Genomic DNA, 57,671 nt, shown 5'->3' with positions numbered 1-57,671 from the left:
TCAGGGCCGCATGGATCTTAGAAAATGTATTCACTAACCATCAGCAAAGGTTTCTGCCTTATGCGCTTTATTTTTTAGAGAAATTTCCACAACAAAACAATTTGTCGGCATTGAGGCATTATGTCAAAATTATGGCCTTTATGACCAGGAAAAATGCCTCAGTGGAAATTAAGAAAATCCTTGTCGAATATGATACCAACCATTTGGTAGAAGTTGTTTTTGCCTGGTTAATTGATGAGCAGATTCCGGTGGCTGTAAAATCACATTGTTTAAATATTTTGGCCAATTTAAATGCCAGGCACAACTGGATTAGAGAAGAATTGTTGCAAACGATGGATTTTCTGGTAGATAAAGAAAGCATAGGTTTTTTTGCAAAGGTTAAACAGATCAGGAAACAGTTGGCAGTTCGCAGTTAACAGTTGGCAATTCACAGTTTGAAGTTTTCAGTTAGCATAGCGTCAAATCTTTTATTAGAGTTCGAATTTCTCTCTCTTTCAGCTTTAGTCTTTCAGCTTTTAGCTATTTTTACCAAATGAGTACAACATACAATATCATTTCAAAAGTTATAAAAGAACGTCGCAGTATTTTTCCTGCCAGCTATATTAAAAAAGAAATTCCGGTAGAGGTGATCAATCAGATTTTAGAAACTGCCAATTATGCCCCAACACATAAATTAACCCAGCCCTGGCGTTTTGTCGTGATCAGAAAAGCGGGATTGACAAAACTTGGTGAAGAACTGGGTAAATTATATAAGGAATTGGTTAGTCCGCAACAGTTTTTACAGAAAAAGTACGACAGCTTTGCCGAAAAAACGAGTCAGGCCGATTGCATTATTGCCATCATTATGCAGGTGAGTGGTAAAATACCCGAATGGGAAGAGCTGGCGGCCGTTTCGTGCGCTGTTCAAAATATGGCTTTAACTGCAGAAAGTTTGCAAGTTGGTGCTTATTGGAGCTCTCCACCTTTAATTGATAATTTAGGTGATTTTTTAAGTCTGGGCAAAAATGAAAAGTGCATCGGCTTATTTTACATGGGCTATCATAACGAAAAACCCTGGGCGCCAAACAGAACTTCGATGGAAGAAAAGGTGAGGTGGATTGAAGGTTAGTTCAGTAGTTCATTGGTCAATGGTTGGTTAGTCAATAGTTCATGGTTTGAGTGCCGTTTTCGTCATCATTTAACATCATCTAATATTATGCTAAGTCCGTTGGACAACTATTTCGAAAAAAAAGATGAACCTCTTAAAAGCTGTCTGCAATATTTAAGGTCGTTATTAATGGGCTATGCTGATATTACTGAACATTGGAAATACGGGATGCCTTTTTATTACCATAAAGGAAAAATGTTCTGTTATATTTGGACACACAAAAAGTTCCATCAGCCTTACATTGGTTTGGTTGATGGAAATAAAATTGAACACGAAGATTTGTTGCGGGAGAAAAGAGCCAGAATGAAAATTTTATTGATCAACCACCTCGAAGATATTCCCAAAAAGAAAATCGAATCTATTTTAAAACAGGCCTTTGTCTTAAGGAAATAGTCTATCTTCCCTTTAATCATCCGTTTTACACTTCCATTACCATATGTCTGCATTAAAATCTAAACTTTATCAGCTTTGCTTAACTTTTATTCAAAACAGGATAGAAAATATTGAATATTCGCTGCAACAGGCCAGGCAAGCTTCGAATGATGATACAAAAAGCAGTGCAGGCGATAAATACGAAACTACGCGCGAAATGATGCAGCAGGAGATGGACCGTAACAGTAAATTACTGTACGAAGCCGGACAACAGAAAATTGCATTACAGCAGATCGAAAATGTAGAATCAGATCGCCTGGTTAAAAACGGAAGTTTGGTTTTAACCTCAGAAGGTAATTTTTATATCAGCATCAGTGCAGGAGAACTTAATATCGATGGACAAAAATTCTTTGCCGTATCACAGGCTTCCCCAATCGGGCGGTTTTTGATTGGAAAAGCAATAAATGAAAGCTTTAAGTTTAACGGTAAGGAATATTTAGTGGAAGGCATATTATAAAAAGTCGTCATCTCGACTGGAGCATAGCGGAATGGAGAGATCCATTTAGGAAGATTTCTCGACTTCGTTGCACTGCGCTCGAAATGACGACAATTTATTATAGCGATCTTCTTAAACTTCGCGAGCTATTTAATTCCCATTCTCTGTGCAAAAGCTGGTACCAAATAAGTCTTTAAATCCGAATAAGGAATAAATACTACAATCTGCCCTTGTGCATAACTCGCTACTTCATATGGGTTGTACATAAAAGCAATTCCGTTCGAATTGAAATAAAAGTTTTTGTTCGGTTTTATAAAGTCATCAAAAAGAACAGTGCTCAATGCATCTTTAGCTTTAATGTTATATTCTTTGCGGAGATTACGTTCTAAAATGCCTTGTAAGGTATTCGAATCTATTTTGATGATATCGCTCAGCACCAACTGTTTTTTGTTTTTTACATCTAAACAGAACATTATGCTGCTGTAATTGCCATGCGCACCACCGGTGTAAGCATCAGCAAGGAAATCGATCACGACATAGCCATTATCATTAAAATTAACCGATTGCTGACTGTTATTGGTGTAGTTCATCCATGCCTGGAAATCGTCGCCACGGCTATTTTTTGATTGCTCGGTAACCTGTGCCTTATAATCTTTAAAATAAGCGGTGGCTATGTTTTTAAAGCCAATAGAACGGTCGACAGTAGATTTTACACCCGATATTTTTTTAAGCTCCGAGTTTAGCCAGTTGCCGTATTCATCATTATTTTTGCTTTCCAGGTATTCAAAACTGATTTCAGCAGCAGGCGATTTTGGTTGATCCGCAAATGCCTTAATTGAGTCTTTGTAAATCCCTGCGCTGAACGGATAGCTGCCCTCAGGATATTTTTCTGTTAAAGCAATCGGAAATTTTTTGGTTTTATCGCCACTTTCCCAATTGCCATTAAAGCCATTTCCATTCCATTTTAAGGCCAAATGCGGCGATTTGAAGTCCTGGGTGAAGTATGATTCATAAAAACTATATTCAGTAAGGATAATGCTGTCTTTCCCGATTAAAGTATCGGTTGATAGATTAAGCCAGGAGCCGTCATAGTAATAGGTGCCACTTATGTCATTATCAACCTTTTGCAAATGCATTACTACTTTTTTGCCTGCAATGGTACCTTCCAATCTCTTGTAAAAACTTTCTGTAAGTTCGGCCCTTGCATTCACTGTACTATCATTTGTAGTTTCAGTGGTATTGGCTCCATTTTTAGGGTTATTACAAGCAGATATGATCAGTAATCCGGAAAGGAAACAAAGCAGATAATATTTCATAGAGATGCTATAAGGTTTTAATGTTGCAAGTTTTAATACTGAAATGTTGTACTTAACCTTTCAATATTCAACCCCTTTAAGTTTTAAACCTCTTTACTAAGATTTTGTTTTATTAAAACTCTTGTTAATGCTGTAATATAAATTTTTTGCAGTATATCTTCCCGGATCAATTATTCTCCTAATGGTGTAAAGTGGATAATTTTCATCCCGTGCTGTTGAAAGTATAAATGCTGCTTTAAAACCATGTTCTTTTAGCTTGCGTAAAGTTGAAGCCTTAAAAACACCATAGGGATAAGCAAAATACTCCACTTTTTTCCCTGTAATTTCTTCCAGTTTTTTAGTTGGTGCATCAATTTGGGTTGTCCAGTCCCCGTCGGTAAACTGAGCAAAATTTTTATGGTCGTAGGTATGGCTGGCAATCGTATTTCCCTCGTCGGATAATTGTTTTATCTGTTCTTTGGTCATGTAATTAATCCGCCCTTTTCTGCCGATCGATACCGTCATAATAAAATAAACGCCTTTAAAGCCATGTTTTTTCAACGTTGTATTTCCAATAGTGAATTGATCTTGGTCTGTATCATCGAAAGTAATCATGATTGGTTTTTCGGGCAACTTGGCGCCATAAACCAAATAATTGTATAGCTGATCGGGTAAAATAGAATGGTAACCGCTATCCGCCAGCATTTTCATGTGTTCTTTAAATTTATCAGGCGCTATAATATCATCATGTGCCCTTTTGCTATCGCTGGCAATATTATTCCTGATCTGGTGATAACACAAAACTGGTACCTCCCTACGGGCCAGAATAGTTTTAGCATCGGCAGGTTTGGTATTGGCCGAATCTATTTTAACTTCCACAGTAGAAGCTTTTGCAGCAGTTTTTCCTTTTGAAGCATCAGATGATTGGCACGAAGCTAAAAATAATGTAGAAGCAGCACCTAAGAGCAGAAAATTCTTCATATTCATTTAGTAACGTTGTACGTCCAATTAAAAGCTGTTTTTAATGCTGTTGCTTAAAGTTTTAGGCGACCAATAACCACTGGCAATAATCCGGCGGATCGTAAACAATGGGTCTTTTTCATCACGTTTGGTCGATAATTGATAAGCCATTCTAAAACCGCGTTTTTTAAGCTCCGGAATACCTTCTGCATTCCATAAACCAAAAGGATAGGCAAATTCCGTCATTTTTTTACCTGTAATTTCTTCCAGTTTTTTGGTTGGTTTATCTAATTGCTCTTCCCAATCTTTACCTGCATATTTTTTAAAGTTTTTATGATCGTAAGTGTGGCTGCCGATAACATTTCCTTCGTCAGAAAGTTGTTTAATCTGCTCTTTGCTCATGTAATCTACAAATTTGCCTTTTTTACCGATCGAAACGGTCATGATGAAATAGACCGCTTTGTAACCCAGTTTATCTAAAGTAGGGCGCACAATGGTAAACTGATCCAGGTCAGTATCGTCAAAAGTTAGCATAATGGGCTTGCTCGGTAGTGCAGCACCAGTGTTCAGGTAAGCATAAAGCTGATCTGGTAAAATGGTATGGTAGCCACTATCGGCCAGCATTTTCATCTGGTCTTTGAAATTCTGGATTTCTACAATATAATCTTTACCTACCTTTCCATCGGTCGGTTTCCAGTTTCTTACCTGGTGATAACATAAAATAGGTACCTGTTTTCTCGCTAAAATGGTTTTGGCATCAGCAACTTTTATTTTCGAAACGTCAACCGGTGTTCCCGTACTTGCAGCAGTTTTGGAAGATGGTGTGGTAGAATCTTTAGCCGTGGCGTTTTCTGTTTGAGATTTAGATTGGCAGCTGGCAAATAAGATTGCTCCGGCCGTTATTAGGGTTAAAAAGCTGTATTTCATTATGAGGATATATAGTTACAAAACTATAAATTCCGTCAATTATTTAGTCATCAAAATAAATTGTGTTAATAATTAATTTCAGTTGCATAAAATTGAGCTAACTATCGCTTTTATTACACATTGAAGCCTGCTTAATATACTTTAATTAAATAATTTAGCAGCTCAAACAAATTTTGATGAATAAACTTTATAAACTCCTGTTGTGTGCGCAGTTTTTATCCTTAACTGTAGCCGCACAAAACAAAACATTTACCTTAACCGAAAATATTCAGCCACAGCCGAAGGCAAATTATCAGCTTGCATCGCGTTTTTCGCCAAATAAGTTGAAGAAAATGGTTTATTCTACTGCAGTAGATCCGCATTGGCTAAAATTGAGCAACCGCTTCTGGTACACTTTCGAAAGCCCGAAAGGGAAATTTTGGTACCTGGTAGATCCTGCATCGAAAAGCAAAAAGCTGATGTTTGATAATGCTAAGCTGGCCGCAGATATTACCCTGATTGTCCGCGATCCATTCGATGCCGAACATTTACCACTCGAAAACCTAAAATTTGCAGCCGACGAAAAAAGTATTTCTTTCGAAATCAAAAGCACGATTGATGAACTAAAAAAAGACAGAAAAGATAAAAAAGCTGCAGATTCCATGCAGAAGAAAATATTTTCTTTCAAATACGAACTGGCCAGTGCGAAATTAACTGAGGTAGCGAACTTCAGTAAACCAAAGCCAAAACCATCATGGGGATCGGTAGCACCCGATTCGTCGGCCATTATCTTCTCCCGTAATTACAACCTGTATTGGATGGATAAAGACAACTACAAAAAAGCTGTTAAAAATGAAGATGACAGCACGATTGTAGAACATCAGCTCACTAAAGACGGTGTTAAATTCTATTCGTATGGAAGCGATGGCGATGGCGAGAACAATGTAGAGAACGAAAAAAACAATAAGAAGCGCCGTGGTGCTTATGTGCTTTGGTCACCGAATTCGAAATATTTTGTATTGGATAGAACCGATTCGCGTAAGGTTAAAGACCTTTGGGTAATTAACAGTGTTACACCAGGCCGCCCAACGTTAGAAACCTATAAATATCAGATGCCGGGAGAGGCTGAAGCCCCTCAGGATGAAGTTTTGCTGTTCGATTTTGCTGCAAAATCTTATAAAAAATTGAGTGTTGCTGCATTTAAAGATCAAAGTGTTTCGGTTTGGAGCAAACCATCATTAAATAAAGACCGTGATAACGAATTCCGGCCGTCTATTTGGTTGGGTAACGATAGCAGGTTCTATTTTTCACGCACCAGTCGCGATTTAAAACGGATCGACATCGGTACGGTTGATATTGCTACCGGGAAAGTTACACCTTTAATCGACGAACGTTTTAATACTTATGTTGAAGTTAACCGTCCGGGTTTGGTAAATGATGGTAAGGAACTGATTCATTGGAGTGAGCGCGATGGTTGGGCGCATTTTTATCTTTTCGACGGAAATGGGAAGCTGAAAAACCAGATTACCAAAGGTGCTTTCCACTGCGAGAGTATCGTAAATATCGACGAGAAAAAACGTATCCTTTATTTTACGGCTAATGGCAGGGAAGGTAAAGAAGACCCTTATTACTTACATTTATACAGTATCAATTTTGATGGTTCGAACATGAAACTGCTAAATGCAGGAGATTTTGACCATGTGGCGAATATGAATGATAACAATACTTTCTTTGTTGATAATTATTCGAGGGTAAACACTGCACCAAAAGCAACGCTTTATGACGGAACGGGAAAAAAAGTGATGGATCTTGAAACTACTGATCTTTCATTATTAATAGCAGCAGGTTACAAATTCCCTGAACCTTTCAAAGTTAAAGCAGATGATGGAATTACCGATCTGTACGGCGTAATGTATAAACCTTTTGATTTCGATCCGAATAAAAAGTATCCGGTTATCGAATATGTTTATCCAGGCCCACAAACAGAAGCTGTAAACAAAGCTTTTAGCAAAAGCATGGACCGTACCGAGCGTTTAGCTCAATTTGGTTATATCGTAATTACGGTAGGTAACCGCGGCGGAAACCCTTCGCGGTCTAAATGGTATCATACTTACGGTTATGGTAATCTGCGCGATTATGGTTTGGCGGATAAAAAAACAGCTATTGAGCAATTGGCAGCCAAATACGCTTATATCGACGAATCTAAAGTGGGCATTACAGGTCACTCTGGCGGTGGATTTATGTCAACCGCTGCTATGTTGGTGTATCCTGATTTCTTTAAAGCTGCGGTTTCGAACGCAGGAAACCACGATAATAGTATTTACAACCGCTGGTGGAGCGAAAAACACCATGGGGTAAAAGAAACCATTTCGTTAAAAGGCGATACCTCATTTAAATACAGCATTGATAAAAACCCTGATCTTGCCAAAAACTTAAAAGGGCACTTGTTGTTGATGCACGGTGATGTAGATAATAATGTGCATCCGGCAAACTCTATCCGTGTGGCCAATGCGTTAATGAAAGCTGGCAAACGTTTCGATTTCCTGATTATTCCAGGTCAGCGTCATGGTTTTGGAGATATGACAGAGTATGCTTTCTGGAAACTGGCCGATCATTTTAACAAATATTTAATCGGCGATTTTTCTGAACCGAGTGATGTTGATTTAGTAGAAATGGACAGAGACATCGAGCAGAACGGAAAATAAAGACTTTTTGTTAATGGCTCGTGATCACATGAATCATTTTAAAAATCTAATAGTGGCCTGTGGAAACGCAGGCCATTTTTTATAATGATAAGTCGACATCGCTTCTTGCCATGGTTTGTGTCCTCACAAGCCATTTTATATTTTTTTGGAAAGCAAGCTCCGGTAGTTCTTCGGTTGTTTCAGCCCTGCTATTGCCTATAGTCCCGATCTGAATTTTTCTTAATACAATACTGGTTTAAAACGGGCGCTATCTGTTGAAGAGCCAAAACAGGCACCCTGCAATCTCAAAAATGGAATACTGTCTTTGCTACATAGCCCCGGTTGAAGCGTTTACCCTGCAGCAACGAGGTACGAGGCAGCGAAGCGTATAAGCGTAAAACGGGAGAAGCTAGATGTTTTGCACAGGTGTTGCGCTCCAAAAAACCGTTACAGTTGAGACTAACCTTCATTAGGCGTGGCAATCTACCCAGTTAATGTTTGTTTTAGTGTTATATAGCTTTTTGGAAAGCAAGCTCCGGTAGTTCTTCGGTTATTTCAGCCCTGCTATTGCCTATAGTCCCGATTTGAATTTTTCTTAAATACAATATCGGTTTAAATCGGGAGCTATTCGGCGCTATCAGGTTTGGTTAACTTAGGGCTGTGTTCCAGATTTAAACCGTTCTATTGCAAATTTTTTCCCTTTTCGCCATGGCTTGTGTCCTCACGAGCCATTTTATTGTTATTTACAGGTAAGGCTTGCACAGAATTTATCGGTGTACATCTGCGGTTAATAATAACTTGTTCAATATGAGTCAAATAAAAAAAGCCCCGAAATTTTCGGGGCTTCTGATCTGTTAAGGTAATCCGTTAATGTTTTTATTTGTAAAGGTAATTTACTGCAATCACATCATTTGCATTGAAAGTACGGTTACCACCATTAGAGCAGGCCAACATAAATGAGCCTGAATCAGGAGTTGAAGGCGTTCCTGGGATTCTAATTGCGCCCACATTCGATGCGCCTTCGTTACCTGCGCCACTTGCGCCACAGCTAAAGGCACGGTTCATATAATCCGTATGGCGGAAACCGATACAATGGCCAACTTCATGCTGGATCACAGAAGCGAGGTATAATAAATTAGGATTGGTACCATAAGCCGCTGCGTTGGTGTTCATTTTGATCTGGTTAAAAGGCTGACCTGAAGAAGTAGGGAAGCCCGCAGAGCCTAATGTAATAAAGCCACCACTTGGACCTTCGTTAAAACCCACAACATTAATGTTTCCGGTTGTACCAGCACTTGCCCTTTGGAAAGTAATACGTAAACCCAATGAGTTGTATCTCGAAATCATGGTGTTTACAGCATCGCTATATACCTGAGGTAAATTGGTTACCGACACTGTAATTACACGTGGTAATGATTTAACAATGTTTGTGGTTCGGTACTGTTCAGTTTCGGCAATGTTTAAATTTGCACCAGATGAAGGTTCAGCTAAATTGTCATCAGTTAAAAGAATATCTCCCTCTACCAGATAACCTTCATCTATCTTACGGATATTGTCGGTACTGAAGCCTAAGGATTTGATCTGTGATAACTTGTCTGCTGAAATATCAGTTTTGCTTTCTACTGCGTTTTCTGTATTATTACTCTTACATGAGTATAGATTGGTGAGTAGAAGGCATGCTGCTGCAATCGATAAAAATTTTGTTCTTTTCATCTTAGTTAGAATTAAATTAGTTTAGGTTGAATAAGTTAGTTAATAAAATTTGTGGATTACCTTATAAATCCTAATTTAGGGAAGATAAACGATGTAAACAAAATTTTATAATAAAATAATTTTTGAAAGTCAATACTGTATTTTTAGTTATATGTTTTTGTCTGTCTGTGTTTGGTTTAAACGCACAAGTACAACCTGCTGGAATAGAAAAATATTTTGAAAAATATATTTCCAAAACTGGCAATTCGGAAAAATTAAGTGCCGATCAGCCAATTTTGGTTAGATTCAGCCACAATTTAACATCAGCCGAAATTCAACTGTTGAAGCCCAAAAAAAGGCTTTCAGGCGATTATTTTATCGTCGAAAAATCAAACATTTTTAGCTTTTCTAACAGTATAGTTTCTCAGGAACCAGCCAATGGACTTTGGAAGGTTAGCGATAGATTGATGAAGGCACTAAATAAAAGCACCAAAAAGAATGATTCTATCTTGGTACGGCTTGCTTTCAAAAATATAAATTCATTGCCAAAGGCTGCTGCAGGCCTAAAGATAAAATTAACCGATAACGTAAATAATATTTGTATAGTTTACCTATCGCCAACCGATTTAACGCTGTTGTTAGAACTCGATGATGTTTTATATGCCGATGTTTTGCCGGTGGCTAAAGAGGAGGTGGTAATTAATGGACTCGACCTCGGTTTAAACCAAATTTCCAATGCCCATAGTCTTTTTCCAGGTATTGATGGTGCGGGTATACATGTTTCCTTTAAAGAAGGGATGTACGATGCAACCGATCTTGATCTGCTAGGGAAAACTTTACCTGGTGCTAATATTAACAAAACACCAACTACTCACGCTACCATTATGGCTACTTTGGCATTAGGGAACGGCAATTCCTTTATCCGTGGCTTAGGTGCCGCACCTAAATCCAAATTGGCATATTCTGATTTTTCTAACCTAATGCCAGATTTGGTTACTGATTTAAACCGGCTTCAGATTAAAGTTCAAAACCATTCGTACGGTACTGATATAGACAATGACTACGGAATGGAAGCAGCTGCGTACGATAAGCAGATCTACGAAACCGATACTTTGATCCATGTTTTTTCTGCCGGAAATAAAGGAACTACAACACCATCAGTTGGTTTTTATCAAGGGGTAACCGCCAGAGCCAATTTAACAGGCAATTTTAAGCAGGCTAAAAATTTATTGGTGATAGGAGGGATTAACAGGGAAAATATTGCTGAAAATCAGAGCAGCAAAGGTCCTGCCTATGATGGACGCGTAAAACCGGAACTTGTTGCCTTAGGCGAAGACGGAACATCCGGCGCTGCTGCAATTACCAGTGGATCAATCGCTTTGTTAGAGCAGTTCTATCAGCAGAAATATAAAAAAGCGCCTTCTGCTTCATTAATTAGAGCAACAGTAATTAATTCGGCTGATGATTTAGGAGCACCGCAGGTAGATTTTTTATATGGCTATGGAAAATTGAATGTAGCCCGATCGTTAAAAACTTTAGATGAAAATAGGGCGTCTTTGTACGAAGTGGCCAAAAATCAGGATTTGCTTATTCCTTTGGCAATTCCGGCTAATGTAGCTGAAGTGAAACTAACCATTACCTGGAACGATCCTCCTGCTGTTGTAAATGCAGCACAAAGTTTAGTTAATGGATTGGATTTAAGTCTCGAAAATCCTGTTGGAAATTTAACCTTGCCCTGGGTGTTAAGCAGCTTTCCTCATTTAGATTCCCTCTCAAAGCCGGCAGTGCGTAAAGCCGACGTTATCAATACTGTTCAGCAGGTTAGCCTCGATAATCCCACGGCCGGTGCTTATAATATTCATGTTAAGGGTAACAGGATCACACAGGGTGATAACCAGCGCTTTGCGATGGCTTATCGTTATACATTCAAAAACACTTTTTCCTTCATCAGTCCTGAAAAAAACGAATACTTTTTTGCCAATGAAGATAACTACATCCGGTGGGAGAATACCTACACCAGTAAAACCGGAAACTTATCGGTGAGCTATGATGAAGGGACTACATGGAAATCAATTGCTTCGGGGATCGATTTAAGTAAAGGTTTTTACAATTGGAATGCTCCAGATCTGTTTGCTAAAGCAATGATAAAAATGGAAGTGGAAGGCAATATAATATTGAGCCAATCTTTTATTATTTCGAGTCCAAGGGTGTTAAAGGTTGGCTATGCATGCAAAGATGGAATTGCGCTGAACTGGAATCCGCAACCTGGGGCAAAAGATTACACGCTATATAATGTAGTAGATAATATCCTCTCTCCAGTGTTAACCCTTGCTGATACCATAGTTAGGCTTGATGCAAGCAAGATTAATAGCAAATATTTTGCTGTGGCGGCAAATGGCACAGGTTTTACAGGTCTGAAAAGTTATACCATCGATTATACACAACAAGGGATTGCCTGTTATGTAAGGAATTTATCGGCATCTGTAAATGAGGATAAAGTAAAACTGGATCTCAGTATTGGAAGTACCTTGGATTTAAAGAATATCATTTGGGAAAAACAGACCGGGCCAAATACTTTTAGTGTTTTACAGCAGACCAAACCAATTTCAAATCAACTCGATTATACAATTATTGATGAAAAGCCAAAAGCTGGAATCCAGTTTTACCGCATTACTTTCGAAACTGTTAACGGCCAGGTGCAGAGCGATCTGGTTTCGGCAGTGTTTCTTAAGGACAATGAATTTTCTTTCTTTCCCAATCCGGTAGCAGATTATTTAACCATTCTGAGCGGATCATTCGAAGATTATAGCCTGTCTATCTTTAACATCTTAGGACAGAAGGTTTTTGAGGAAAAGGCCACAAGTTCTAACAAATTTGCCCTTAATTCATTATCAACAGGCGTTTATGTAGGTGTGATCAATAAAAATGGCCAACAGTTAAAGAAATTTAAGCTGATTAAGCAATAATTTTTCCTTATTCAGATCTCTCCTCCAAAGGAGTTCCTTCGGAACACAGCGGTTGAGATGACGATACGTTTCATAAATACCTGTAAGAATTTGCCATTTTCTTCGTATTTTTCAGCAAATGTGGTTAATTATTTGAAAATAGTCCTTTATAAATGAAAAAATACCTATTACTTTTCAGTTGCGCAGTCCTATTCTTTGGCTCCTGTAAGCAAGATGCAAAAAGCACTGGCGCTGGTGCCGATTCTTTAGCCATTAAAGCCATTAACGATTCGAGTTTAACTCAATATTTATCGGTAATTGCGGCTGATAGTTTAGAAGGGCGAAAACCTTTTACCAATGGAGAAACCAAAACCATTAATTATCTAAAAACCCAGTTCGAAAAACTAGGCCTGCAGCCAGGCAATGGAGATAGTTTCTTTCAGGAGGTACCCATGGTAGAAATTAAATCTGTGCCGGAAGATAAAATGGTTCTCAAAGGAAAAACAGGATCCTTAACACTCAATTATTTAACCGATTTTGTGGCTGGTACGCGCCGTGTGCAAGATGAAGTAAGTATAAGTAACTCACCGCTTGTTTTTGCGGGGTATGGCATTGTTGCGCCCGAGTATGGTTGGAACGACTACGCCAATCTGGATGTAAAGGGAAAAACTGTAGTGGTATTGATCAATGACCCTGGTTTTGCCGATTCTACCTTGTTTAAAGGTAAAAATATGACTTATTACGGCAGATGGACCTATAAGTTTGAAGAAGCAGCAAGACAGGGGGCTACCGGGATTATTATTATTCATGATACCGAGCCAGCAGCTTACCCCTGGACAGTGGTGCGCAGTGGCTGGTCGAAATCTAAACTTACCCTGCATAGCGAAGATAATGGAATGAGCAGGGCTGTAGTAGAGGGCTGGATTACTTTAGATAAGGCAAAACAACTATTTGCGCTGGATGGTAAATCATTCGATCAATTGGCTTTAAGCGCTCGAAAAAAGGGTTTTAAGCCTGTCGATTTAAATATTACCACCTCAGTAAAAGTTAAAAATACAATCAAAAAATCGGTTACTTATAATGTTCTGGCTAAAATACCAGGCGATAAGCGTAAAGATGAAGTTATTATTTATTCGGCACATTGGGATCATTTGGGTGTGGGAGAGAAAATACAGGGTGATTCTATTTACAACGGAGCGGTTGATAATGCAACTGGCATAGCCTCTTTATTCGAAATAGCTTCGGCCTTTAAAAAGTTATCTAAAGCACCTGAGCGGACTATTTTATTTATTTCTTATACCGCCGAAGAACAAGGCCTGTTGGGCTCTGAGTATTATGCCAAACATCCAGCTTTTCCTTTGGCTAAAACGGTTGCCAATATCAATATGGATATGATGGGCATAGCGGGTAAAACCAAAGATATTGTGGTGTATGGCTTTGGCCAGTCAGAACTGGAAGATTATGCCTCTGAGGCGGCTAAAAAACAGGGGAGGGTAATTGTGCCAGATCCTGTTCCATCATCAGGGTTGTATTACCGCTCTGATCATTTTAATTTAGCTAAGGTTGGTGTACCCTCACTGTTTACGGGGTCGGGCGTAGATAACATTAAAAACGGCAGGGCATGGGGATTAAAGCAGGTAGCTGATTTTACCAAATTCCGTTATCACTCGCCACAGGATAATTTCGATGCCAAAACATGGGATTTATCAGGTATTGTAGAAGATGTTCGGATGCTTTTTGATATGGGATATCGCATCAGTAATGAAGATTCATATCCCAAATGGAAAAGCGGGTCTGAATTTAAAGCCATCAGAGAAAAGAAGTAAAACAAAAAGCGTCCCGATGGTAAACCGGGACGCTTCTTGAAAAAAAGTCATTTATAAACATTTCCCGAAGGAAGGTTTAATTAAAAGTAGAACTGAACACCTAATCTTGGTGCGAAAGTATCAGCGTTTAAGCCAAAAGTGTTGGTTTTAACTTTAGCGCCAGTTCCTTCAGCTTTAACAGTGTAGTTGTCGTAGCTTAAACCTTTAACTGAAAGTTCGATACCGATTTTCTTTGTTGGGAAGAACGCAAAACCTGGAGCAAGTTCTACACCAATTTTGGTTGTAGTACCCAATTTAACTGCGTTATCGCCGTTAGCATCAGTAGCTTTTAATTGACCGAAAGCCAATGGCACTGATAATTGTCCGAAGAATTTGAATTGATCTGATAAACCAACATAGTAACGTCCGAAAGGAGCAACTTTAAAAGCACCATCTTGTGTTTTCTCGCTAACTCTTTTATTGTATTCGTAACCAACACCCGTACCGATAGCAAAATTGTTGCTGATAAAATATCCAACACTTGGTAATACGCTAAAGCTGAAATCTGCTTTTGGAGCACCGTCAACTTTTGTAGAGTTTACACCTACATTACCACCTAACATAAAATTTCCTTTTTCAGTTTGTGCTTTTGCACCATAAACTAAACCTGCTACTGCTACTAAAGATAATAATAGTTTTTTCATCTTTTTTATTATTTATTTGTTATTAAAATATAGTCAATTTTTACTATTTTAATATCTGACTATATTTGCCTAAAAGTCAACACTTGTGCCAAAAAACTTTGTCTACGTCATCAAAAAATCAGTTTTTGGTCAACTGCTTAATGCACAATTAGATGTAAATCTAATGTTAATTCAATATTATTTTCGTGTGACTAAAAATCAATCGATTGATTAATTTTTTAGGCATGACAAATTGACAATCTGACTTTTTTTGTATAAATGTCAGATTTTAGCGTACCGAAAATGGCAGGTTTTGGATAGGGATTTTTGCCGTTTTGGATTAAACTTTGCAGGCAGAAATTAAATTTTCTATTTTCTTTTTAATAATACCGATGGTTTTCTCGTCGATTAGATTTCCTTCAGTATCGAATTTATTTTGCACCTGGGCAACTAAAACTTCTGGTTGTAAAACCGGATTCATATTCAGGAAGGTAAAAACAGGCAAAAATGCTGTTTGCATTCTAACGGTTCCCCACATGCCCTGTGTTGCGCCCATCACGGCAACTGGTTTATGCATCAAGGGTGAATCTTTGCCGCGGCTGGCCCAGTCGATAGCATTTTTTAATCCACCAGGAATAGAATAATTATATTCAGGAGAAACAATAATAAAAGCATCGGCATCGGCAAGGGCATTTCTGAATTTCGAGACGCTTGCAGGTCTTTCTTCTGCTTCAGGTAAATCCAGGTCTGCATTATAAATAGGAAGGCCATCAAAAGGCACTGTTTCAAACTGGATACCTTCAGGGATTAAACCGCCGGCGACTTTAAGCAGCATGGCATTGTACGATCCTTTTCTTAAACTTCCGCATAAGCCAACAATTTTTCTGTTCTTTTCCATAGCCATAAAACCAAAACTTTATCAAAATGTTTGGTTTTTGCAAGGACAATGCGTGTAGTTTAAAAATTTATAATCACTATTTTTGGCGGTATAATTTACCGTTATGACTGAGAATAGCACAACTACTTCCATTATTGAAAAAACTGTTTTCCCGATACTTTTCGCTTTAAGTTTTTCGCATTTACTTAATGATACGATACAATCGTTAATTCCTGCAATTTACCCTATCATTAAAACCAGTTATCATTTAAGTTTTTCGCAGATCGGGTTAATTACATTAACCTTTCAATTAGCAGCATCATTATTACAGCCATTTGTGGGGTTGTATACAGATAAAAAGCCTCAGCCATATTCGCTGGCAGTAGGGATGGGTTTTACCCTGATCGGTTTAATTTCGCTTTCACAATCGACACATTTTTACACCATATTGCTTTCTGTATCTTTTATTGGGATAGGTTCTTCTATATTTCATCCCGAGGCTTCGCGTATGGCACATGCCGCATCAGGAGGAAAGAGGGGATTGGCTCAATCTGTTTTTCAACTAGGAGGTAATGCAGGAAGTTCTTTAGGTCCGTTGTTGGCTGCCTGGATCATTGTTCCCTACGGGCAGTTCAGTGTAATCTGGTTTTCGGTAATTGCACTTTTGGCCATTATTATTTTAACCTATGTAGGCAATTGGTACAGGGGATTTATGCTTTCGAGAAGTAAAAAGATCAATATTCAAACTGTTGTGAACCAATTTTCGAGAACTAAGGTGATTTTCTCGGTGTGTATTTTACTTTTGTTGATTTTCTCGAAATATTTCTACATGGCGAGTTTGACCAATTATTTTACCTTTTATCTGATCGATAAATTCCATGTTTCAGTACAGACCTCTCAGATCTATCTATTTGTATTCTTATTTTCGGTAGCTGCCGGAACGTTGCTGGGCGGACCAATAGGCGATAAAATTGGGCGGAAATACGTAATCTGGGCTTCGATATTAGGAACTGCTCCATTTGCTTTATTACTCCCACATGCCAGCCTGTTTTGGGTAGGTGTGCTTATTGTTCCCATCGGGATGATTTTAGCGTCAGCATTTTCGGCCATATTAGTTTATGCACAGGAATTGATTCCTGGAAAAGTTGGTTTGGTTGCTGGATTATTTTTTGGCTTTGCCTTTGGCATGGGCGGGATCGGATCGGCGCTATTGGGGAAATTAGCTGATTCTACAAGCATTGAATATGTATTTAATGTTTGTGCATTTCTGCCTTTAATCGGGTTATTGACAGGATTCTTACCGAACATTGAAGCGAAAAAGAAATAAAAAAGCCCATCCTCTTTTATAAAGGATGGGCCAAAATTTTAAGTTGAGGGGTTAAAAAAGGACATAAATCTTAAAGCCCAGGTTATTAATAAATCCCTGACTACTTAAATTGAATGAAGTGTATTCATTTTTGGTGAAAAGGTTATAGGCGTTGATTTCATTTTGCTCGGTTTTACTATAGGTAAAATCTGCAGATAACAGGCTGGTTTCTAATGCAAATCTTTTGGAAACAAACCAGGTAATGCCACCGTATGCACCTACAGCATATTGGTTTGAAGTAAAACTTGATGACTGAGGAGGGGCACCTTCATATAAATTTTTGTTCTTGCTGTAAGTATAAGCGGCTTTTCCTCCTGCGTAAGCAAATAATGTTTTTACAAGAGGAAAGTAGTGTTGATAACTTAAATTTCCACCATAGCTTTTTTGCTCTTGATTAGGAGTGTTGCCAGAATTAAATTTGTTTAATCCGTAAGTTAAATCTAATCCAATCTTATCATTGTCTTTAAAGAAATAACCATAACCTAAGGTGAAATTGTTGTTTTTAGATTCGATTTCGTAGTTATTTACACTGCTTTTCGATTTGGTAGAATTAACGCCAAAGCTTAAAGCGTTTGTTCCTTTTGTTTGCGCGAAACCGCATACGGAGATACCCACGGAGATACCCACGGCCATAGCCGTAACTAATAATTGTTTTTTCATTTCATTTGTGTTTTTGTGTATTCAATAATAAAATAAAAAAAATATAAAAACTAATTATTTAGTTTATTTATTTTTAAATCGTTGTAGATCAGTAAATAAAAACAGGATGTGTCATTAATGCGATGTCACTTAAGATACTGTCATGTTGAGCTTGTCGAAACACCTTAAAGCGTATTTAAACAGGTCCTTCGACAGGCTCAGGATGACAGTCTATAATTATGATACAGCCTCTTCCATCATTTATTAGGTTGTAAATTATTGACAGTTGAGTCTTTCAATAAAATAATAAGTATCCAGTGCATCTTCCGATTCGCGATCGTCGTTTTCATTGGTGATTGATTTTACTTTGCCATCACTTTTTTGTGAGCCAGTATTATTGTACTCAAATTTGATATGACCAATTGATTTAATTTTTCCATCTTCCGATTTAAAAACGGAATTATAATATTCAATTCTTATATCTCCAATAGCTTTAATTTTTCCATTCTCAGAAGGGAATACACTATTGTAATATTCCACTCTTTGATCGCCAATTGATTTTACTTTTCCATCTTCCGATTTAAAAACCGAATGATAATATTCAATTTTAGTACCATTAATCGATTTGATTTTTCCATCTTCAGAAGGGAATATGCTGCTGTAATATTCTATCTTACCACGAAAGCGCTGAGCATTTGCCTGGTTGGTTAAACTTAAAAGAAATAATACGCTTATGCTGATTAAGCTTAATATTTGGGTGAATATTTTTTTCATTTTACAAGCTGTTAAAAGTGATAGTTGAAAGTAAATGTTGGGGTAAAGTTTTGCAGGGCCAGTTTCAGGTTATTGGTTTTGTCGTAATTGTAGAGCGATTCTTCGGCATAGTAATTTTGATGGAAGAAAGATACAACTGGCAATGAAAACTCCAATGCTGCATGTCTGGATAGGAAATAACTAAAGCCAGGGCTTATGCTTGCGCCCCATCCCTTTATTTTGGCATCTGTTCGGATTAGGTAACCTTCTTCGTCAATCCTGTTAAAAGTATTGATCTGGAGCAGTAGGTTAGCCTGCATAAAAAACTTAAAACGATCCTTAATATCTACATATTTACGTACGAAAGGGGAGATACCAAGGCTAAATTCCTTTACCCCACGCTGTTCTTCGTAATATCCGTATTCTTCATTCCATGCGATGTAACTTTCTCCCCTAAGTTTCGACAAGTTTAAAGGAATTTCTAAGCCTACAGCAAAATTATTGGCTAAAAAATAGCCTCCCCTTGGCGTTAAGGTAAACGTGTTTAAGCTGGGCGATGAACTGTTTTGTTTAGAGGTTCCGAAACTGATGCTTCCGCCTATAAAGCCAGAGCCCCTTTCAGTTTGGGCATAGCAATGCCCACTGACGGCGCATAACAGCGCCATGATGATTAATTTAGGTTTCATTTTATTTGTGTTTTTGTGTGTAATCAATAATAATCATTATTGAAACAAAAAGCAAGAAAATGAACTATCATGTTAGTTACCTAAAATGTATTTTTGAATTAGGGCTCAATATGCGGCTGTCATTTCGCGTGGATAGCAACGTAACCGGGAGCTACATAAGTGGTCAGCGCAGCTAAATCTGTCTAGGCAGATCTCTCCTCCGAATGAGTTCCTTTGGAACATTCCACGCGTTCCAGTCGAGATGACGGTTTTTGCTTTAAAGTCTGTCAATAGTAGAGAAATTAGTTATTAAACAAAAAAATCCCATAGAACTTAATCTATGGGATTTTTGATTGTTATGTTTTAATCTGTTTTTTGGTTCAAGAACACAAAATGATGATCAAACATATCCAGCTTAATTTTGCTGTCTTTATCTATTTTACCCGCCAATATCTCTTTCGACAACTCATTTAGGATTCTTTTTTGGATAACCCTTTTTAATGGTCTGGCGCCAAACTGTGGATCGTAACCCAATTGTGCCAACCAATCTAAAGCTTCATCACTGGCTTCCATTTCTATACCCATTTCGGCCAGTGTTTGCTGTACATGTTTAAACTGCAAGCTTACAATATTTCTGATTTCGCTGCGGTTTAATGGTGTAAACATAATCAGCTCGTCAATCCTGTTCAAAAACTCCGGACGAATGGTCTGTTTTAACACTTCGAACAATTCGTTTTTGGTTTTCGCAATTACTTCCTCGCGGTTTTCATCGCTTAAATTTTTAAAGTTATCCTGAATTAAATGCGCACCGATATTAGAAGTCATGATGATGATGGTGTTTTTGAAATTCACCGTCCTGCCTTTATTATCGGTTAAACGTCCATCATCCAGCACTTGTAACAGGATATTAAATACATCCGGGTGTGCTTTTTCAATCTCATCGAGCAATACCACCGAATAAGGTTTACGCCTAACGGCCTCGGTTAACTGTCCGCCTTCATCATACCCCACATACCCTGGAGGCGCTCCAATTAAACGTGAAACTGCATGGCGTTCCTGGTATTCACTCATATCAATACGTGTTAGCGCATTTTCATCGTTGAATAGAAACTCTGCCAATGCTTTTGCTAGCTCCGTTTTACCTACTCCGGTTGTACCTAAAAAGATGAAAGAGCCGATAGGTTTGCGTTTATCCTGCAAGCCCGCACGCGAGCGACGGATCGCATCAGAAATGGCTTCGATTGCCTCATCCTGACCGGCTACACGCTGGTGTAATTCTTCTTCTAAATGAAGTAGTTTTTCACGCTCACTGGCAATTAGCTTGGTTACCGGAATGCCTGTCCAACGGCCAACTACGCCTGCAATATCATCAGCTGTAACTTCTTCCTTAAGCATACGGCTATCGCTTTGCTGGCTTTCTAAATCGGCTTTCAGTTTTTCAACTTTATCCTGTGCCTCTTTAATTTTTCCATAACGGATTTCGGCCACTTTGCCGTAGTCGCCTGCGCGTTCTGCCTGCTCAGCCTCTAATTTATAGTGCTCAATCTGCTCTAACTCGTTGTTTACCGCATCTACCAGGTCTTTCTCGCCTTGCCATTTGGCTTTAAATTCATCACGTTCGGCCGATAGGTTGGCAATTTCTTCTGAAAGTTCTTTAACCTTCCTGTCGTCTTTTTCACGTTTAATGGCTTCGCGTTCAATCTCTAAACGCATAATCTCACGGTCTAAAGCATCTACATTTTCTGGTACGCTGTCCATCTCCATACGTAGTTTCGAGGCAGCCTCATCCATTAAATCGATGGCTTTATCTGGCAAGAAACGATCTGAAATATACCGCTGACTCATTTCTACGGCTGCGATAATTGCTTCATCTTTAATCCTTACCTTATGGTGTGTTTCGTAACGTTCTTTCAATCCACGGAGGATAGAAATGGCATCCTGTGTATCTGGTTCTTCAACCATTACTTTTTGGAAACGACGCTCTAGTGCTTTATCTTTTTCTAAATATTTTTGGTATTCATCTAAGGTTGTTGCACCAATAGCACGCAATTCACCACGGGCAAGTGCAGGTTTTAAAATGTTTGCTGCATCCATTGCACCTTCGCCACCACCAGCACCTACCAAAGTATGGATCTCGTCTATAAATAGAATAATGTCACCATCGCTCTGGGTAACTTCTTTAACCACGGCTTTCAAACGTTCTTCGAACTCGCCTTTATATTTTGCACCTGCAATAAGCGAACCCATATCAAGGGAATAAACCACTTTGCTTTTTAAATTTTCAGGTACATCACCTTTAATAATCCTGAAGGCAATACCCTCTGCAATGGCTGTTTTACCAACACCAGGCTCACCAATTAATATAGGGTTGTTCTTGGTTCTGCGTGATAAAATCTGAATTACCCTACGGATTTCTTCATCACGGCCGATTACCGGATCTAATTTTCCGCTTTCGGCATATTCATTTAAATTCCTTGCATATTTGCTCAAGGCCTGGTAAGTAGCTTCGGCATTTTGATCCGTTACACGGTTATCGCCACGCAATTCTACAATGGCTTTTTTAAGGTCTTTTTCGTTAACGCCCTGTTCTTTTAATAATTTCGAAGTACTATCGTTAACGGCTAAGATGCCTAATAATAAATGTTCTACAGAAACGAATTCATCTTTAAATTCTTTTAAAAATGTTTGCGCTTTCTGCAGGACGCTATTGGCATTAGATGACAGATAGACATTGCTTCCGCTCACTTTCGGGAACCTGGCAATCTCTGCATCTAAGTTTTGATTTAATGAATTTAGGTTAACGTTCAGTTTCTTTAAGACGTAAGAAACCACGTTTTCATCAACAGTAAGCAAACCTTTAAGCAGGTGTGCCGTTTCAATAGCCTGTTGCTGATTGCCTTGGGCTATTTCAGAAGCCTGTTGAACTGCTTCCTGGGCTTTTATAGTAAAATTGTTGAAGTTCATATTCCCTTTTAGGTCAAAACAAATGCCATAACGGTTTTGATTTTACAATCGGAAATTTTGTCGCTAATATTTTTATTTTAATGACTAAATTGCTGATAATTAGCTGTTTGTGCTGAAAATTTGTCGTATTGGGGATTGCGAATTGCCAACTGTTAACTGCCAACTGATTTGGGCGTTACCCAAGCTGCGCGAGGGCCCGGGCTTTTCAGGGCTGCGCTGCGCTCCGGTACCGATGAAGGATCGGCACTGAACCCTTACAATCCCTAACGCGGAATCATTGGTGTCATTCTGAACGCAGTGAAGAATCTCTATCTACAATGCATAGACTTTGAAGCCATATCAATCGAAATCAGTAATCTATCGTTTAAAAACCCTTCGTGCCTTAGGATGACAGACTTCCATAGAAAGGTCGTCATTGCGATGAAAGAAGATAACCGAACGAAGTGAGCTCATGAATGCCTTTAAAAGCAACTGCAAAAATGAATAATCTTAAAGCACACGCTAGTAGCGATCGTTGTAAGATTGCTTTCCCGAGATCGGGACAGGCTGTCGGCTGAAAAAGCCTTCTCGCAATTGTAAAGGTTTAGTAATTCGGGAACTGAATTATTGTTGGGCTTTATGTTCAATTACATACTTACCAGCTGCTAGATCTATCTTCCCAATGTTGTTTATCTTACCATTTACATAATTATTCATGCCACGCGTAAGTGGGAGGTTAATAGTGGCTGTAGAATTTGCAGGAATGATAATATCGTACCTGATTCCATTATTAACTCTTTTCCATGCGCTCATAATTTTACCATACGGACCAATATGACTAGCCTCAAAAGAATTCAGGCCTTCCACCACATGCGGATCTAGTATTACATGTTTAAAGCCGGGTTGTTTTTCATCTGGCTTAATACCACCAGGCGATTTATATAACCAGGCGCCAATTTCCCCAAACATAATGTGGTTCATCGATATATCCGATTTTGCATCAATGGGCCAGTTCTCATATAAAGTGGTGGCTCCGTTTTCCATCCACCAGCCCCAGCTTGGATAGGTTTTTTGAGCGGCAACTTTGTAGGCAATATCGCTGTAACCATTTTCGCTCAGCGCATTTAAAATGGCTTTTGTACCCAATAATCCCACATCTAAGTGAAAACCATCTGCTTCTACACGTTTGGCTAAATTCTCGGCAACTAAAGCAACCGATTCTTCCGGAACAATTTTCCAATAAAGCGGAACGCTCATTTCGGTTTGTACGCCAGAAGCATAAATCCCTTTTTCTTTATTCAAATACCTGGCATTAAAAGCATCTTTAATTTTTTTTGCCAGAGCCGTGTATTTTTCATAATCATCGTTTTTACCTAAAATTTTTGCTGCCTTGGCCAGAATAACCACATCAGCATAATAATAACAGGTCGAAGTAAGCTCAACAGGAGATTTTGATTTCACCGGAATCCAATCGCCCAAACCCCAGGTGGTTAAACCTGTCGGGTAGGTTTCGTCAATATGGTTCACGTATTTTCTAATATTTCCGTAACAATCGGCAAGTAGTTTTTTATCACCGTAAAACAGGTAAACATTCCATGGAATAATGGCAATTGTACTGGTCCAGTCCGGTCCGTTGCCCCATTCGTAACCCCAGCCATCGGTGGGGATAATGGAAGGTAAAATACCATTTGGCTGTTGTTCATCGCGGTGATCGGCAAGCCATTTTTCGTAAATAGTAATGCCATCAAAGCCATAAAGGCCTGTTTCTATCGCAATCTGCGCATCGCCCGTCCAACCGTTTTTCTCTCTTTGCGGACAATCTGTAGGATAACCAAAAAGATTCGATAGGTAAGAGCTGTTGGTGGCATAATAGATTTTATTGATGATCGACTCTGAAGATTTAACGTCACCAACAACTGGCACATCACTATGCATAAAATAGCCCACCAGATCTTCTTTTTTTAATTGGATGGGAGCAGAGCTGCTCACTTCTACATATTGAAAACCCTTATAATTGAAATGCGGCATAAAACTTTGTTCACCTTTTCCATTCAAAATCAGGATATCCGTCTGAAATGGATCAGTATTATCAGTTGGACGGTAATGGGCATCAATATTGGAGATATCTACGTGTCCGTTGGTATATAAACGTTCGCCATGTTTCAGTTTTATAACAGTTCCGGCCGGCCCGCTTACCGTGATTTTGCTTACGCCTGAAATATTCCTGCCCAGATCGAAAAGATAAGTGGTATCGTTAAACTTTCTAAAATTTTTGCTTACTATTTCCTCAACATTACGGATAGGGTGCATGGCCTGTGCAACAATATTATTAGACGGCGCTGAACGGTACATCACATTTTTCCAATCTGTATCGTCGAAATCTGGCGTGTTCCAGCCTGCTTTTTCCAGGCGGGCATCGTAATGTTCGGCGGTGTAAATACTATTAAAAATAATCGGGCTTAAAGCTGTTTTCCATTCTTTACCCGATTTAATGGTTTCAGTTGTGCCGTCTTCGTAAGTAATGCGTACATCAAGACAAAAAGTTGGCCTATTGCGCCAGGGGGCACGGTCGAAATACCAAACTGCAGTCGATTGGTGATTGTACCAACCATTGCCCAATAGTACGCCAATAGCATTTTTGCCTTTGCTTATGGCATTAGTTACATCGTAGGTAACGTATAATGTTCGTCTATCAAAACGGGTATACATCGGGTCCATGCGGTGGTTGCCGATTTTTTTGCCATTGATAGAGAGTTCGTACAAGCCAGCTGCGGCGATGTAAGCCCTGGCCGACCTGATTTTTTTAACGGTGGTAAAGGTGTTCCGGAAATAGGGTGCAGGCTTAAGCTTGGTATTTTCATTATCCGAAATCCATGCACCTTGCCAGTTTCCCATTTTCATCATCCCTGTTTCAAAGCTGGCGATATAAACTTTGTTTGATTTCTTTTGGCTTCCATCAGTAATATCAACCCTCCAGAAATATTTAGTAAAAGGTTTTAGTGGTAGGCCCGAATAAATAACCAGATTATCAGCTGATGTAACCCAGCCTGTATTCCAAAGTTTTGCACTGTTTTTAACAAGCGAAGCCGAATCGGTATCTACCAGAACGCGGTAGGCTGTTTGTTTGGCTCCTTGGCTGGCATCGTTCATTTGCCATGTAAAACGCGGATTTGGATTGTCTAAGCCGATCGGGTTAACCAAATATTCGGTTTTTAAAGCGGTAAGTGATTGAGCAAATGTTTTGGGAATAGGAGCAAGGGCAAAAAATAAAGCAGTTACCTGGAGAAATCTGAGGTTCATAGTTTATAGGTTATTCTAATAACTAAGGTATTAAAATAATATGCTGATAAGAGAACGCAATGGAATTTTTACGCATAAAAAAAGACGAGGTTTAACTCGTCTCATCAATTTTTGGAATAAATTAAATCTGTATAATCACATTCCTTATCCTAAAATCTCCTTAAGTTTTTCCGTTTGGTGATCGGCCAGTTTTTGTAGCGGACCAGATGCCAACATTTTCATCATCATGTTCAAATCAGCTGAGATAATGTGTTTAGCCGTAGTTGTTCCGTTTCCGTTATCTGCTACAGTCCACTTTAATTCTACATCGAAAGGTGCTTTTTCACTCGGAATTGCTGTTATTTCCTGATTTTCGATACGGCTCGAAATCTTAATGGCCAATTTTGCCATATTTTGGATGGTAAACCGTGCATCATCTTCTGTAGATTCCCAGTTGTAAATATTTTCTGGCATCAGTTGCTGATGATTGTTCATATTAGATAGAAATGCATAAACCTCTGTAACTGGTTTATTTATCTCTACTGCGCTTTCAATAACAGTCATTATATATTTTTTATAGATTTTTGTTTTAACTCAAAACTTAAGACTCCGAACTCAAAACTTGTCCTTGTCCCCATTCTGAAGGGTTTAAACGCCATTTGCCTAATAATTCCATATCACTTTTGGCAATAATGCTGTGCTCGGCAGCATAATCGATTAAAGCGCCATAGTTTGATAAGGTTAAGTAACGACATTTTGCAGCTGCGAAATTTTCGTCTGCTTTTTCGAAACCGTAAGTGAAAATTGCCGCTAAGCCAGCTACCGATAAACCTGCAGCTCTTAATGCATCAACAGCTTGTAGACTGCTTTTTCCGGTTGAAATTAAATCTTCTATAACCACCACACGTTGACCTTCTACCACTTCGCCTTCAATTAAACTTCCAGTGCCGTGTTCTTTGGCCTTCGCTCTTACGTAGATAAAAGGTAAGCCAAGTTCTTGAGCTACTAAAACACCTTGAGGGATTCCAGCGGTTGCAACACCTGCAATAACATCTACCGAACCAAACTCTTCCTGAATGGCCTGTGCAAGTTTCTGACGGATGTAAGTTCTAACCTGAGGGTGGGAAAGGGTAATTCTGTTGTCGCAATAAATTGGCGATTTCCAGCCAGATGCCCAGGTAAAAGGATTATTTGGCTGTAATTTGATTGCTTTTATCTGTAATAAAAATTCCGCTACCTTTAATTCAATATCACTTTTATTATACATGGCTCAAAATTACAGATTTATTTGTGTTTGTCATAACGTTTATTAAGCCCCACTTGTTTTAGCGAGGAAAGAAAATGTCGGGATTTGAATTTAATCACGACTTCCAAATGATACAAATATCGGAAATTTTGATGGATGGTAAAAGCTATTTCTTGCCACTCCTTGTAAATCAGTGTGATAAAGAATATTGCGGCTTAAAACATATCAGAAATATCTTGTTGCGGTAAAGGATTGTTTTTAAGCTGCGGCGCCTGGATTACAGCGCTTAATGGTCTCAATAAAAATATAATTTGTTCCGATTTTTACTATCGAGAGGCTTGGAATTGCCCTAATTTTACGATCTTGTAATCAATTGGCATATATGGAATTTAAACAGTTTCTACCTTCAGATCCCTTAAAACCTTATATCAGGCATTATTATATTTTCAAGTCGGATGCCGATTCGACTTTTGAGGATGTGGTATTTCCCAGTGGGGATATGGAGGTAATTTTTAATTTGGGGAATGGCAGCTGGGAATCGCTTGTAAACAATAGTTTTAAGAAAACGCCAAAAATTGAACTTTGGGGGCAGATTACAAAGCCGCTTGCCATCCGATCGACAGGTAAACATGCTATGCTCGGGATCAAATTTTATACACACTCGGCATCATACTTTTTTAATGATCAGATGGGAGTTTTTAACGACTCGATTACCGATCTTCGGGATGTGATCGGAGGAAGTGCAGATGTGCTCCATCAAAAACTATTGGAAACCGAGGGCGAACAGAAAAGGATCGATCTTTTAGAGGCATTTTTGTTGAAAAGACTGATCAATCATGAAAAGAAAACCTTTCATATTAATAAGGTCGCCGATATCTTAAATAGCATCCTCAAGGATGCTTCGGGAAGCAATATTACCTATATCGCATCAAGGCATAATATCACTACACGTTATTTGCAACGGTTACTGCATCAGCATACCGGGCTTTCGCCAAAATCTTACGATAAAATTAACCGTTTTCAGCAGAGTTTAAAGATGATTTCAAAAAACGAGGAGCCATTTACCAATATTGCCTATGCCTGCGGATATTTTGATCAATCACATTTTATAAGAGACTTTAAATCCTTTACCGGACTTACTCCTTCGAGTTACCTGGATAACCTTACTCCAGTAAACCAGCTGCTTTTTCCGTAAATTTTATTTTGTTCGGATTTGTACAATCCGTTGATTTTTAAGGGCTATATCTTTGATGTATAATCAATTAAAACATGATATAGCTTATGAATTCTTTTGAAACATTTAAACATCTGCACCAAAATACCGCCCCACTTTTGATTGGGAATGTATGGGATGTAAAAAGTGCAGAAATCTTTCAAACCAATGGTTTTAGGGCCATTGGGATTTCCAGTCAGGCCATTTCGAATGCATTAGGTTATCCAGATGGAGAAAACCTGCCATTTGATGAGCTGCTCCGTATAACAAAGCGCATTACCGAGGTGGTTGATATTCCGCTTACCGTTGATATGGAGGCCGGGTATAGCCGCGGCCTACAAGGCATTTTAGAAAATGTAGAAAAACTACACGATTGTGGTGCAGTGGGGATTAACCTCGAAGATACATTACCGGGCGAAAAGAGAAGCTTGGTGCCAGCGGCTTCGTTTGCAGAAACAGTTGCTGTGGTGGCTGAGCACATCAATAAAAGGAAACTAAATATATTTCTGAATATCAGGACGGATGCTTTTCTCCTGGGATTGCCAAACGCTTTAGCGGAAACCAAAAAACGCATCAGATTTTATCAGGAATCAGGAGCAGATGGGATTTTTGTGCCCTGCGTTACCGAAAGTAGTGATATTGCCGCTGTAGTTCAGTCTACTTCACTTCCCATCAATGTAATGTGCATGCCCGATCTTCCAGGATTTAAAACATTGGAATCGCTTGGGGTTAAGCGTATTAGTATGGGTGGATTCTTCTTCAATAAAATATATGATCATGCAGGTCAGCTCGCCGGAAAAATATTGAAAGAACAAGAATTCTCCAGCATTTTTTCTTAAACATTAATAAAAATCTATATGAATTTACCAAAAAGGGCAGAAGATGCCCACTCGGCATTAGCTGCCGCATTTAACACTGGCGATGTGGCCACTGTTCTTAGTATGTATGATACGTCGGGTATCATTGTTCCAGAACCTGGAAAACCTGTATCAGGACGGAAACAGTTTGAAGAAGCTGTTAAGGCCATTTTATCCATTAAGGGGACGATGGAAATTAAAACAGTGTACTGCATGCAAACCGGAAGCCTTGCAGTAGGACGATCAGAATGGAATATCACTGATGGAGATGAAGTGAAGATACAGGCAAAAGGTATCGAATTGATGAAGCAAGGTGAAGATGGTACATGGAAAATCGTTATCGACCATGCTTTTGGAGCGGAAAGATATCTGATCGCTTAAGTTACAAAGAACACAAAGAGTCGTCATTTCGAGATGGGCAGCGCCACATCCGAGATGACGATCGTCAGCGTTTATTTCTCTCCATTCGTCATCCTGAACTTGTTTCAGGATCTTTCCAACTTGAGTATTTGTAACAATCGATAAAATTTGCCGTCTTAATTAATATCCTCAATTTATGATTGTTTTAAAATCCGATTATTTCAGTTCGCATGAGCGCCTTACCCTTTTTATCAACGAGAACCATATTAAGCGTGAAGATATTTTAGCAATTACGCAGGCTCCAAGCTTCTTTACCATCTTTTTCTATGCTGATGATGCTGTTGTAGAAATCACACATGGATTGTTCTCCTAATAATTGAGACCCCATAATATTAATGCGTTACTGAATATACTGAGATTCCTTTTGACTGGAATGCTGTTATTTCAGGTCCATTATAATCTGTAACCAAAACATCTACCAATGATAAATCATTAAACTTTAGATATGAAGTTTTTCCTATTTTGCCGGCATCGCATAACATATAAGTACAATCACTTTGCGATGCCATAGCCAAAGTATTCGAAGCTTCGTGCTCACTTCCGGCATATAGTCCCTCGGCAGTAATTCCATCCACACCTAAAAAAGCTTTCGAAGCCCGATACCTGCCTATATGCTCAAGTGACATTGTTCCATGAACTGCCTGTCTGATGGGATCAACTTCACCTCCAATAAGGTTAATGGTTACAGCGCTGCCATGCAGTTCATTTACTATTGGCAGAGAATTGGTAATTACTTTTATTTTTTTGTTTTTGATAAATTGGCATAACCTAAAAACCGTACTTCCGCAGTCGATGAATATAATATCGCCATCATTAATATCTTCTGCCACCCTTTTACAGATCGCATCTTTAGCCTTAAAATTAACAGCTGCTTTGTTAACAAATGATACTGGTTTAATTAACTCACTTACTTTCATTGCCCCACCATGTGTACGGTACAGCAGTCCGTTTGTTGCCATATTTGCAAGATCCCTTCTTACGGTAACTTCAGAAACACCTATTTCTGCTGCCAATTGTCTGATCTCCACTTCGCCAAGTTCCTCTAAAAGTTCAAGGATTTTATGTGCTCTTTTTTGAAATGTCATAAATAATGATTTAATTCGATCAAAAATAATCATAATAAATCAATAATGATCAATCATGAAAAATATTAATATACTGAACACTCAAATTTTATCCGATAACTGGTACACACTAAAAAAGGTAAGTTTCGAGATGACGGGAACTGATGGCGCTAAATCTACTTTAGCGCGTGAAGCTTATGATAGGGGGAATGGTGCCACAATCTTATTGTATAATAAGCAATATAAAACAGTTGTGCTTACCCGTCAATTTAGAATTCCGACGTTTATTAACGGAAATGACACGGGTTATCTGATTGAATGTTGTGCCGGATTGTTGGATCAGGATAATGCTGAGGATTGTATCAGGAGGGAAACTGAAGAAGAAACCGGATTTAGGATCGATCAGGTAGAAAAAGTTTTCGAAGCCTATATGTCACCGGGTTCGGTTACCGAATTATTGTACTTTTTTGTGGCTGCATATTCGAGCGAAATGAAATTGCATTGTGGTGGTGGCCTTAAAGAAGAAAATGAAGATATAGAAGTTTTGGAATTACCATTTGAAAAGGCACTTGGGATGATCAAATCTGGCGAAATAAAGGATGGAAAAACGATTATGCTCCTTCAATATGCTCAGCTAAATGGCTTGATGCGATAATGTATTGTTTGAATTTTGCAATGATTTATTTGATTTGTGTAATTGTTCTTAACAAAGCACTGTTTACATTTGCTATGGTATAATTAATTTAAATTTTTATGATAGCAACAAAAGGATATGCGGCACAAAATGCCGAAACAGATCTTGCACCCTGGAATTTTGAGCGCCGGGAAGTAGGGCCTCATGATGTTCAGTTCGAGATACTTTTCTGTGGGGTTTGCCACTCAGATCTGCACCAGATAAAAAACGATTGGTTTCCAGGTATATTCCCGATGGTTCCTGGCCATGAAATTGTGGGCAGGGTAGTAAAAGTTGGAGATCATGTTAAAAAATTTAAGGTTGGTGATCTTGCCGGTACTGGCTGTATGGTAGATTCTTGCCAGGTTTGCGAAAACTGTAAGCAAGATTTAGAACAATATTGTTTGGAAGGAAATACGCAAACATACAATAGTTTAGAAAGAGATGGTAAAACACCAACTTATGGCGGCTATTCGGATACGATCGTAGTGCGCGAAGAATTTGTACTTCATGTATCAGATAAATTAAATCTTGCTGCTGTAGCACCGCTTTTATGTGCAGGTATTACCACTTATTCTCCTCTAAAACACTGGAAAGTAGGAAAAGGCCATAAACTGGCTGTACTGGGGCTAGGTGGCTTAGGCCATATGGCTGTGAAATTTGGTGTAGCTTTTGGCGCCGAAGTAACGGTATTGAGTACTTCGCCAAAGAAAGAAGAAGATGCCAAAAAGCTTGGCGCCCACCATTTTGTGGTAACTACCGATCCTGAACAGGTTAAAGCTGCCAGAGGTACTTTCGATTTTATTTTAGATACAGTATCTGCTGAGCATGATTTTAACATGTACCTTTCTTTATTGAGAACAAATGGTATTCACATTTGCGTAGGCGTTCCACCTAAACCGGCAGAAATTGCAGCTTTTAGTTTGCTTGGTGGCAGAAAAAGTCTTGCCGGATCGGGTATTGGAGGTATTGCCGAAACTCAGGAAATGTTAGATTTCTGTGCCGAGAACAATATTGTATCGGATATCGAAATGATCGATATGAAAGATATCCACCATGCTTACGAACGTATGGAAAAAGGCGATGTACGTTACCGCTTTGTGATTGATATGGCGACGTTGTAAATCTAAATATCAGATAACATTAACAGTATAGGGGTTTGGAGCTGAAAAGGTTTCTAAATCCCTATTTGTTTATCAGACAGATCAATCTCCTAAGTCGTATAATTTTGTTTTACAAATTCTGATATAGAGATGTTGTGAGCAGATTCTACTTTGAAAATCTGTTTTTTGTTTTCCATCAGCAGGTTTTGCAGCGTGCTTAACGAATCTTTAAGATAAGAGATGGATAAGGTGCGCGAAATCCTGCTTCTGATTTTTTCGGCCAGGAACAACTCGACCAGGATCAGCGTGATTAAAAAGACATAATGGGTAAAGATCAGATTATTGGTATTCTTGCTTAAGGCGGGCAATCCTAATGATACCAAGCTCATATCTATTATTAGCGGAATGCCGATAATGGCAATAATCGAGATTGCACCTGCTTTTAGCGTAATACGTTTTTCTGCTTGTTTTATCTGTTCATTAAAAGCAGAAAATTTACTGTTCAGCGGTGTATTTCTATTGTTTTGTTGTTGTTCTAGCTTCTGAAGATCTTTTCCATGTGCTATATCTATTATTCTAACCTGCTCTACGATGGATGATTCGGCATTATTAAGCTTTTCCTGATCTTCTACGATAGATTCTTGCTCGGCTATAATTTTATCCATCACCATCAAATCGTCGGGGATACCATGACGAAGCTTTTGTTCTGCGGCAATAATACGGTTATCTAATTGTTTAAACTGCCTTTTAAGCTCTGCAATTTCTTTATTGTAATGCTCCTTTTTTTTAGCATAATTGTTCTCCAAACTATGAAGTTCAGATGCGTATTCGAAATTGGCCAATAACTGCTCATTGCCGGCAAAACGCTGATAAAGCCCAGTTAATGTGATAAAAAGCGTACCTGTTGATTTTTCTGGGTTAGAAAGATCGTTTCGGTATGCTTCCAGATCTGTTTCGGATAATGAAGGTATGGGCATAGCAGATTAAAAGGTTAAAATTATAAAAAATATTCATCGTTGCAGGAATTATTCGCCATTGTTTTCTAGCTGAATGCCCCAATACAGACAACTAACCATTTTTTTTACATTCTAGTGTGTATGGCTTTAGGTTATATAGGTTCATCATCGATTAAATATTATTTTTTTTTCACTCTTTAATAAATTATTCTATATTTGTACCAAGCAAGGGGTGAGAGCCTTGCATCAATCTTTGATTGAGAGCGTTAATTTAGATAAGGTTACAACATTAATTGTTGTAACCTTTTTTTATATCCTATAAATAACCCAACAATTTTTCTACTTTTAGAGCATTGCAAAATATATAGGTTTTCGCAGAAAGAACTCTTTAAATGTAATCGGGAAAGGAGCGGGTTGCTATAAAATGCATCATTCTCTACTTAATGTGTGTTAAAAATATATGCCAAGAAATTATAGAATTTATATCAATGATAACACTTTGTTTATCTCAGATTTTTTGCCAGAGCAAAAAGAAAAAATTCAGCAACTGGAATTTCAGGATTTTAACCTGCAAACATTCTACAAAAAGTTAAAAAACGGTTCTAAAAAGAGCTATATTTTCTTAACAAAAAATCCTCAGGAAACCTTCAAAAAGTTAAAGAAAGATTGCACTATTATTAAGGCAGCCGGTGGTTTGGTAGAGAGTGCAAATGGCAATTTTCTGTTTATTTTCAGGAACAAAAAGTGGGATCTACCCAAAGGAAAGCTCGAAGAAGGCGAAAAGATGAAGGAAGCCGCTGTTCGTGAGGTAGAGGAGGAGTGCGGCATCAGGGTTTTTAAACGCGAAGAAAAACTTTGTAAAACTTATCATGTTTACCCAATTGGTACCAAAATGGTAATCAAGAAAACCAATTGGTACAAAATGAAAGTTAAGGGTGAACCAAAATTGGTACCTCAAAAGGAAGAAGGCATTGATGAAGCAGTTTGGCTGGATAAAAACCACATTTCGCCAGTAGTTAAAAATACTTTTCCATCAATTATGGATGTACTGAGGGCCGGAGGAATATTGTAAGAACGTCGAAGCGTCAGATGGTAACATCTGACTACACATCTTGTGTCAGATATTTCTATCTGACACTGATCTGAACAATTATTGATTGGTATTTTAATATATTTTAACAGTCAGATGGTAACATCTGACTGCACATGTAGATTAATCTAAAAATCAGTGAATCGGTGCTTTAACTGTCAAATGGTAACATCTGACTGCACAGATTACTCATAATCTAACTCATCGACAACTTTTTTAACCTGTTTTAAATACTTGCCATAATAATACCATGCCCATAATTCGGTAATTACGCCTATAATCAGAATGGTAATAAAACAGTTTAATAAGATGTAAACAGATGAAAGCTTGGCTAAAATTTTATTGAAAATGGAAGCCTTTTCTATAAACAGATAAACTGTAATGAATGCGACGCCGATAAATGCAACGATGTAGGTGAGGGCTTTATATAGTTCGATGTTCAGTTTCATTTCGTAGAAAAACCAAAGGATGTTTTTGCGTGAATCCAAACTCATATCGTAAGAGTTTTTATAGAACAGATAAAACTTAAAAAAATAATAAGCGGTAAATCCGCAGGTGATGGCATAAAACATTAAAAACACCTGATTCATTGCAGATGAGAAACCAAAAAAGTAAGGAACAAAGGCCATGAGCACCAAAAAGAAGATCTGGTAAAAAAACTCGTGTTTCATTTTTCCCCTTATTTTATCAATTGGAGTATGTGCCTGTTTTATTTTAAGCATATCTGTAGAAATGTTGCTTCCTTCCGGATTCTCAGCATTCCATTCATTTTTTATATCGTCAAAATTCATAACCGTTTTTCTTTATGATAAATTGTAATTTTTCTTTAGTTCTGTTCAGTTTAACTCTTGCATTTACCTCGCTAATGCCCAGGTTTTCGGCAATTTCGCGATGAGACTGATTTTCGAGAAAGAGAAATATCAAAGCTTTTTCTATCACATTCAGCTCTTGTACCGCAGTGTACAGATAGGCCAGTTTTTCTTCTTTTTCTGCACTTTCATTTACATCTATTATATCAATATTATCATCCAATGGTGTTTTATCTACTTTTCTATGGTCTTTCTTAAAGTAAATTAAAGCTGTATTTAAACATACACGGTACATCCAGGTGGTGAATTTGGCCTTGCCTTTAAAAGTAGGGTAGGCTTTCCATAGCTGGAATACGATTTCCTGAAACAGATCGCGCTGTTCTTCAGCACCGTTCATATACATTTTAGAAATCTTATGTATAATGGCTTTGTGCTGATTGATCAGGGTGATAAATATGTTTTCTGTTTCTTTCATTTAATATTATAACCCATTGGTAACAAATTTTTTAAAACGTTACATTTTAAATTTAAATAATATTAAACTACTGTAAAGGAGGATGGACAAGGATAGACTAGAAGCCTTCATCTCTGCTCAGACTGACATTTTTTTAGTGGTTGAAGTTTATGATGCTGATCGTGGTGTCAGATATTTCTATCTGACACAAATAAATTAAACTTATTGGTCTTAGCGTCTCGCTAAGACTATACTTTATCTCCCGTAATTGGTATGCGGTATAGCAATAATTATGTCTTAGCCAGACGCTAAGATCAGTTGAGTTAGAAATAGGTATGTAAATGCATTTATCTGTCAGGAGGTAACACCTGACAGCACATCATTCAAGGCTATAAAAAACTAAGTGCTTCTTTAGGTACAAATGGACTCACATCGCCATGGTTTCTTAAGATATCGCGGACGATGGTAGAGCTAATGGCTGAATATTCAGGTTTGCTTAAAAGTAAAATGGTTTCTACTTCGGGCATCATGGTCTGGTTGATTTGTGCGATGGCTCTTTCATATTCAAAATCGGATGCTGAACGGATACCGCGCACCATGTAGGTGGCATCAATTTTTCTGCAAAAATCTACTGTTAAGCCTTCATAAGTTTGGATTTCGATATTTTGATAACCCTTAAAAACAGTCTGTAGAATCTGAAGACGCTGCGCTGCACTTAAGAAATTCTGTTTAGAACTGTTTAGTCCGATACCCACTACAATTTTATCAAAAAGTGGCGTGGCACGTTGTAAAATGTTTACGTGAGCAATGGTGATGGGGTCAAATGAGCCTGGAAATAGCGCTATCTTCATGATTCAAATATAGATTATTATGGTGAAATTATTTACCACAAAGATACGAAGAACACAAAGAGGGTTGTTTTTTGCCACGGAAACACAGATTTACGCAATACACCTGGTTTAATCTTTTATCATTAAGAAATTAAGAACATTAAGACATTCAACGGCGCTATAACTGGAGCAGACCGTTCATTTTAAGCCTGATTGCAATGGAAAGCCCGGAACCCGATCCTTTATCGGGTGAGGACTTGCAATGAAAAGCAGGACTAAAGGCCGCCACAATGCAAAAATGCCCGCTTTCAAAAATAATAATAATATTATACCGGCTAAGGAAAAGCTTAGGATTTTTGCTACTCGCTAAACTCAAAAAAACTGAAAGAAGAATTGCCGTATTTTCTGGTTTCGGTGTAGCCGGGCTGGCTGTTCAGTTTCATGTTACTTTGGTGTTCTACAATTAACAAGCCATCGGGTTTAAGCAATTGTTGTTCCTTTACCATCACCGGAATCTGTGGGATGTTGGGCATATTGTAGGGCGGATCGGCAAAGATCAGATCGTAAGCACCAGTCATTTGTTTTAATAACTTGAATACATCACCTTTACGCACATCAACTTGATCAAACTGGTGTTGTTTTGCTGTGTTTTTAACCCAGTTTACACAACCATAATCCATATCAACGGCTAAAATACTTTCTGCGCCACGCGAGGCGAATTCGAAAGTTAAGTTTCCGGTACCGCAGAATAAATCTAAAACAGAACAGGTTTCGAAATCATATTTGTTGTTGAGGATATTAAAGAGCGCTTCTTTGGCCATATCCGTAGTTGGCCGTACCGGTAAATTTGCAGGGGGCTGCAAACGGATTCCCTTTAATTTGCCACCAATTATTCGCATAAATCTAAAGCAAGGAGACCGCTGAAATAGTGTTTAGGCATATCGGCCAATAATTCGCTATTTTGTTTTCCAGCAGGAAGGAAGAAATAAAGTTGGTTAAAGTATTTTAATAAGCAGTTATAATGCTCATCATCTTCGTTTATAATGCCTTGTAAATAGACAGGAATAGCATCAGTTAAACCCAGTTGCTCGATCATCAGCAACAGGAAATAATTAAACTCCTCAGCGTTTTCTGATTGATAATGGTTTTGAAAAACTATCTTTTTATCTTTTACATAGAGTACATTAAAAGATATTGCTGTAAAATCTATTAATAAAGACTCATCTGCCAAATGATTAAATAAAACCATTAATGGTTCCGACTGGGGAAATAAATCTGTTTTTTCAGGCAGATTTGCTTTTAAATCCTCATCTAAACAAAAAACAGTATTAAAACCTAACTTATCGTTGTGTTTAGTATAAACTTTAGCATCAGAACCTAAATACTTCGCATAAACGGATAGATTTTCGCCATCAAACCATTCATCAGGAATAAAAATAAAATTTGAGGTATGGATTGCGGCTTTTACCGTTGCATAGTTTAATGATAAGTAACTATCGGTTTCAAAGGCAGATTTCAGTTCTTTCTGTACATCTTCACAACCTTGTTTATCAAAAATGATATTAATCTCTTCTGTATCCTTACCTATCACAGCATAAGAAAAGCTGTCATTTGTTATTTTTAATAATAAATGGCAGCTTGCAGATGCATCAGCTTTAAAATTCGGGTCGACTAATAAGAGACTATTGTTACTCATTGAAACAAAAATAGACTTTTTTGAGGATTAACAGTAAGATGAGGCTAAATTTTTGATTTTGCCTCCTAGTGCTTTAATTTTTGCCACGAAACACGGGGTTCATGGAAACAACTTCTAGCCATTTTGCTTACTAATTATTCAATGAACCTTTTTACAAGACACCTTAGTTCATTTGAGTGAATTTATATTCACCCGAAATATACTGTTAACTTGGTGTGCTTTGCGTCTTTTTGGTTAATCTTGTCTCTGTGTACTTTGCGGTTAAAATTTCGAGAAATTTTTACCAAAATCAAACCTTTCGGGTATTCAAAAATCGAAATATTCGGCTTAAATTCGGAACATGAGTTACAAGCCTACCTATAAAGCGGCAAACACGATTGCAGCAACTATTGAGCAACATTTTGTGAAACTGCATAAAAATGCAATTGCGCAGGGTGAAATAGATTTGGCTACTCAACCGGATCGAAAAATAATTGAAGCGATAATTGATGTTGCTTTTTGGAGCAGCTTACGTAAAGAAGAGGGGCATTCGCCGCGGATTTCAATTGCTTTTTTACCGCCGGATCAAACGTCGAAACCATTGCGTTTTGCAAAAAAACTAGCCTTAAATGCCAATACCTTAACCAAAATAGCACCTGGGATTGAACGTTCAGGGATTCACTTAGGGGTTTGGGAAGAAGATGGCGAACTTTATATCTGGGGTACAACCCTCAATATTCCGAACTTCTGTTTTGTTGTGGATGTTTCTGAACCTGGATTGATCGTAATTAAACACCGAAGGATTTACGGCATCGGTAAGTTTACCAATGTTGCCGTACTTAAAGGAGAGCAGATCCGTATTGTTGATGATACCAGTTGTGCAAATAAAGATTGTCCGCCTATTTTGCAGGCCTTATTAGATCTGACTGTTTTAGCAAGCTGGAACGATCCTATTAATATTTTGATCCAGTTTTCGGTTTCTATGCGTGCCCATGGCCGTGGGGGTGCCTTGCTAATTGTGCCGAAAGGCGATACGAAGTGGGAAGAATCCATTATCCACCCGATACAGTATTTGGTAGAACCTCCGTTTTGTGGTTTATCCAACCTGGCGAAACAGAACGGAAACCAGAGCGAAATTTTTTCGCAGGGGGCAGTGCGCCGCGAGGTTGAGCATTTGGCAGGTTTAACAGCCGTTGATGGTGCAACGATAATAAATGAAGAATTTGACCTGATCGCATTTGGCGCAAAAATTGGTCGTGCCAAAGGCAAACCAACGGTAGAACAGATTGCATTTTCGGAACCTATTGTAGGAGGCGAAGATAAAATTCTTTATCCCGGACAGCTCGGAGGAACGAGACATTTTTCTGTCGCCCAGTTTGTTAACGATCAGCCCCAATCTATTGGTTTGGTAGCCTCTCAGGATGGCCATTTTACCATTTTCAGTTATAGCAAAAAACAAAATATGGTAATGGCACACCGCATTGAAACCTTACTTTTGTAATAGGCAAAGAGCAGAAAGCATAAGACATAAGATTGCATTGGTTTGGAAAGGTGCTGTACTGCCCATCGGGTACTGTGGTCCGTCTTTCCGCTAAATTCCCGATCAAAACCTTTGCAAAAAAACAAATGTTTATCTAGATCGGGAGATATCGCTTCAATACGGTTTAGTTAAATAGGGTTGTGCTAAAAACTCAGGTACTATTACGCTCGCACTAAATAGTTAACCGATTAACCGTTTAAAACAATTAACCATTAGAGATGATCCTCGATAAAAGTCAACTTATAGCTTCAGCATATGAGCATACACCAACTAAGGAGCAATTGCTTTTTTGCGAGCGGATGTCGGTCTTTTTGCAACAGGATGACGAGTACCGCTGTTTTGTGCTTAAAGGTTACGCTGGTACGGGTAAAACCACCTCTGTTGCGGCCCTGGTGAAGGTTTTGAAACAATTTAATCTGCGGAGTGAACTGCTGGCGCCAACAGGAAGGGCAGCGAAAGTAATGAGCCAGTATTCATACCGAAAGGCCTTAACCATACATAAACGGATTTACCGCAAGCGCTCGGCGGCATCGCCCGAAATGCAGTTTCAACTGGCACCTAACCTCTCCGAAAATACGCTGTTTATTATCGACGAGGCCTCGATGATTGCCGATGAATTTAACGAAACAGGCTCTTCAATATTAAGAGATCTACTGGAGTTTGTGTACAATTCTAAAAACTGTTTTTTGCTTTTTGTGGGTGATACGGCACAGCTGCCCCCTGTGGGGAGTTTAGATAGTCCGGCACTGAACGAACAATACCTCAAAGATAAATTTGCCCTAACCGTGTCGTCTGTTGAGTTAAAGGAAGTGGTTAGGCAAGGAAAGAAATCGGGTATTTTGGCCAATGCCACGATGTTGAGAAATCAGATTGCTAAAAATCCTGAAAATCCGATGCCTAAATTCCTGACTAAAAGTTATACAGATATCTATAATATGCCTGGGGCACGTTTGGTTGAAGGACTGGAGTATGCTTACCGCAAATTCGGTATGGAAAATACCCTGGTGGTTTGCCGCTCCAATAAATCGGCTAATGTGTATAACCAACAGATTAGAGCAAGGTTGTTGTACCGTGAAGAAGAGTTAACAGGTGGCGATCAGATTATGGTGGTACGGAACAATTATTTCTGGCTGCCAGAGAACGAGGATACTGCTTTTATTGCCAATGGCGATATGGCAAAGGTGATTCGCGTGAGGGGAGAAGAGGAACGTTATGGATTCCGTTTTGCCGATGCTACTTTAGAATTTATGGATTTTCCGGCCGCAGGACAGATTAGTTGCAAAGTAATGTTGGATACGCTCAATTTAGAAAGTGCTAATCTGCCTTACGAGCAGAATAAAAAGCTTTTTGACGGGCTTAATGAAGATTACGAGCATATTGCCAATAAGCGGCAACGGATGTTGGCCATTAAGGCCGATCCTTTTTATAATGCCCTGCAAATTAAGTTTGCTTATGCGGTAACCTGTCATAAAGCACAGGGCGGGCAGTGGGATGCTGTTTTTGCTGATCAGGGTTATCTTACTGAAGAAATGATCGATCTCGATTTTCTCCGCTGGTTATACACTGCTGTAACGCGAGCGAAAAAAGAGTTATATTTAGTCAATTTTGCGCCACAGCTTTTCGCGAAGACGGCGCAGGAGGATTACTTTTAGAACGTGATTACACAGATTTAAGGATTGCACAGATTGATTTTCTTTGTACCCTTGTGGTGAACATACTAACCAATTATAATATGAAATTTGCCTTTAGTCTTAAAAACAAGCTAAAAATAGCTTTCCTGCTTTTCTGCATCATGTGCTGCACCTTGTTGATCCGCTTTCTGGAAGACAAAAGTGTAGAGAAGATTAACGAATCTTTTATTTCAATGTACAATGATAGGCTTGTTCCGGCAACAGATTTATACTTTATTGCTGAAAACCTATATTATAAAAATGAAATCCTTCAGGAAACATTGTTAGGTAATGGTGCTGTTCATCCCTCAACTGGTATGGTGAAAATGAATAAACACAACCGTAAAATAGATTCGGTCATTAATAAATATGAACTTACTTTATTGGTAGAACAGGAGAAAAGTTTTTTAAACGACCTTAAGAAAGCATTAACCGTTCAGCAGGGATTGGAGGCTAAGATTTTGAACATGGCTGGCATAGAGGGTAGGGCAATTTATGAATCGATGGGTAGGAATGCAGCAAACCAGACTTTAGTCAAACTTTCGGACTTGATTAAAATACAATCTAAAGTTGGTCACGATCTGATTAAAGGTTCAAAGATCTTCGTTTCAGGAACGAAGGTATATTCTACCTTGCAGGTTATTTTGGCTATTGTAATCGGGATTATGATCGTGGCTATTGTTTCGGCCTCGAATGCGGTGAAGGTGCAGAACGAAAAGTTTAATCTGAATTAAGTTTTAACCTCTCGTATTAGGATTTGACCACGAATACACAAAGAAAATTTTGTTATCTCGACTGGAACACGGTGGAATGGAGAGATCTATCTAGAGAGATTTCTCCATTTCGTTTCACTTCAGTCGAAATGACGGATTTAATGTTAAAAATTATCTTTATTCAGCATCCTCATCTGTAATCAGTCTGATCGAATCGTCAGAAAGTACAATTAAGCGTTCTTTGTACAATGAACCAATGGTTTTTTTGAAAGCACTTTTACTGATCTGGAAACGGTGATAAATATCTTCAGGAGAACTTTTATCGCCCAGTTCAATTACACCGCCACTTTTTTTCAGCTCTCTTAAAATCATCTCTTTCGAATCGAGAATATGGCCGTAACCACTTGGCTGTAGGGTTAAATCGATCTTACCTTCCACTCTGATCTTCTTGATCCAGCCTTTGCGCATTTCGCCCGGTTGGATATTATCAAAAACCTCGTTATTGTAAAGCAAACCGATATAAGTGTTGTTGATAATGGCGTTAAAACCAAGGTCGGTTTCTTCGGTAATCAATAAGCTTACCTCGTCGCCCTCTTCAAAATCGAAGCCATCTTCTTCAACAAAATCATACAGCTTAGAAGAAGCCAATAGGCGATCATTACTTTCGTCTAAATAAAGGTAAACCACATATTTATAGCCTTTTTGCATTGGTCTTTTTTGCTCTCGATCTGGTACATAAACATCTTTATCAATACCAAGATCCATAAAAACACCGTCATCACCATCAGAAACCACTTTTAAAAAAGCAAAATCGCCCACTTCGGCATAAGCTTTCTGGGTAGTTCCGGTTAAGCGGCCATCTTTTTGTACAAAAACAAAAACGGTAATGTTATCGCCAATTTCTACACCATTCGGAACGTATTGGTAAGGCAGGATGACCAGTTTATCGCCATCGGTTAAGTTTAATCCAGCTTCTGTTTTGCTTAAAATCCTTAACTCGTTGTATTTTCCTATTTCAATCATTTGTTTTGGGTTTAACCATTTTCTTCAATGGCTTTTGCTGCAAAGGTAGCAATGTTTCGTTGCAAATTGGTTTTAAATGAAGTTGGAGTAATTTTAACCATAGCCAAAAGGATGCGCACAGATCTGATATCAATAGCATCTGTGGGGAAAAAAACATCTATTTATGTTTCGCCAGGCTATCATTAGCGGATTCAAAAGAAAGGTCGTCATTGCGAGGAGGAACGACGAAGCAATCTATCATATTGGTGATCCTGGCTGTAAAGATTGCTTCGTCGGCTGAAAAAGCCTTCTCGCAATGACGCTCCCTCACCACTACTTGAACCTGCAATGAAAAAAAATATATATTTTAGCAACTTATCTAATATTAAAACTACAATATGAACAAGCAGATTCCTCCATTTTTTTTAAGCGACGAATATTTTATTGATGAGAAAGTAAACTTTTTAAAGTTTGCGAACGAGTACAAAGTGTACAACGATCAGGGCGCTCAGATCGGGATTATTAAACAGCGTATTTCTGGCTGGCAAAAAGCTTTAACCTTATTGGTTGATAAGCGTATGATGCCTTTTAAATTAGAAATTACAGATATCAACGACCAGTTGCAGGCCACCATTACAAGAGGGTGGACCTTCTGGATGTCGAAAATTATTGTGACCGATCCGCTTGGTGTTGAAGTGGGGATTATTAAACAAAAATTTAAATTCTTCAAGCCAACTTTTACCATTTCAAACCCCGCATCTGGAGAAGAGATCGCAAAAATATCTGGCGATTGGAAAGCCTGGAATTTTAGCATCACCAATAACGCAGGTGCCGAAATGGGCAAAATAAACAAAAAGTGGGCTGGCGCTTTGAAAGAAGTTTTCACAACGGCCGATAAATACAATGTTTCTATCGATCCAAGTTATGCCGAAAGCAATCAGAAAGTTGCAATTGTGGCCACTGCCATTACCATCGATATGGTTTTGAAGGAAAGTAAGTAGGATAATTATTGAATTAGAGAATGATTGAATTATTGACCGAGAATATCCCTCGAATAAATTACATTCTCTAATTCAATAATTCAGTCATTTAATCATTTCTTTGGGCTAAATTTGGAGCCTACAATTTAAGGTATCTTCATTGATATGGAAAAAACCAAAGAAGCCAAAAAGCCGAGTATTTTCGGTTTACTTGGAAATTACAGAGGCTTAATTTTTATGTTGATCCTGTTTGCGTTGCTCAGTAACGGTATCAACTTACTCTTACCAAAGATTATTGCAAGCGGTATCGATTCTTATACCAACAAAACTTTCAATCTTCAATCCATTCTACTTCAGTTTTCACTGGCTATTGTACTTGTTTTTATCTTTACTTATTTGCAGAGTATTGTGCAAACCTATGCTTCTGAACGTGTGGCAAGAGATTTAAGAACAAGATTATCTAATCAGATTTCACGACAGAGCCATGCCTACATTATTCAGGCTAATCCATCAAAACTGCTGACCAATCTTACAGCCGATGCCGATTCGATTAAAATGTTTGTTTCGCAGGCTATCGTTTCTATCTGCTCGTCTATATTTTTAATTGTTGGAGCAAGTATTCTCCTTCTGATAATTAACTGGAAACTAGCACTTTGTGTCATTGCTATTGTGCCGATAATCGGTGGGGCATTTTTTTACGTGTTAAGCAAGGTAAAAGTGCTTTTCAAAAAGAGTAGGGAAGTGATCGATTGGTTGAACAAAGTAATCAGCGAAAGTATTTTAGGCTCGGCTTTAATCCGGGTAATTAATTCACAAGCTTTAGAATACAATAAATTTATAGATGCGAATGCCAAGGCGAGAGATTTAGGAATTTCCATTCTCCGTATGTTTGCTGCGCTGATTCCGGTTATTGTTTTTACAGCCAATTTATCTGGTTTGTGCATTCTGGTACTGGGTGGTCACTTTGTAATTACCAATTCGATGACCCTTGGAGAATTTACCGCTTTTAGCAGTTACCTCACGCTCATTATATTTCCCATTTTGGTAATCGGTTTTATGAGCAATGTAATTGCGCAGGCTACGGCATCTTACCAAAGGATAGAAAGTGTGCTCAATGCTGCTGAGATCAAACATCCAGGCACGTTGACGACACAACTGCGAGGAGATGTAGAAGCGAAAGACCTTAATTTGAGTTTCGGACAAAAACCAGTTTTAAAATCGGTTTCATTTTCTGCCAAAGCGGGTTCCAAAACCGCTATTATCGGTCCTACGGCTGCGGGTAAAACACAACTACTTTATATTTTAACAGGTCTTATTGAAGCAGATTCTGGTGCGGTGCTGTTCGATAACGAAGAAATTAAAAAGTACAACCAGGAGAATTTTCACCAACAGGTTGGCTTCGTATTTCAGGACAGCATTATGTTCAACATGAGCATCAGGGAAAATATTGCCTTCAGCGATACCGTTACAGATGAATCTTTAGCGAAAGCCATAGCTACTGCCGAACTTAAAGATTTTGTAGATGCTTTACCTGATCAGTTGAACACCATTGTGTCAGAACGTGGAAACAGCCTTTCGGGTGGACAAAAACAACGCATTATGCTGGCCAGGGCTTTAGCGGTGAATCCGAAGATCTTATTACTTGATGATTTTACAGCCCGTGTTGATACCAATACGGAGAAAAGGATTTTGGAGAACATCCAACAAAATTATCCTGGTTTAACTTTACTTTCTATTACACAAAAAATAGCTTCTGTTGAACATTACGATAAAGTGATCTTGCTGATGCAGGGCGAAATCATTGCAGAAGGAACCCATCAGGAATTGCTGAAAAGTAGTCCGGAATATGTTCAGATTTACAATTCACAACAGAGCACCAGTAATTATGAACTACAATCTTAACCAGCTTAACACCAAGCAGGAAAAGCAATCTACTTTTAAGGCGCTGAAAAGCCTGCTAAAACTGATCTCGGCCGAACGTAAGAACCTTTGGCTGGCGCTGATTGCCATTTTGGTTAACTCAGGTCTATTGCTTTTAGGGCCATTACTGGTAGGCCATACAGTTGATACCTACATCCGCACGAAACAGTTTCATGGTGTGCTTATTTTTGGTGGCATACTGTTGGTGATGTACATGATTGCCATGGTTACCGGTTACACTCAAACCAGGTTGATGGGGGGAGTTGGTCAACGAATGTTGTACACTTTGCGTAATGCCATTTTTAATAAACTGCAGGAGTTACCGGTTTCATTTTTTAATCAGAACAAAGCTGGCGATCTGATTTCGAGAGTAAATAACGATACCGATAAGCTGAACCAGTTTTTCTCGCAGTCGTTAATGCAGTTTATAGGCAGTATTGTAACCATGATCGGTGCCGGTATTTTCTTGCTTTCGATTAATTTAGAACTAGGTGCTGCAACACTTTCGCCTGCGGTAGTGATCGTTCTTTTTACGATGGCTTTATCTCCCTGGGTAAAAGGAAAAAATGCCAAAAACTTAAAAAGCGTTGGCGGAATGAGCGCCGAAATACAGGAAAGCCTGAATAACTTTAAAGTGATTATTGCATTTAACCGTAGGGATTATTTTAGAAAACGTTTTAATGAAGCCAATGCCGAAAACTATAAAACAGCTATAGGTGCGGGGTTGGCCAATAATATTTTTGTGCCTGTTTACGGTTTGTTATCAAGCATAGCACAGCTGATTACCTTATTATTCGGTATTTACCTGATTTCTACCGGCAACTTTACATTGGGTTTATTGGTAAGTTATATTTCCTATACCACCAATTTTTATAATCCGTTGAGGCAATTGGCTGCCCTTTGGACAAGTTTTCAGGTGGCGATGGCCAGTTGGGACAGGATATCGCAGATTTTATCATTAGAAAGCAACTTAAAACAGATTAAAGTTGACGAAAATATCACTTCTGATGCTTTGCTTGAGTTTAAAAATGTGCATTTCTCTTATGATGACAGTAAAGAAATCCTCCATAACATTAACCTGAGGTTCGAAAAAGGAAAAACTTACGCCTTAATTGGTCCAACCGGAGGAGGGAAAACCACTACTGCTTCTTTAATTTCGCGTTTGTACGATGCCACAAAAGGAACAGTTTTATTAAATGGTAAAGATATCCGTTCATTTTCTGCTGAGGAAAGAACACAAAAAATCGGATTCATTTTACAGGAGCCATTTTTATTTACAGGAACTGTAAAAGAGAATATTTTGTATGGTAATAGTCAATATAAGGACGTAAGTGATGCGCAGTTGGAGAAAATAATTGAAGAAGCCAATTTAAACGCACTTTTAGCCATATTTGACGAAGGGTTAAATACGCAGATTACTTCAGGATCTGACAGTATAAGTCTGGGGCAGAAACAGTTAATTGCCTTTATGCGCGCGGTACTGAGAAATCCTGAACTGTTAATCCTTGATGAAGCTACAGCCAACATCGATACCATAACTGAACAGCTTTTAGGAAGCATTTTAAATAAACTGTCGAAAGAAACCACGCTTGTCATTATTGCGCACCGTTTAAACACCATCGAAAACGCCGACGAGATTTATTTTGTAAATGAAGGCGAAGTGCAAAAAGCTGGAACGCTGAATGATGCACTAAATATGTTACTGAAAGGGAAACAGGTAAGTTAATATCTTTATAAACCTATCAGGTCTCAAAAACCTGATAGGTTTGTTAAAAAAATACACATGAAAAAATATTTCTTCTTTTTGGCTCTTTCAGCCTTAAGCACCATCTCTTTTGCGCAAAGTACAGGGCAAAATCTTTTTGTTCAGGATAGTTTAACGTTGATTTCTTCACAGTTTAAGTTTACAGAAGGTGCATCGGTTGATAAACAGGGGAACGTGTTTTTTACTGATCAGCCTAATGATAAAATCTGGAAATATGGCATCGATGGCAAACTGAGCCTGTATATGGACAAATCGGGAAGGGCAAACGGTACTTATTTCGATAAAAAAGGCAACCTGATTGTTTGTGCCGACGAGAATAACCAGATCTGGTCTATCGATAAAAACAAAAAGATAAAAGTGCTCTTCAGCGATTATGAAGGCAAAAAGGTAAACGGACCAAACGATATCTGGTTGGATACTAAAGGAGGCATTTATTTTACTGATCCTTATTATCAGCGCGATTACTGGACCAGGAAATCGCCTGAGATTCAAGGTCAAAAGGTATATTATCTTCCAAAAGGAAAAAAAGAAGCCATCATTGTGACGGATGACATCATCAAGCCTAACGGTATTGTAGGTACTCCGGATGGTAAATTTTTGTACGTGGCCGATATGAGCGCCAATAAAACTTATCGTTATAGTATTGGTGCCGATGCCCGATTAACGGATAGGCAGCTTTTCCTTAATCAGCTTTCTGACGGAATGACTTTAGATCGTAATGGAAATATTTATGTAACCGGAAAAGGAGTGGATATTTATAAACCTACTGGCGAAAAAATCGGTCATATTGATATACCAGAAGAGTGGTGCGGTAACATTTGTTTTGGCGGAAAAGACAAAAACATGCTTTTTATTACAGCTTCGAAATCGCTGTACGTTATTCCAACAAATGCAAAGGGAGTGGAGTAATAGTTTGTTATAGCCATTTAAAGGCATGTAAAGCTAAAAAATCAAGGATGAATTAAGCTGAAAAATTTTTCTGTTCAGTTTATTCAACCTCTAAAAATATTAAAGGCATTAATTAGTTTTGGATTCCTACTTATAGGGATAGACGACTATGAAAAAGCCCTCTCAGGATTGAAGGGCTTTTTTACTTTTATTGTCGTATTCTGAAAATGACAATACAAACATCGTTTATATTCTACTTCGGCATCCTTACTTCGGTTCTGCCACGCTGTTCAATCTGCAATCAATTTAAAGCACCGAAAAGCTGGGAATTAATTTGATATGGTGTTAACTTAAAAAGAAGTTATATTGCTATCGAATTTATCCTAAATAATCCCTGATGAAAAAAATATTATTACCACTTTTTTTAGTGGGTATTTTTTATTTAAATGCCGCTGCCCAAAGAACCGAAATCCTGTTAGATGAAGGCTGGAAATTCTCAAAAGGAAATTTCCCGAATGCTGCCGAAGCTACTTTTAATGATACACGCTGGGAAACTGTTTCTGTTCCGCACGATTGGGCTATTAGCGGACCTTTTGATAAGGAAATAGACAAACAGGTAACTGCCATCACTCAGAACGGCGAAAGCAAAGCCACTGAAAAAACGGGCAGAACAGGAGCCTTACCTTATATTGGGGAAGGCTGGTACCGAAAAAAACTAAATCTCCCAGCGCTTAAACCAAACCAGAAAGTGCTGCTTCAGATAGATGGCGCCATGAGCGAACCTCGTGTGTACCTGAACGGGAAACAGGTTGGACAATGGAATTACGGTTACAATTACTTTTATATCGACATCACTAACGACTTAAAAACGACCGGTAATTTATTGGCTATTCATCTTAAAAATATGCCCAAATCTTCGCGCTGGTATCCTGGAGCAGGCTTGTATCGCAATGTGCATATCACCATCAAAGACGAAAAAAGCATCGAACAATGGGGAATTACAGTAACGACCCCAATAGTAAAGAAAGAATTTGCCAAAGTGAATATCAAAACCAAATTAACAGGTAAAGGTGTTCGTTTGGTTACACAAATTTTAGACAGTTTAGGTAAGCAGGTGGCTATTGATACGGCAAAATCAATCTTTGGAAACGAAGCCGATCAAAATATAGAAATCAGCAATCCCAAACTTTGGAGCCCAGAAAGGCCTTATCTGTACACTTCGGTATCGAACGTTTATGAAGGTGGGATATTGAAGGATGTAGTAAAAACAAGATTCGGAATCAGAACGATCAATTTTAGTGCAGGCATAGGATTTAGCCTGAACGGCCAGGTGAGGAAATTTAAAGGCGTTTGTTTGCACCACGATCTTGGTCCGCTTGGCGCTGCTATTAATACGGCTGCATTAAGAAGACAATTAACAATTTTGAAAGAAATGGGTTGCGATGCCATCAGAAGTTCACACAATATGCCTTCCCCTGAGCAATTGGAGCTATGCGATGAAATGGGATTCATGTTTCTTGCCGAAAGTTTCGATGAATGGGCAAAGGCCAAGGTAGAAAATGGTTACCATTTATATTTCAATACCGATGCCGAAAAAGATATTGTAAATCTGGTACAGGCCAATAAAAATCACCCTTGTATTGTGATGTGGAGCTCAGGAAACGAAGTGCCCGACCAGTTTGGTTCAGAAGGTGTTAAAAGGGCTAAATGGCTTCAGGAAATTTTCCACAGGGAGGATCCTACACGTCCTGTTACCGTAGGGATGGATCAGGTGAAGGCAACCATGCAATCGGGTTTTGGTGCATTAATGGATATCCCAGGCTTAAATTATCGGGTACATCTTTACGAAGAAGCCAATAAGGTTTTTCCACAGGGCTTTATTTTGGGATCTGAAACAGCGTCAACGGTAAGCTCCCGGGGGATATATAAATTTCCGGTTGTAAAAGGATTTGATAAACAATATCCTGATTTTCAGTCTTCTTCTTATGATCTTGAATATTGTAGCTGGTCTAATGTACCTGACGATGACTTTGTAATGCAGGACGATAAACCATGGGTAATCGGAGAATTTGTATGGACAGGTTTCGATTATCTGGGCGAACCAACCCCTTATGATAGCAGCTGGCCGTCAAGAAGTTCTTATTTTGGGATTTCCGATCTTGCAGGTTTACCTAAAGACCGTTATTACCTGTACAGAAGTCGATGGAATAAAGCTGCGCCAACTTTACATTTATTGCCACATTGGAACTGGGAGGGAAGAGAAGGTCAAACTACGCCAGTTTTTGTATACACTAGCTACGATAGTGCCGAACTTTTTTTGAATGGTAAAAGTTTGGGTGTACGAAAAAAAGATAAATCAACACCACAGAACCGCTACAGATTGATGTGGATGGATGTAAAATACGAACCAGGAATCTTAAAGGTTGTAGCTTTTGACAGCAATGGAAAACCCGTAGCCGAAGAAAAGGTAACTACTGCAGGTAAACCTTATAAAATTGTATTAACACCGGATAGAAAAGAGATTACGGCCGATGGAAAAGATTTGGCTTTTGTAACTGTATCGGTAGTTGATCAAAATGGTATACCTTGTCCAACAGCCACCAACGCTTTAAATTTTGAAGTAAAAGGAGCGGGGACATTTAAAGCGGTTTGTAATGGCGATGCTACTTCTTTGGAATCGTTTGTAAAACCAACCATGAAATTATTCAGTGGAAAACTGGTGGTTGTGGTACAATCAAATAAGAAAGGCGGAACTATACAATTAAATGTTAAAGGAAAAGAATTAAAGAGTAGTGGTTTGGAAATTGTTTCTCTAAAGTAATTTTTCACGTCAAATATATCTTTATTTAGTGTATAAAGGTAAAATCTAATAGATTTTTGATTCAAATAATTGATTTTAAGTGTGTTATTGATAAATAATTATCGTTTTAGTTGAAGAATTATCATTAAAAGAGCTGCATTATGCAGCTCTTTTGTTTTTTATTGATTTTTAATACGAATTGTATAGGTCCTGTTACAATTAATCTTATTTGGAATAATTTTTTAAATTAGCATATATTAAAAAACCTGATAAGCTTATGGAAAATCTAAAAGAAGAAACCAAAATCAAAGCTTTCCTAACCAGGATAAAAGCAGAGTGGCCAGGAGTGGTAGAACGCTTTGAGTTTAAAACAGGCAGTGTAATTTACGTTCATTTAAAGGAAGGCATATCGAGTATGGACTTTCTCGGTAAACTTTCCAGGCAGGTAGAACGTTTTGTCGATTTCAGTATGCCCATTATCTTGTATCATATTGAGAGTGATGGAATGAACTTAAGGTCGCACCCAATTAATTGGTATTCTTCCATTACGCAAGGAAAATCTTTTTAATGCTCGTAAATATTCGTGATTAATACCTTATACTGTAAAATGGCAACATAATCTTTACAGTGGTAAATCTTTTTGTGCATAATTAGCAATTTTGTTTGCCAGTAATTTTGGTTTTTGGGTTTTAATCCTATTTTTGGTTTTTAATTTAAAAACATCCAGTATAATGAAAAACGGAACAGTAAAATTTTTTAACTCAGAAAAAGGCTTTGGCTTTATTAAAGAAGAAAGCGGATCTGAGATTTTTGTGCATGCATCAGGCCTGATTGACGAAATCAGAGAGAATGATACAGTTGAATACGAAGTTCAAGAAGGCAAAAAAGGCCTTAATGCAGTGAAAGTAAGAGTTGTTTAATTCTTCCCCAAAAAGATTTTGAGCAGGATTTAGTCCTGCTTTTTTTTGCCCTCATATTTTATTACGCCATCGAAACCGGGTACATCATTAACTGAACAAAAAGGTTGAAAAAATTTCCTTCTCATTTCTAGTTAATTACCAATCTGCCCCTCTTTACACGCGATCTCTATAGTTGTTTTCTGAATTGGATTTTTATTTTTGCTAATGTCGATCTAGTCGGCCGGAACCAAACAAATTATATTTTTGCAACTTTCTATTTTTTCAATTCAGGAACCTGTTATAAACAACAAACCTCTTGATCGGGGTACTTTTATGGCTGCAGCACAGTTTGTAACAGCACTTAATTTTGCAGGCGAATTTGAGCTATTAAGTTTATCAGCCATGAATACACAGGTTGGAGCAGCTAAAAAAGGTGGGCTGGTATTTGTACGTAATGGAAAGTTGAAAATGCATCCCGAAATCTACGATCATTTATCCCTGATATCGATATCTTCCATCTGCGCAGGGAGTATTTATTTCCATGGCCGTGATAAAATTGCTGCAGAAATCGTAAATCTCCCGTATAGAGATGGCCTTTTAAACCTGGATGGTGCTGAAGAGGATTATATGGCCTTTAAGCGTTTATGTAGCCCTGTTTCACGGTTCTTTTTGCTACAGGCCAAAAAAGTACAGTGGTCTGCAATCCTATCCACCTTTAGGTTTTTTATGATGGAAGGCGTTTGGGATGTGGTTAATTTTGTTGCTCATGCACTGCATCAAGCTGATGCCGATGTGCTCGCCTGTGCACAGCTTTTAGAAAGCATGCAAAAACAAGAATGGTATCCTGGTTTTTGTCAGTCATTACAAGATTTCCATACCTCTCGTTATCCTTTAAGTAAAGTTGGCTTAGAATCAGAACTGCCAGAAATGGCCTAAATTATTTCAGGTAACTCTCTAATAAAACACTTATTTCATCTCCAATAGCTCTATTACCCATATTATTGAGTTTTTGTTGCGAAGAATTGTGCTTTTCGATATATGTAGCCTCTGTTTTATTGAATTTAAGATAACCCTGTTCAAAATAACGTTCTTCAATTTCGGTAGAAGAATCCATCGATCTGAACCATAGTTTAATCAATGAACCCGTAACTTTATCGAAGTAAAGCCAGTGGTAGGTTGCTTCTGCATCTGCATTATCGGGCAGACCAAGACGCTGAATTTCTAGAATAGTGGTATCAGAATTTTGGAAAAAGTATAAAATCTTATATTTAGACGACATGGGGCAAAAATAGGACTTAATTTTTTATCGCAAAAAACATTTTTGCTGTTTAGATTTAATATTGTTGAAGACTGTTAAGGTTTTGTTTTTTTGTTTTGAAAGTCGTACACAGCAATGTGCTAAAAAAGAGATGTCCATCCTGAGCTTGTCGAAGGATAATCGTTTTTTTGATTTGACAAAAATTGAAAGTCTTCGACAGGCTCAGACTGACACAGCGAAAGATTTGACTAATCTTAAAGTTGGTGATGTAGCATCTACTTTGACGATTTATCCTAACTAATGTTTTTCACCTTTAATCACCTTAAATAAATGCAAAACCTGAGGAAATAGGGCATCCATACTTTCTTCTACACCACTTTTCGACCCTGGGAAGGTAAGTACCAATGTTTCTCCGATAAAACCTGCTACACCGCGCGAAAGCATGGCATAAGGCATGCGCTCCTGGCCATAACGTCTGGCAGTTTCCATAATCCCATCGATATTACGGTCAATTAAAGGAGCAATGGCCTCTGGAGTTACATCGCGGGGTGAAAGGCCGGTTCCTCCGGTAAAAATGATTAAATGGTATCCGCCTTTGCTTAATTCGCTGGCTTTGTTCCGAATGATGTTGATCTCGTCGGGTACGATTTCATACTTCTCGGCATTGATGTTCCATTGGGCTAATCTCGAAATAATCGCTTTGCCAGAGCTATCCTGTGTTTTGTTTTCAAAAATAGAATCTGAGCAAACTACAATAGCCGCTTTTAGTTCCGGGAATTTGGCATTTTTAAGATCAGATTTTCCTCCCGATTTTTTTAAAAGCCTAATATTTTCTATTTCAACACCTTTATCAATCGGTTTTAACATATCGTACATGGTTAAAGCCGTAACCGAGGCACCATGCATGGCTTCAACTTCTACACCTGTTTTGTATATGGTATGTACCTCAACCGTAATGATGATGGTTAAATCCACAATTTCGTAGGTAATAGCGGTATATTCAATTGGAAGCGGGTGACAATCCGGAATGACATCACTGGTTTTTTTTACCCCGAATAAGCCTGCTGCACGGGCAAATTCAAACACATCGCCTTTGGGGATTTTGCGTTGTTCAACCGCATCAATGGTTTCTTGCTTTGATACCTTTACAGTAGCGGTTGCAACGGCAATCCTTAATGTACTGGATTTTTTTGTGATGTTTACCATATTAAATATTTTCTTTCCACTGATGGGTTTCGTCTTCGAATATTTCTTTTCCCCAGATCGGTAATTCTGCTTTTAACCGCTCTACTACATCACTACAGGCGGCTATTGCCGGTTTACGGTGTGCCGACGAGGTAAAAACAAAAAGGCAGATTTCACCTGTTTTAACTGCGCCCAAGCTGTGGTAAATATGCATGCAATTGAGCGGGTATTTTTCGAAAATATCTTCCCTGATCTGATGCATTTTTTCGAGGGCAAGGTCTTCGTAGGCGGTATATTCAATCGCAGCGACAAATTTGCCTTCAATTTCATCTTTTCTCACCTGACCCATAAAAATACTATGACCACCAATAGCTGTTTTGCTATTGTGTTTGGCAATACTATCGGCTATAAAAGCAGGTTCGATCGGGCCATTTACAAATATGTTTTTTATCTTTTTTTCGCTCATGTTAGGGTTTTAGAAAATGATCTCTCCATTTTACAATACCACCTTTTAAACTGTATATTTTTTTTGCGTCGCCATATTTTTCCTGCATGGCCTCTGCTGCAGCTACACTCCTGATACCATGCTGGCAGATCAGCACTACATGTTTTTGATAAAATTCTTTACTCATAAAGGCTCCAAATTCCGACATTGGTACCTGCATAAAAATCTGTTTATCCAATATGGGTACTTCGTGCCTTTCGCGTACGTCGATTAAAATTGTAGATTCTAACTGCTGAAGTTTAACCAGTTCGCTGGCATCAATTTCTATATATCCCTGTGGTCCTTCGCTCGTATCCTGATAATCCATATTTAAAAATTCATCAACAGTTTTGGGCAGGGTATAGCCAGCTCCATGACTGATGTTGATGGTATATTGTTCTTGTGTAAGTAAGTTGTAACTTAAAATTTTATTGGTGAGCGGCTGCCCGATTTTGGCAATCAGTTTAATGGTTTCTGCGGCTGACATGGTACCCAATATGCCTGGCAATACACCCAAAACGCCATTTTCTGCACAATTGGCTACTTCTCCTTTATCGGGTGGAATGGGGAAGATATCGCGGTAATTGGTGCTGGGCGTTAAATGATCGGGGGTATTAAATATGGCTAACTGCCCCTCAAAACCTGAAACTGCAGCAAATATAAGCGGTTTGTTCAATAGTGCACAGGCATCGTTAATCAGGTACCTGGATTCGAAATTGTCTGTACCATCCAATATGTAATCGTATCTGGATAGAATATCGAGAATATTATTTTTCTGCAAGCGGATGGGGTGGCGGATAATCCCGATCTGGGTATTCATCTCCTGCAAGCGCTTTGCTGCAACCTCTACTTTCAGCTTTCCGATATCAGCTGTAGTAAAAAGAATCTGCCTATGTAAATTGGATAATGAAATGGTATCGTCATCAACAATACCAATATGGCCAATGCCGGCAGCAGCGAGGTACTGCAACGCAGGACAGCCCAAACCACCAGCACCAATTACCAATACTTTTGCCCTTAAAAGCTGCTGTTGTGCTTCCTCTCCAAATCCCTTAAGGATAATCTGCCTGTTGTATCGCTCTGCACTCATATCGTTTATCCCCCAGAAAAAGGTGGCATTATGGCTATTGTAGTATTGTTGGTAATTTTGGTATTTTCCTGAACGATATTTTTATTCAAGGCAAGTTTATATTTCATGCTTTTTAAAGCAGGAAACTGATTTTCGAGATACTGTTTAAAAGCATCGGTATCAGCAATGCCATCAACCTCAATATTTTGATTGTTGATAAACTCGGCAATCTTACCAAAACTGATCAATTCGATTTTCATCTGTATATTTTTGTTTTTTATCGGTGATGAAGCTATCATGAACATATTTTTCATCAGTATATGTTTGTTTTTTAATTGTTATGAAGCTATCATGAGTTTATATGCATTTCTGTTGGTGACTTGTAAACTCATGATGGTTTCACAAGTTTCTATTTGATTTTTGTATTCAAGCGCTCGCAGGCTCGGTTTATTACCGTTTGTGCGTGTTTGCTCATGATGGTTTCATGCTGCTAATTTACCTGTAAGATGCTGATTTTTTGCTGCACCAGGTGGTTAAAAATTGTCATACTATCCAAACTAACGGATTTATATGTACTTAAATTGTCTAAAGTGATTGTTAAAGGCTTTTTAACCTTCCCTTCGATTACAAATTGCTTGCTCTCTTGTGCATTTACAGCAAAACTTAAAAATAATAAGGCGATGATAAGGCATTTTATATTATGCATGTGTAAATAGTAATTTATAAGCGGCCAATGCCAATACACAGGCCAGCACATTTTTTAAAACCGTTTGCGGGAATTTTAAGGCACCAAAATAAGCCCCACAAATGCCGCCTACGAAAGCTACGCCAACATAAGCGAGCATGTGGCTATTAAATTCGAAACCTTTAATGAGTTGGCCACCTAAACCAGCAACTGAATTAACAAAAATAAATGCTGCACTAATGGCCGCGGTCTGTTTTTGATCTGTCCATTTTAATAGCAATAGGATAGGAGAAAGGATAATCCCTCCACCAATACCGATCATACCCGAAAGTAAGCCGATAATACCGCCAATGGCAAGCGATAGCGGAATATTTGATGGTTTGAAATCTTTTGGATCTGTATTTTTAAAGAAGAAAAAACGGATGACCGGGATGAGTAAAAGCAGGCCCAAGATCTTTTTATAAATGGAACTTTCGATTACCATCATACCACCAACAAAAGAGAAGGGGATAGAGGCAAGCGCAAAAGGCCAAAAGGTTTTCCACTTAAAATGGCCACCACGGTAAAACTGGATAAATGAAGTGGAGGAAACAAACAGATTGAGTAATAGAGCTGTTGGTTTCATGATGGCTGGCGAAATGGCAAAAATGGCCATCAGCGCAAGATAACCGCTTGCCCCGCCATGCCCTACTGAAGCATATAAAAAGGCAACTATAAAAAGTAAACAATAAAAGAGGATGAAGCTTTCTTGCATGGTTTAGCTAGGTAAAATCATTACGGTCAGGATGTCGTTTTCTTTAAAGTACTCTTGTGTTTCATCAAGGCAGATCAGGCAATTGGCCTGAGCAAAGGAGCTTAATCGGTACGACTCCTGCGCGCTAAGCGGAGTAACCAGTCCATTTTCATACTTGCCCTT

Annotated in this window: 55 protein-coding genes (2 of these 55 only partly in view); 26 read left to right on the top strand and 29 right to left on the bottom strand. The window is 38.4% G+C overall.

Features of this window, described 5'->3' with window-relative positions; genetic code table 11:
• The 4 genes from ACN9MR_RS15180 to ACN9MR_RS15165 form a co-directional block, all read left to right on the top strand.
• A protein-coding gene (locus ACN9MR_RS15180; protein WP_426324820.1) for a hypothetical protein crosses the window boundary here: on the top strand, nt 1-416 show its 3' portion. Its footprint begins 145 nt before the window's first position; the window shows 416 of its 561 coding nt (coding positions 146-561); its start codon lies off the left edge, out of view; the stop codon is at nt 414-416.
• Between the two features lie 116 nt (nt 417-532).
• Nucleotides 533-1,108, top strand: coding sequence for a nitroreductase family protein (locus ACN9MR_RS15175; protein ID WP_426324818.1), 576 nt, complete (start codon nt 533-535; stop codon nt 1,106-1,108).
• Nucleotides 1,109-1,195: 87 nt separating this feature from the next.
• Nucleotides 1,196-1,540, top strand: a complete 345-nt coding sequence (locus ACN9MR_RS15170; protein ID WP_426324816.1) for a DUF1801 domain-containing protein — start codon at nt 1,196-1,198, stop codon at nt 1,538-1,540.
• Between the two features lie 43 nt (nt 1,541-1,583).
• A complete protein-coding gene (locus tag ACN9MR_RS15165) occupies nt 1,584-2,036 on the top strand; it encodes a 3-oxoacyl-ACP synthase (RefSeq protein ID WP_426324814.1) in 453 nt (150 codons plus the stop codon).
• Between the two features lie 125 nt (nt 2,037-2,161).
• Here ACN9MR_RS15165 and ACN9MR_RS15160 read toward each other — a convergent pair whose 3' ends face one another.
• The 3 genes from ACN9MR_RS15160 to ACN9MR_RS15150 all read right to left on the bottom strand — a co-directional run bounded on the left by ACN9MR_RS15160 (nt 2,162) and on the right by ACN9MR_RS15150 (nt 5,197).
• Nucleotides 2,162-3,331: a DUF3298 domain-containing protein gene (locus tag ACN9MR_RS15160; protein WP_426324812.1), complete on the bottom strand. Its 1,170-nt coding sequence runs from the start codon at nt 3,329-3,331 to the stop codon at nt 2,162-2,164.
• A 96-nt stretch (nt 3,332-3,427) separates the two neighbouring features.
• Nucleotides 3,428-4,291 (bottom strand): polysaccharide deacetylase family protein, encoded by an 864-nt coding sequence (locus ACN9MR_RS15155; RefSeq protein WP_426324811.1) that lies wholly within the window; start codon nt 4,289-4,291, stop codon nt 3,428-3,430.
• A 27-nt stretch (nt 4,292-4,318) separates the two neighbouring features.
• Nucleotides 4,319-5,197 carry a polysaccharide deacetylase family protein gene (locus ACN9MR_RS15150; RefSeq protein ID WP_426324809.1) on the bottom strand — a complete coding sequence of 293 codons (879 nt, stop codon included), beginning with the start codon at nt 5,195-5,197 and terminating at the stop codon, nt 4,319-4,321.
• A 176-nt stretch (nt 5,198-5,373) separates the two neighbouring features.
• On the opposite strand from ACN9MR_RS15150, the gene ACN9MR_RS15145 reads away from it, so the two are divergent.
• The gene (locus ACN9MR_RS15145; protein ID WP_426324807.1) at nt 5,374-7,881 is read left to right on the top strand and encodes a DPP IV N-terminal domain-containing protein; all 2,508 of its coding nucleotides are present in this window, start codon (nt 5,374-5,376) and stop codon (nt 7,879-7,881) included.
• A gap of 855 nt (nt 7,882-8,736) precedes the next feature.
• On the opposite strand, the gene ACN9MR_RS15140 is transcribed toward ACN9MR_RS15145, so the two are convergent.
• Nucleotides 8,737-9,573, bottom strand: coding sequence for a M57 family metalloprotease (locus tag ACN9MR_RS15140; protein ID WP_426324805.1), 837 nt, complete (start codon nt 9,571-9,573; stop codon nt 8,737-8,739).
• Nucleotides 9,574-9,740: 167 nt separating this feature from the next.
• On the opposite strand from ACN9MR_RS15140, the gene ACN9MR_RS15135 reads away from it, so the two are divergent.
• Together ACN9MR_RS15135 and ACN9MR_RS15130 are read left to right on the top strand one after the other, a co-directional pair.
• Nucleotides 9,741-12,518: a S8 family serine peptidase gene (locus ACN9MR_RS15135; protein ID WP_426324803.1), complete on the top strand. Its 2,778-nt coding sequence runs from the start codon at nt 9,741-9,743 to the stop codon at nt 12,516-12,518.
• Nucleotides 12,519-12,670: 152 nt separating this feature from the next.
• Nucleotides 12,671-14,323: a M28 family metallopeptidase gene (locus ACN9MR_RS15130; RefSeq protein WP_426324801.1), complete on the top strand. Its 1,653-nt coding sequence runs from the start codon at nt 12,671-12,673 to the stop codon at nt 14,321-14,323.
• An 80-nt stretch (nt 14,324-14,403) separates the two neighbouring features.
• On the opposite strand, the gene ACN9MR_RS15125 is transcribed toward ACN9MR_RS15130, so the two are convergent.
• Nucleotides 14,404-15,006, bottom strand: a complete 603-nt coding sequence (locus ACN9MR_RS15125; protein WP_426324799.1) for an outer membrane beta-barrel protein — start codon at nt 15,004-15,006, stop codon at nt 14,404-14,406.
• 319 nt (nt 15,007-15,325) lie between these two features.
• Nucleotides 15,326-15,883: an NADPH-dependent FMN reductase gene (locus tag ACN9MR_RS15120; RefSeq protein ID WP_426324797.1), complete on the bottom strand. Its 558-nt coding sequence runs from the start codon at nt 15,881-15,883 to the stop codon at nt 15,326-15,328.
• 103 nt (nt 15,884-15,986) lie between these two features.
• Here ACN9MR_RS15120 and ACN9MR_RS15115 point away from each other — a divergent pair, with 103 nt between their 5' ends.
• Nucleotides 15,987-17,189, top strand: a complete 1,203-nt coding sequence (locus ACN9MR_RS15115) for an MFS transporter (protein WP_426324795.1) — start codon at nt 15,987-15,989, stop codon at nt 17,187-17,189.
• Nucleotides 17,190-17,240: 51 nt separating this feature from the next.
• Here the strand turns inward: ACN9MR_RS15115 and ACN9MR_RS15110 are convergent, their stop codons facing one another.
• The 7 genes from ACN9MR_RS15110 to pyrE all read right to left on the bottom strand — a co-directional run bounded on the left by ACN9MR_RS15110 (nt 17,241) and on the right by pyrE (nt 26,774).
• Nucleotides 17,241-17,888 carry an outer membrane beta-barrel protein gene (locus ACN9MR_RS15110; RefSeq protein ID WP_426324793.1) on the bottom strand — a complete coding sequence of 216 codons (648 nt, stop codon included), beginning with the start codon at nt 17,886-17,888 and terminating at the stop codon, nt 17,241-17,243.
• Between the two features lie 255 nt (nt 17,889-18,143).
• Nucleotides 18,144-18,641, bottom strand: coding sequence for a hypothetical protein (locus ACN9MR_RS15105; protein ID WP_426324791.1), 498 nt, complete (start codon nt 18,639-18,641; stop codon nt 18,144-18,146).
• A gap of 11 nt (nt 18,642-18,652) precedes the next feature.
• Complete coding sequence (locus ACN9MR_RS15100) at nt 18,653-19,306, bottom strand: hypothetical protein (RefSeq protein WP_426324789.1); 654 nt, start codon at nt 19,304-19,306, stop codon at nt 18,653-18,655.
• A 342-nt stretch (nt 19,307-19,648) separates the two neighbouring features.
• On the bottom strand, nt 19,649-22,249 hold the full coding sequence (clpB, locus tag ACN9MR_RS15095; protein WP_426324787.1) for an ATP-dependent chaperone ClpB: 2,601 nt from the start codon (nt 22,247-22,249) through the stop codon (nt 19,649-19,651).
• A 603-nt stretch (nt 22,250-22,852) separates the two neighbouring features.
• Entirely contained in the window at nt 22,853-25,528 is a 2,676-nt protein-coding gene (locus ACN9MR_RS15090) for a family 78 glycoside hydrolase catalytic domain (protein ID WP_426324785.1), read from the bottom strand.
• A 144-nt stretch (nt 25,529-25,672) separates the two neighbouring features.
• A complete protein-coding gene (locus tag ACN9MR_RS15085; protein ID WP_426324783.1) occupies nt 25,673-26,071 on the bottom strand; it encodes an SRPBCC family protein in 399 nt (132 codons plus the stop codon).
• A gap of 37 nt (nt 26,072-26,108) precedes the next feature.
• Nucleotides 26,109-26,774, bottom strand: a complete 666-nt coding sequence (gene pyrE, locus ACN9MR_RS15080; protein ID WP_108200214.1) for an orotate phosphoribosyltransferase — start codon at nt 26,772-26,774, stop codon at nt 26,109-26,111.
• 361 nt (nt 26,775-27,135) lie between these two features.
• Between pyrE and ACN9MR_RS15075 the strand changes: the two genes are divergently transcribed.
• From ACN9MR_RS15075 to ACN9MR_RS15060, 4 genes are all read left to right on the top strand, one after another.
• A complete protein-coding gene (locus ACN9MR_RS15075) occupies nt 27,136-27,948 on the top strand; it encodes a DUF6597 domain-containing transcriptional factor (protein ID WP_426324781.1) in 813 nt (270 codons plus the stop codon).
• Nucleotides 27,949-28,034: 86 nt separating this feature from the next.
• The gene (locus ACN9MR_RS15070; protein WP_426324780.1) at nt 28,035-28,805 is read left to right on the top strand and encodes an isocitrate lyase/PEP mutase family protein; all 771 of its coding nucleotides are present in this window, start codon (nt 28,035-28,037) and stop codon (nt 28,803-28,805) included.
• Nucleotides 28,806-28,823: 18 nt separating this feature from the next.
• Nucleotides 28,824-29,204 carry a YybH family protein gene (locus ACN9MR_RS15065; RefSeq protein ID WP_426324779.1) on the top strand — a complete coding sequence of 127 codons (381 nt, stop codon included), beginning with the start codon at nt 28,824-28,826 and terminating at the stop codon, nt 29,202-29,204.
• Between the two features lie 175 nt (nt 29,205-29,379).
• Nucleotides 29,380-29,556 (top strand): hypothetical protein, encoded by a 177-nt coding sequence (locus ACN9MR_RS15060; RefSeq protein WP_157258061.1) that lies wholly within the window; start codon nt 29,380-29,382, stop codon nt 29,554-29,556.
• Between the two features lie 19 nt (nt 29,557-29,575).
• Here ACN9MR_RS15060 and ACN9MR_RS15055 read toward each other — a convergent pair whose 3' ends face one another.
• Nucleotides 29,576-30,328, bottom strand: a complete 753-nt coding sequence (locus tag ACN9MR_RS15055; protein ID WP_426324778.1) for a DeoR/GlpR family DNA-binding transcription regulator — start codon at nt 30,326-30,328, stop codon at nt 29,576-29,578.
• Between the two features lie 55 nt (nt 30,329-30,383).
• On the opposite strand from ACN9MR_RS15055, the gene nudK reads away from it, so the two are divergent.
• Nucleotides 30,384-30,962 (top strand): GDP-mannose pyrophosphatase NudK, encoded by a 579-nt coding sequence (gene nudK, locus ACN9MR_RS15050; protein WP_426324777.1) that lies wholly within the window; start codon nt 30,384-30,386, stop codon nt 30,960-30,962.
• A gap of 98 nt (nt 30,963-31,060) precedes the next feature.
• Complete coding sequence (locus ACN9MR_RS15045) at nt 31,061-32,104, top strand: NAD(P)-dependent alcohol dehydrogenase (protein WP_426324776.1); 1,044 nt, start codon at nt 31,061-31,063, stop codon at nt 32,102-32,104.
• A gap of 89 nt (nt 32,105-32,193) precedes the next feature.
• Here the strand turns inward: ACN9MR_RS15045 and ACN9MR_RS15040 are convergent, their stop codons facing one another.
• On the bottom strand, nt 32,194-33,060 hold the full coding sequence (locus ACN9MR_RS15040; protein ID WP_426324775.1) for a hypothetical protein: 867 nt from the start codon (nt 33,058-33,060) through the stop codon (nt 32,194-32,196).
• Nucleotides 33,061-33,499: 439 nt separating this feature from the next.
• Here ACN9MR_RS15040 and ACN9MR_RS15035 point away from each other — a divergent pair, with 439 nt between their 5' ends.
• The gene (locus ACN9MR_RS15035; RefSeq protein ID WP_426324774.1) at nt 33,500-34,111 is read left to right on the top strand and encodes an NUDIX hydrolase; all 612 of its coding nucleotides are present in this window, start codon (nt 33,500-33,502) and stop codon (nt 34,109-34,111) included.
• 203 nt (nt 34,112-34,314) lie between these two features.
• Here ACN9MR_RS15035 and ACN9MR_RS15030 read toward each other — a convergent pair whose 3' ends face one another.
• From ACN9MR_RS15030 to ACN9MR_RS15010, 5 genes are all read right to left on the bottom strand, one after another.
• On the bottom strand, nt 34,315-34,920 hold the full coding sequence (locus tag ACN9MR_RS15030; protein WP_426324773.1) for a hypothetical protein: 606 nt from the start codon (nt 34,918-34,920) through the stop codon (nt 34,315-34,317).
• Nucleotides 34,910-35,413 carry an RNA polymerase sigma factor gene (locus ACN9MR_RS15025; protein ID WP_426324772.1) on the bottom strand — a complete coding sequence of 168 codons (504 nt, stop codon included), beginning with the start codon at nt 35,411-35,413 and terminating at the stop codon, nt 34,910-34,912. The genes ACN9MR_RS15030 and ACN9MR_RS15025 overlap by 11 nt, the downstream gene beginning before the upstream one ends.
• A gap of 368 nt (nt 35,414-35,781) precedes the next feature.
• Nucleotides 35,782-36,243, bottom strand: a complete 462-nt coding sequence (coaD, locus tag ACN9MR_RS15020) for a pantetheine-phosphate adenylyltransferase (protein ID WP_426324771.1) — start codon at nt 36,241-36,243, stop codon at nt 35,782-35,784.
• 338 nt (nt 36,244-36,581) lie between these two features.
• Nucleotides 36,582-37,121, bottom strand: coding sequence for a 16S rRNA (guanine(966)-N(2))-methyltransferase RsmD (gene rsmD, locus ACN9MR_RS15015; RefSeq protein WP_426324770.1), 540 nt, complete (start codon nt 37,119-37,121; stop codon nt 36,582-36,584).
• Nucleotides 37,112-37,918 carry a DUF3822 family protein gene (locus tag ACN9MR_RS15010; protein ID WP_426324769.1) on the bottom strand — a complete coding sequence of 269 codons (807 nt, stop codon included), beginning with the start codon at nt 37,916-37,918 and terminating at the stop codon, nt 37,112-37,114. The genes rsmD and ACN9MR_RS15010 overlap by 10 nt, the downstream gene beginning before the upstream one ends.
• Before the next feature lie 340 nt (nt 37,919-38,258).
• On the opposite strand from ACN9MR_RS15010, the gene ACN9MR_RS15005 reads away from it, so the two are divergent.
• The 3 genes from ACN9MR_RS15005 (at nt 38,259) to ACN9MR_RS14995 (ending at nt 41,841) form a co-directional block, all read left to right on the top strand.
• Nucleotides 38,259-39,398 carry a putative sensor domain DACNV-containing protein gene (locus ACN9MR_RS15005; RefSeq protein WP_426324767.1) on the top strand — a complete coding sequence of 380 codons (1,140 nt, stop codon included), beginning with the start codon at nt 38,259-38,261 and terminating at the stop codon, nt 39,396-39,398.
• 257 nt (nt 39,399-39,655) lie between these two features.
• Nucleotides 39,656-41,089 carry an ATP-dependent DNA helicase gene (locus tag ACN9MR_RS15000; protein ID WP_426324766.1) on the top strand — a complete coding sequence of 478 codons (1,434 nt, stop codon included), beginning with the start codon at nt 39,656-39,658 and terminating at the stop codon, nt 41,087-41,089.
• Between the two features lie 80 nt (nt 41,090-41,169).
• Entirely contained in the window at nt 41,170-41,841 is a 672-nt protein-coding gene (locus ACN9MR_RS14995) for an MCP four helix bundle domain-containing protein (RefSeq protein WP_426324765.1), read from the top strand.
• Nucleotides 41,842-41,997: 156 nt separating this feature from the next.
• Here the strand turns inward: ACN9MR_RS14995 and ACN9MR_RS14990 are convergent, their stop codons facing one another.
• Nucleotides 41,998-42,843 carry a CvfB family protein gene (locus ACN9MR_RS14990; RefSeq protein ID WP_426324764.1) on the bottom strand — a complete coding sequence of 282 codons (846 nt, stop codon included), beginning with the start codon at nt 42,841-42,843 and terminating at the stop codon, nt 41,998-42,000.
• Between the two features lie 377 nt (nt 42,844-43,220).
• Here ACN9MR_RS14990 and ACN9MR_RS14985 point away from each other — a divergent pair, with 377 nt between their 5' ends.
• The 8 genes from ACN9MR_RS14985 (at nt 43,221) to ACN9MR_RS14950 (ending at nt 53,010) form a co-directional block, all read left to right on the top strand.
• Nucleotides 43,221-43,823 carry an LURP-one-related/scramblase family protein gene (locus ACN9MR_RS14985; protein WP_426324763.1) on the top strand — a complete coding sequence of 201 codons (603 nt, stop codon included), beginning with the start codon at nt 43,221-43,223 and terminating at the stop codon, nt 43,821-43,823.
• A 144-nt stretch (nt 43,824-43,967) separates the two neighbouring features.
• The gene (locus ACN9MR_RS14980; protein ID WP_426324762.1) at nt 43,968-45,704 is read left to right on the top strand and encodes an ABC transporter ATP-binding protein; all 1,737 of its coding nucleotides are present in this window, start codon (nt 43,968-43,970) and stop codon (nt 45,702-45,704) included.
• Complete coding sequence (locus ACN9MR_RS14975; protein WP_426324761.1) at nt 45,688-47,448, top strand: ABC transporter ATP-binding protein; 1,761 nt, start codon at nt 45,688-45,690, stop codon at nt 47,446-47,448. The genes ACN9MR_RS14980 and ACN9MR_RS14975 overlap by 17 nt, the downstream gene beginning before the upstream one ends.
• Before the next feature lie 57 nt (nt 47,449-47,505).
• On the top strand, nt 47,506-48,396 hold the full coding sequence (locus ACN9MR_RS14970) for an SMP-30/gluconolactonase/LRE family protein (RefSeq protein WP_426324760.1): 891 nt from the start codon (nt 47,506-47,508) through the stop codon (nt 48,394-48,396).
• A 376-nt stretch (nt 48,397-48,772) separates the two neighbouring features.
• Complete coding sequence (locus ACN9MR_RS14965; RefSeq protein WP_426324759.1) at nt 48,773-51,196, top strand: DUF4982 domain-containing protein; 2,424 nt, start codon at nt 48,773-48,775, stop codon at nt 51,194-51,196.
• Between the two features lie 256 nt (nt 51,197-51,452).
• Nucleotides 51,453-51,743: a hypothetical protein gene (locus ACN9MR_RS14960; protein WP_057933358.1), complete on the top strand. Its 291-nt coding sequence runs from the start codon at nt 51,453-51,455 to the stop codon at nt 51,741-51,743.
• Between the two features lie 163 nt (nt 51,744-51,906).
• Nucleotides 51,907-52,095 (top strand): cold-shock protein, encoded by a 189-nt coding sequence (locus ACN9MR_RS14955; RefSeq protein WP_025142821.1) that lies wholly within the window; start codon nt 51,907-51,909, stop codon nt 52,093-52,095.
• Nucleotides 52,096-52,338: 243 nt separating this feature from the next.
• The gene (locus tag ACN9MR_RS14950; RefSeq protein WP_426324758.1) at nt 52,339-53,010 is read left to right on the top strand and encodes a hypothetical protein; all 672 of its coding nucleotides are present in this window, start codon (nt 52,339-52,341) and stop codon (nt 53,008-53,010) included.
• Between the two features lies 1 nt (nt 53,011).
• Here ACN9MR_RS14950 and ACN9MR_RS14945 read toward each other — a convergent pair whose 3' ends face one another.
• From ACN9MR_RS14945 to glp, 8 genes are all read right to left on the bottom strand, one after another.
• Complete coding sequence (locus tag ACN9MR_RS14945; protein ID WP_426324757.1) at nt 53,012-53,353, bottom strand: hypothetical protein; 342 nt, start codon at nt 53,351-53,353, stop codon at nt 53,012-53,014.
• 276 nt (nt 53,354-53,629) lie between these two features.
• On the bottom strand, nt 53,630-54,538 hold the full coding sequence (moaCB, locus tag ACN9MR_RS14940; protein ID WP_426324756.1) for a bifunctional molybdenum cofactor biosynthesis protein MoaC/MoaB: 909 nt from the start codon (nt 54,536-54,538) through the stop codon (nt 53,630-53,632).
• A gap of 1 nt (nt 54,539) precedes the next feature.
• On the bottom strand, nt 54,540-54,983 hold the full coding sequence (locus tag ACN9MR_RS14935) for a molybdenum cofactor biosynthesis protein MoaE (protein WP_426324755.1): 444 nt from the start codon (nt 54,981-54,983) through the stop codon (nt 54,540-54,542).
• Nucleotide 54,984: 1 nt separating this feature from the next.
• Nucleotides 54,985-56,091, bottom strand: coding sequence for a ThiF family adenylyltransferase (locus tag ACN9MR_RS14930; RefSeq protein WP_426324754.1), 1,107 nt, complete (start codon nt 56,089-56,091; stop codon nt 54,985-54,987).
• 5 nt (nt 56,092-56,096) lie between these two features.
• Nucleotides 56,097-56,330, bottom strand: coding sequence for a MoaD/ThiS family protein (locus ACN9MR_RS14925; protein WP_426324753.1), 234 nt, complete (start codon nt 56,328-56,330; stop codon nt 56,097-56,099).
• Nucleotides 56,331-56,560: 230 nt separating this feature from the next.
• On the bottom strand, nt 56,561-56,776 hold the full coding sequence (locus ACN9MR_RS14920; protein WP_426324752.1) for a hypothetical protein: 216 nt from the start codon (nt 56,774-56,776) through the stop codon (nt 56,561-56,563).
• Entirely contained in the window at nt 56,769-57,509 is a 741-nt protein-coding gene (locus ACN9MR_RS14915; RefSeq protein WP_426324751.1) for a sulfite exporter TauE/SafE family protein, read from the bottom strand. Before ACN9MR_RS14915 ends, ACN9MR_RS14920 begins: the two co-directional genes overlap by 8 nt.
• A 3-nt stretch (nt 57,510-57,512) precedes the next feature.
• Nucleotides 57,513-57,671, bottom strand: partial view of a gephyrin-like molybdotransferase Glp gene (glp, locus tag ACN9MR_RS14910; RefSeq protein ID WP_426324750.1) — the 3' portion only. It continues 1,020 nt past the right edge of the window; 159 of the gene's 1,179 nt are visible here — the last part of the coding sequence; the start codon falls outside the window, past its right edge — the gene reads right to left on this strand; the stop codon is at nt 57,513-57,515.

Origin of the sequence: Pedobacter sp. R-06 (genome assembly GCF_049913135.1) — a bacterium.
In the GTDB taxonomy this organism is placed as follows: domain Bacteria; phylum Bacteroidota; class Bacteroidia; order Sphingobacteriales; family Sphingobacteriaceae; genus Pedobacter.
This window is presented reverse-complemented; position numbering and strand designations above follow the sequence as displayed.

What these genes read in the sequence shown, in the direction of transcription:
- ACN9MR_RS14915 (WP_426324751.1), bottom strand. Translation starts at nt 57,509, where the DNA reads ATGCAAGAAAGCTTCATCCTCTTTTATTGTTTACTTTTTATAGTTGCC.
- ACN9MR_RS15030 (WP_426324773.1), bottom strand. Translation starts at nt 34,920, where the DNA reads ATGAATTTTGACGATATAAAAAATGAATGGAATGCTGAGAATCCGGAA.
- ACN9MR_RS15010 (WP_426324769.1), bottom strand. Translation starts at nt 37,918, where the DNA reads ATGAGTAACAATAGTCTCTTATTAGTCGACCCGAATTTTAAAGCTGAT.
- ACN9MR_RS15065 (WP_426324779.1), top strand. Translation starts at nt 28,824, where the DNA reads ATGAATTTACCAAAAAGGGCAGAAGATGCCCACTCGGCATTAGCTGCC.
- ACN9MR_RS14945 (WP_426324757.1), bottom strand. Translation starts at nt 53,353, where the DNA reads ATGTCGTCTAAATATAAGATTTTATACTTTTTCCAAAATTCTGATACC.
- ACN9MR_RS15000 (WP_426324766.1), top strand. Translation starts at nt 39,656, where the DNA reads ATGATCCTCGATAAAAGTCAACTTATAGCTTCAGCATATGAGCATACA.
- ACN9MR_RS15175 (WP_426324818.1), top strand. Translation starts at nt 533, where the DNA reads ATGAGTACAACATACAATATCATTTCAAAAGTTATAAAAGAACGTCGC.
- ACN9MR_RS15115 (WP_426324795.1), top strand. Translation starts at nt 15,987, where the DNA reads ATGACTGAGAATAGCACAACTACTTCCATTATTGAAAAAACTGTTTTC.
- ACN9MR_RS15055 (WP_426324778.1), bottom strand. Translation starts at nt 30,328, where the DNA reads ATGACATTTCAAAAAAGAGCACATAAAATCCTTGAACTTTTAGAGGAA.
- ACN9MR_RS14990 (WP_426324764.1), bottom strand. Translation starts at nt 42,843, where the DNA reads ATGATTGAAATAGGAAAATACAACGAGTTAAGGATTTTAAGCAAAACA.
- ACN9MR_RS15070 (WP_426324780.1), top strand. Translation starts at nt 28,035, where the DNA reads ATGAATTCTTTTGAAACATTTAAACATCTGCACCAAAATACCGCCCCA.
- ACN9MR_RS14955 (WP_025142821.1), top strand. Translation starts at nt 51,907, where the DNA reads ATGAAAAACGGAACAGTAAAATTTTTTAACTCAGAAAAAGGCTTTGGC.
- ACN9MR_RS15025 (WP_426324772.1), bottom strand. Translation starts at nt 35,413, where the DNA reads ATGAAAGAAACAGAAAACATATTTATCACCCTGATCAATCAGCACAAA.
- ACN9MR_RS14985 (WP_426324763.1), top strand. Translation starts at nt 43,221, where the DNA reads ATGAACAAGCAGATTCCTCCATTTTTTTTAAGCGACGAATATTTTATT.
- ACN9MR_RS15125 (WP_426324799.1), bottom strand. Translation starts at nt 15,006, where the DNA reads ATGAAAAAACTATTATTATCTTTAGTAGCAGTAGCAGGTTTAGTTTAT.
- ACN9MR_RS15075 (WP_426324781.1), top strand. Translation starts at nt 27,136, where the DNA reads ATGGAATTTAAACAGTTTCTACCTTCAGATCCCTTAAAACCTTATATC.
- ACN9MR_RS15060 (WP_157258061.1), top strand. Translation starts at nt 29,380, where the DNA reads ATGATTGTTTTAAAATCCGATTATTTCAGTTCGCATGAGCGCCTTACC.
- moaCB (WP_426324756.1), bottom strand. Translation starts at nt 54,538, where the DNA reads ATGGTAAACATCACAAAAAAATCCAGTACATTAAGGATTGCCGTTGCA.
- ACN9MR_RS15150 (WP_426324809.1), bottom strand. Translation starts at nt 5,197, where the DNA reads ATGAAATACAGCTTTTTAACCCTAATAACGGCCGGAGCAATCTTATTT.
- ACN9MR_RS15120 (WP_426324797.1), bottom strand. Translation starts at nt 15,883, where the DNA reads ATGGAAAAGAACAGAAAAATTGTTGGCTTATGCGGAAGTTTAAGAAAA.
- ACN9MR_RS15160 (WP_426324812.1), bottom strand. Translation starts at nt 3,331, where the DNA reads ATGAAATATTATCTGCTTTGTTTCCTTTCCGGATTACTGATCATATCT.
- ACN9MR_RS14995 (WP_426324765.1), top strand. Translation starts at nt 41,170, where the DNA reads ATGAAATTTGCCTTTAGTCTTAAAAACAAGCTAAAAATAGCTTTCCTG.
- ACN9MR_RS15100 (WP_426324789.1), bottom strand. Translation starts at nt 19,306, where the DNA reads ATGAAACCTAAATTAATCATCATGGCGCTGTTATGCGCCGTCAGTGGG.
- ACN9MR_RS14925 (WP_426324753.1), bottom strand. Translation starts at nt 56,330, where the DNA reads ATGAAAATCGAATTGATCAGTTTTGGTAAGATTGCCGAGTTTATCAAC.
- ACN9MR_RS14965 (WP_426324759.1), top strand. Translation starts at nt 48,773, where the DNA reads ATGAAAAAAATATTATTACCACTTTTTTTAGTGGGTATTTTTTATTTA.
- pyrE (WP_108200214.1), bottom strand. Translation starts at nt 26,774, where the DNA reads ATGTATAATAAAAGTGATATTGAATTAAAGGTAGCGGAATTTTTATTA.
- ACN9MR_RS14930 (WP_426324754.1), bottom strand. Translation starts at nt 56,091, where the DNA reads ATGAGTGCAGAGCGATACAACAGGCAGATTATCCTTAAGGGATTTGGA.
- ACN9MR_RS14970 (WP_426324760.1), top strand. Translation starts at nt 47,506, where the DNA reads ATGAAAAAATATTTCTTCTTTTTGGCTCTTTCAGCCTTAAGCACCATC.
- ACN9MR_RS14980 (WP_426324762.1), top strand. Translation starts at nt 43,968, where the DNA reads ATGGAAAAAACCAAAGAAGCCAAAAAGCCGAGTATTTTCGGTTTACTT.
- ACN9MR_RS14920 (WP_426324752.1), bottom strand. Translation starts at nt 56,776, where the DNA reads ATGCATAATATAAAATGCCTTATCATCGCCTTATTATTTTTAAGTTTT.
- ACN9MR_RS15155 (WP_426324811.1), bottom strand. Translation starts at nt 4,291, where the DNA reads ATGAAGAATTTTCTGCTCTTAGGTGCTGCTTCTACATTATTTTTAGCT.
- nudK (WP_426324777.1), top strand. Translation starts at nt 30,384, where the DNA reads ATGAAAAATATTAATATACTGAACACTCAAATTTTATCCGATAACTGG.
- ACN9MR_RS15140 (WP_426324805.1), bottom strand. Translation starts at nt 9,573, where the DNA reads ATGAAAAGAACAAAATTTTTATCGATTGCAGCAGCATGCCTTCTACTC.
- ACN9MR_RS14975 (WP_426324761.1), top strand. Translation starts at nt 45,688, where the DNA reads ATGAACTACAATCTTAACCAGCTTAACACCAAGCAGGAAAAGCAATCT.
- ACN9MR_RS15045 (WP_426324776.1), top strand. Translation starts at nt 31,061, where the DNA reads ATGATAGCAACAAAAGGATATGCGGCACAAAATGCCGAAACAGATCTT.
- coaD (WP_426324771.1), bottom strand. Translation starts at nt 36,243, where the DNA reads ATGAAGATAGCGCTATTTCCAGGCTCATTTGACCCCATCACCATTGCT.
- ACN9MR_RS15110 (WP_426324793.1), bottom strand. Translation starts at nt 17,888, where the DNA reads ATGAAAAAACAATTATTAGTTACGGCTATGGCCGTGGGTATCTCCGTG.
- ACN9MR_RS15170 (WP_426324816.1), top strand. Translation starts at nt 1,196, where the DNA reads ATGCTAAGTCCGTTGGACAACTATTTCGAAAAAAAAGATGAACCTCTT.
- rsmD (WP_426324770.1), bottom strand. Translation starts at nt 37,121, where the DNA reads ATGCGAATAATTGGTGGCAAATTAAAGGGAATCCGTTTGCAGCCCCCT.
- ACN9MR_RS15005 (WP_426324767.1), top strand. Translation starts at nt 38,259, where the DNA reads ATGAGTTACAAGCCTACCTATAAAGCGGCAAACACGATTGCAGCAACT.
- ACN9MR_RS15105 (WP_426324791.1), bottom strand. Translation starts at nt 18,641, where the DNA reads ATGAAAAAAATATTCACCCAAATATTAAGCTTAATCAGCATAAGCGTA.
- ACN9MR_RS15145 (WP_426324807.1), top strand. Translation starts at nt 5,374, where the DNA reads ATGAATAAACTTTATAAACTCCTGTTGTGTGCGCAGTTTTTATCCTTA.
- ACN9MR_RS14960 (WP_057933358.1), top strand. Translation starts at nt 51,453, where the DNA reads ATGGAAAATCTAAAAGAAGAAACCAAAATCAAAGCTTTCCTAACCAGG.
- ACN9MR_RS15035 (WP_426324774.1), top strand. Translation starts at nt 33,500, where the DNA reads ATGCCAAGAAATTATAGAATTTATATCAATGATAACACTTTGTTTATC.
- ACN9MR_RS15085 (WP_426324783.1), bottom strand. Translation starts at nt 26,071, where the DNA reads ATGACTGTTATTGAAAGCGCAGTAGAGATAAATAAACCAGTTACAGAG.
- ACN9MR_RS15130 (WP_426324801.1), top strand. Translation starts at nt 12,671, where the DNA reads ATGAAAAAATACCTATTACTTTTCAGTTGCGCAGTCCTATTCTTTGGC.
- ACN9MR_RS14935 (WP_426324755.1), bottom strand. Translation starts at nt 54,983, where the DNA reads ATGAGCGAAAAAAAGATAAAAAACATATTTGTAAATGGCCCGATCGAA.
- ACN9MR_RS15090 (WP_426324785.1), bottom strand. Translation starts at nt 25,528, where the DNA reads ATGAACCTCAGATTTCTCCAGGTAACTGCTTTATTTTTTGCCCTTGCT.
- ACN9MR_RS15040 (WP_426324775.1), bottom strand. Translation starts at nt 33,060, where the DNA reads ATGCCCATACCTTCATTATCCGAAACAGATCTGGAAGCATACCGAAAC.
- clpB (WP_426324787.1), bottom strand. Translation starts at nt 22,249, where the DNA reads ATGAACTTCAACAATTTTACTATAAAAGCCCAGGAAGCAGTTCAACAG.
- ACN9MR_RS15165 (WP_426324814.1), top strand. Translation starts at nt 1,584, where the DNA reads ATGTCTGCATTAAAATCTAAACTTTATCAGCTTTGCTTAACTTTTATT.